This is a genomic window from Pseudomonas sp. 1L-E-NC-VB-C3, from assembly GCF_057291535.1.
On the sequence record NZ_JBXAWD010000010.1, the window covers coordinates 1 to 57,671 of the forward strand.

Genomic DNA, 57,671 nt, shown 5'->3' on the forward strand with positions numbered 1-57,671 from the left:
TCAAAAGCCCCTCACCCTAACCCTCTCCCAAAGGGAGAGGGGACTGACCGAGTTGTTGGTGAGAGATACGCCGACGTGAAGTACCGAGTCGAACTCAGGTCGTGAAAAGCACGCAAATCGGCTCCCTTTCCCCCTCGCCCCCCTGGGGGAGAGGGCTGGGGTGAGGGGGTAAATCTCAGCCATCACACAGAACCCGAACTGGAAACCGGACTATGAAAACACCGTTGCGCTGGACATCAAGAGCCGCCTCACTGCTGCTCTGCCTGCTCTTCTGGCAACTCGCCGCCAGCCATCACTGGAACCTCGGCCTGGTGACCTTTGCCAACGTGCCGACGCCACTGGCGGTGATCGAAGCCGCACTGGGCCTGGGCGACTCGGGCAAACTCTGGCAGCACTTGAGCAGCAGCCTGGGCCGCGTCTTCGCCGGCTATCTGGCGGCGTTGATCATCGGCATCGTCCTGGGCCTGGCCATCGGCCGGTCGAAATGGGCCGAAGACATACTGCTGCCACCGCTGGAAGTCCTGCGCCCGATCCCCGCCGTGGCGTGGATTCCGCTGGCGATCCTGATGTTTCCATCCTCGGAATTGTCGATGGTCTTCATCACCTTCACTGGCGCGCTGTTCCCGATCCTGCTCAACACCGTGCACGGCGTCGAACGCGTTGATCCACGCCTGATCGCCTCGGCAAAGAGCCTCGGGGCAGGGCGTCGGGCGATTCTGCTGGAAGTAATCCTGCCGGGCGCTGCGCCGAGCATCATCACTGGCCTGGCGATCGGCATGGGCACGTCGTGGTTCTGTCTGGTGACGGCGGAAATGATCTCCGGGCAGTTCGGCATCGGTTACTACACCTGGGAGTCCTACACCATTCAGAACTACGCCGACATTGTCGTCGGCATGCTCCTGATCGGCGTGTTGGGCATGGGCAGCAGTTGGCTGATCAAACGCCTGGGCGGCTTGTTCACGCCTTGGCATCGACCGCGAGGCAAAGCCTGATGAGCGTGATGCAAACCCCGGCAGGGCGGATCGACATTCGCCAGTTGTCCATCGTCCTCGGCCAGGGCCGCGAAGCCTTCGAAGCGGTGCAGGGCCTCGATTGCCAGATCGAATCCGGCCAGTTCGTGTGCATTCTCGGCCCCTCCGGTTGCGGCAAGTCGACCTTGCTCGGCGCCCTGGCCGGACACTTGAATGCCAGTACCGGCAGCCTGAAAGTCGACGGCAGCGCGGTGACCGGCCCGTCGCCGCAGCGCGGCATGGTGTTTCAGCACCACACGCTGTTCCCGTGGCGCACGGTGCGCGACAACGTCGCCTTCGGCTTGAAGATGCGCGGGGTCGGCAAGGCTGAGCGCCATCGCGCCGCTGACGACATTCTCAAACTGGTCGGCCTCGACGGCTTTGCCGAGCGTTGGCCCGATCAGCTCTCCGGGGGCATGCAGCAGCGGGTGGAAATCGCCCGGGTGCTGGTCAATCGCCCGCGACTGTTGCTGATGGACGAACCGTTCGGCGCGCTGGATGCGCTGACCCGTCTGAACATGCAGGAACTGCTGCTGGACATCTGGACGCGCATCCGCACCACGGTGGTTTTCGTCACCCACGACATTGACGAGGCGCTGTTTCTCGCCGACCGCTTGCTGGTAATGAGCGCGCGACCGGGGCGAATCATCGAAGACTTGCCTCTGGACTTTCCGCGTCCGCGCACCAGCGAACTGGTGACCAGCCCGGAATTCGCTCGCCTCAAGCGCCACTGCCTCGACCTGCTGCGCCACGACAACGACCGACCGCTGCCGCGCCTCAATCCGCTCGGCCTGCCTCCTGAAAACCCTTTGCCGCGATTTGCCTTATGACCTCTATTTTTGCTGTGACCGACAACGAAGACATCCTCGCCCTGCATCCGCGCCTGACGGCTGAAGACGCTGGCGTGCGGCGCATTGCCCTGATCGATCTGGCCGATCTCGAAGAACCGGATGGCTTGCTCTGGCTGGTTGATCGACTTCGTCAGGATCCTGCCGAGGATGTTCGCGCTGAAGCTGCGCGATTGCTTGAAGCGTGGGAGGACGATGCGGTCGTGCAAGCCTTGTGCGAAGCGCTGACGGATCCGTCGCCCGCTGTGCAATCGGCAGCGGCGCAAAGCCTGAGCCTGCTCAAGACTGCGGCGGCGGGGCGCGTGATTCTGCCGTGGACCGAACATGCCGATGTCAGTGTGCGCATCGCCGCATTTCGGGCGTTGCGAGAATTGCGCTTTGCCGAGGCCGCGCCGGCTGCTGTCGCGGCATTGGAAGATGCCGATGCTCATGTTCGGCGCGAAGCGGTTGGCGTGCTCGGCTGGCTCAAACAGCTCGACGCGCTGCCAGCCCTGGCGCAACTGGCCAGCGACGACCCGGACACCGAAGTGCGTCGCGCCGCGACCGGTGCGCTGGGTCTGGCCAGTGGCGCCGAAGTGTTGCCGGCGCTGAGCCAGGCCTTGCACGACCCCGCCTGGCAAGTGCGCGAAGAAGCCGCGACGACACTGGGCAAGGTTGGCCACAGCGACGCCGGCCCGGCCTTGGTCGAAGCGCTGAGCGATGATTACTGGCAAGTGCGCCTGCGCGCCGCTCGCAGCCTCGGTCGTCTGCGCTTCGTCCCGGCGCTGGATGCGCTGATTGATACTCTCGGCCACCGCATCAGCAACCTGCGCAAGGAGGCCGCGCTGGCGCTTGGAGAGTTGAACGATCGCGGCGCCGTGGCCGCGTTGCAGGCAGCGCAGGACGACGGCGACCCGGAAGTGCGCAAAGCCGTGCGCATCGCGTTGAGTCAGCTGCAATGAATCCGCTGTCGGTGGGCAACTCGCAGAGTGAGCGCACGTTACGCCTGAGCTGGCCGGACGGGCGCGAATCGCTGCTCAAGCATGCCGATCTGCGCCGGCAATGCCCGTGCTCGCAATGCCGCGCATTTCGCCTGCGCGGCGTCACGCCGCTGGTCGATGAGCGCGTGCGTCTGATCGAACTCAACCCGCAGGGGTATGGTGTGCAACTGGTGTTCAGCGACGGGCATCAACGCGGGATTTATCCGTGGGAGTACCTGGCGCAACTGGCTTCCTGACCTTATCCGATGATCGTTCCCACGCTCCGCTTGGGAATGCAGCCCGTGACGCTCCGCGTCACTGGACGCGGAGCGTCCCTTGAGGCATTCCCACGCAGAGCGTGGGAACGATCAGATCGCAGCCTTCGGCAGCTCCCTGCGTTGGCATGCGCCGACTGGCGGTTCTTGTCAGGAATTTCCCACAGGAGTACAAATGTACTCCATGACCAATCTGACTCCCCGCCGTACCGCCATTCTGACCTTTATCCGCGATCGCATCGCCGAGCACGGTCAGCCCCCAAGCCTCGCTGAAATCAGCGAGGCTTTTGGTTTTGCCTCGCGCAGCGTGGCGCGCAAGCATGTGCTGGCGCTCACCGAAGCCGGTTTCATCGAGGTCAACCCGCATCAGGCCCGGGGCATTCGTTTGCTCGGCCAGCCATCGCGTCCGGAGCTGCTGGAGATCCCCGTACTCGGTCGTGTGGCCGCCGGCGCGCCGATTGGCGCCGATGCCGATATCCATAACCGTTTGCTGCTCGACCCGGCGCTGTTCTCCCGCACCCCGGATTACATGCTGCGGGTGCAGGGCGACTCGATGATCGAAGACGGCATTCTCGATGGCGATCTGGTCGGTGTGCGGCGCAATCCCGAGGCGCTGAACGGCCAGATCGTCGTTGCGCGTCTGGACGGTGAAGTCACCATCAAACGCTTCGAACGGGTCGGGGATGAAGTGCGCCTGCTGCCGCGCAACCCGGCGTACAAGCCGATTGTCGTGCGTGATGATCAGGATCTGGCCATTGAAGGCGTGTTCTGTGGTCTGGTGAGGCAAGGCTGATGGGCGCCGTCGTTGCGTTGGATACGCTGTTCAATGGCGGCCAGGTCTGGCGCGGCAGGCCTGCGCCACCGGCGGCGAGTCCGCAGCCGACCGGGCATGCGGGACTGGACGCAGCTCTGCCCAGCGGCGGCTGGCCGGAAGCGGCGCTGAGCGAAATCCTTCTCGCCGGCCCTGGTGTCGGCGAGCTGCAACTGGTCTGGCCAACCCTGGCGCGATTGTCCGCGGCCGGTGAGCGCATCGTGCTGGTGGCGCCGCCGTTCGTGCCGTACCCGCAGGCCTGGGCCAATGCCGGGGTCGATTTGCGCCAGTTGTCGGTGATTCAGGCCAGCGAACGCGATGCCTTGTGGGCGGCGGAGCAGTGTCTGCGCTCGGGCAGTTGCGGCGCGGTGCTGTGCTGGCCGAACAAGGCCGATGACCGAGCCTTGCGGCGTTTGCAGGTAGCGGCGGAAACCGGCCAGACCCTGGCCTTTGCCTGGCGCCCGTTGAGCGAGGCGGTCAACCCGTCACCGGCAGCGTTGCGCATAGCCATCGATGCCAAACCGGCGCAACTCCGCGTACTCAAATGCCGTGGCGGGCTGGCGCGTGCGGCGCCGATTGCCTTTGCCGTGGGGCACTGATCGTCATGCGCTGGGTATGTATTCTCTTTCCGCAACTGGCCCTCGACGCTGTGCTGCGTCAGCGCCCCGACCCTGAAGAGCCGCTGGTGCTGCTCAGCGGTCCGGCCCAACGCCGAGTGCTGCAAGCGGTAAATCCGGCGGCGCGCAAACTCGGCCTGCGCCCCGGCATGTCGATGACCGCCGCGCAAGCCATGAGCAAAGGCTTTGCCACCGCCGATTACGAGGTGGCCGAGGTCGAGCACTGGCAGCAGTTTCTCGCCGCGTGGGCCTATCGCTTCAGCGCGCAGGTCAGCGTGCATTACCCGCGTACCGTGGTGTTCGAGATCGAATCGAGCCTCGGACTGTTCGGTACCTGGCCGCAATTTGAAGCTCGCCTGCGCCAGGAATTGAAAGATCTGGGCTTTCGCCATCGCATCGTCGCCGCGCCGAACCCGGTGGCGGCGCGAGTGCTGGCCAATGCCTACGATGGCCTGGTGGTGCCGGACAGCGAAGCCTTGCAGCAACATCTCGGGCAATTGCCGGTTGATCGTGTGGGGCTGGAGCCGAATGTCGCCACGGCGTTGTCGCGCATGGGCCTGCGCAATCTCAGTCAGGTGCAAAGCCTGCCACGCCAGGCACTGGCCCGGCGTTTCGAAGCGCAGATGCTCAAGCACCTCGACACGCTGTTCGGCGCACGCCCGCTGGCGCTGGCGTTCTATCTGCCGCCAGACCGTTTCGATATCCGCATCGAACTGAATTTCGACGTGCAATCCCATCAGGCATTGCTGTTCCCGTTACGGCGCTTGACCGGCGACCTGTCGGCGTTCCTCTGTGGGCGCGACAGTGGCGTGCAGCGTTTTGATCTGCATCTGGAACACGCAGGGCTGCCGGACACGGTGATCAAGGTCGGCCTGCTCAGTGCCGAGCGTGACGCTGCGATGCTGTTTGAACTGGCCCGTGGCCGGCTGGAGCAAGTCCAGGTCGAGGCGCCGGTGCGTGGTTTTCGCTTGCGCGCCGAAGACCTGCCGAGTTTCGTTCCGCAGTATCAGGAACTGTTCGACGACCGCCCGCAGCAGACCTTGCCCTGGGAGCAATTGCGCGAACGTCTGCGCGCACGGCTGGGTGATGACGCGGTGCAGGGCTTGCGCTTTCAGGCCGATCATCGCCCCGAGTGCGCGTGGCAGAATGGCGTCGACAAACAGCCTTGCACAGGTTTGCCCAGCGTGCAGCGCCCGGGCTGGCTGCTCAACGAACCGCAGAGCGTGCCGGAAGGTTCGGCGCGGATTCTCATGGGGCCGGAGCGCATCGAATCCGGTTGGTGGGACGGTGGCGACGTGCGGCGTGATTACTACCTGATCCAGAACCGCGCCGGTCAGCAGGGCTGGGCCTGGCGCGCTGTGGGTGAGGGCGGCCCGCTGTGGCTGCAAGGCTGGTTCGCATGAGTGCCGATTACGCCGAACTGCATTGCCTGTCGAATTTCAGTTTCCAGCGCGGTGCCTCCAGCGCGCTGGAGCTGTTTCAGCGGGCGAAAAAGCACGGCTATCAGGCGCTGGCGATCACCGACGAATGTACCCTGGCCGGCATCGTTCGTGCGTGGCAAGCGGCAAAGTCCGTCGAGTTGCCGCTGATCATCGGCAGCGAGGTGCGCATCGACAACGGCCCGAAACTGGTACTGCTGGTGGAAAACCTTGCTGGTTATCATGCCCTGTGCGGCTTGATCACCCAGGCCCGGCGGCGTACGCAGAAAGGGCAGTATCAGGTGCTGCGCGAAGACTTCGCCGAAGCGCTGCCGGGTTTGCTGGTGTTGTGGGTGCCGGATTCAGTGGATGACCGGGAAGAAGGGCGCTGGCTGAAACAAACCTTCGGCGACCGCCTGTGGCTCACGGTGCAACTGCATCGCGGGCAGAACGATCAGCAGCGGCTCGCGGCATTGTTGGCTCTGGCGGCTGAGCTGCAGACTCCAGCCGTGGCCAGCGGCGATGTGCACATGCATGCCCGGGGGCGCCGTGCCTTGCAGGACACCATGACCGCGATCCGTCATCACGTCCCCGTGGCCGAAGCGGGTCTGCGCCTGCATCCCAATGGCGAGCGGCATTTGCGTTGCCTTGATGTGCTGCGCGAATTGTATCCGCCGGCCTTGCTCGAGGAATCGGTCAACCTGGCCCAGCGCTGCACCTTCGATCTGAGCGAGCTGCGCTATCAATATCCGAAAGAGCTGGTGCCCAAGGGCCACAATGCCAGTTCCTGGTTGCGTCATCTGACCGAGGAGGGCATTGCCTGGCGCTGGCCGAAAGGGCCTCAGGCCAAGGTGCTCAAGCAGATCGATGACGAGCTGCAATTGATCGCTGAACTCGGCTACGAAAGCTACTTCCTCACCGTGCACGACGTGGTGCGCTTTGCCCGCACGCAGAACATCCTCTGTCAGGGCCGTGGTTCGGCCGCCAACTCGGCGGTGTGTTTTGCCCTGGGCATCACCGAGATCGATCCGGATCGTACTACGCTGCTGTTCGAACGCTTCATGTCCAAAGAGCGCAACGAGCCGCCGGACATCGATGTCGATTTCGAGCACGAGCGCCGCGAGGAAGTCCTGCAATACGTGTTCAACCGTTATGGCCGGCGGCGTGCGGCGCTGACCGCGGTGGTCAGCACCTATCACGCCACCGGTGCCGTGCGCGATGTGGCCAAGGCCCTCGGCCTGCCACCGGATCAGATCAACGCGCTGGCCGATTGCTGCGGGCGCTGGAGCGATGAAACGCCGCCGCTGGAACGTTTGCGCGAAGGTGGCTTCGACCCGGACAGTCCGGTGCTGCGTCGGTTACTGAGCCTGACCGGGCAACTGATCGGCTTCCCCCGGCACCTGTCGCAACATCCCGGTGGTTTCGTGATTTCCGAGCAGCCGCTGGACACCTTGGTGCCGGTCGAAAACGCGGCAATGGCCGACCGCACCATCATTCAATGGGACAAGGACGACCTCGATGCGGTCGGCCTGCTCAAGGTGGATATTCTCGCCTTGGGTATGCTCAGTGCGATTCGCCGCTGCTTCGACCTGCTGCGCCGGCATCGTGATCTGAACCTGACACTCGCGACGATTCCACCTGAAGACAAACCGACCTACGAAATGATCAGTCGCGCCGATACCGTCGGCGTGTTCCAGATCGAGTCGCGGGCGCAGATGTCGATGTTGCCGCGCCTGAAGCCAAAGACTTTCTACGATCTGGTCATCGAAGTGGCGATTGTCCGTCCCGGGCCGATTCAGGGCGGGATGGTTCATCCGTATCTGCGCCGACGTAATAACGAAGAGGCGGAAACCTATCCGTCGCCGGCGCTCGAAGTCGTACTCAAAAGAACCCTGGGCGTGCCGCTGTTTCAGGAGCAGGTCATGCAGATCGCCATCGTCGCTGCCGACTATAGCCCCGGCGAGGCCGATCAGTTGCGCCGCTCGATGGCGGCTTGGAAACGCCATGGCGGACTGGAGCCGCACAAGGAGCGCCTCGCCGCCGGCATGAGAAAGAACGGCTACACACCGGAATTCGCCGCGCAGATCTTCGAGCAGATCAAAGGCTTCGGCAGTTATGGCTTCCCCGAATCCCACGCCGCCAGTTTCGCCTTGCTGACCTACGCCAGTTGCTGGCTGAAATGCCACGAGCCGGCGGCGTTCGCCTGTGCATTGATCAACAGTTGGCCGATGGGCTTTTACAGCCCGGACCAGATTCTGCAGGACGCGCGGCGGCACCAATTGCAGATCCGTCCGGTGGACGTGCGCGCCAGCGACTGGGATTGCAGCCTCGAACCGCTGAGTGCCGGGCAACCGGCGATTCGCATGGGCCTGCGCATGATCAAGGGATTTCGCGAAGAGGACGCACGGCGCATCGAAGCCGCGCGCCGACACGGGGCGTTTGCCGATGTCGCTGACCTGGGTGAGCGCGCCGCCCTCGACAGTCGTGCGCAGGCCTTGCTGGCAGACTCCGGCGCCTTGCGCGGTCTGGCCGGGCATCGTCATCGTGCGCGTTGGGAAGTAGCCGGGGTGCAGAAACAACTCGGCCTGTTCGCCGGCCTGCCCAACGAAGAGGAAGTCAAAATCGTCCTGCCCAAACCCAGCGTTGGCGAAGACCTGCATGCTGATTACTCGACCGTGGGGACGACGCTGGGGCCGCATCCACTGGCGTTGTTGCGTGGCGAGTTGCAGGCCCGGCGTTGCCGCAGCTCGCGGGAATTGATGGATATCGAACATGGCCGGCCGGTCAGCGTGGCCGGTCTGGTCACCGGCCGACAGCGCCCCGGTACGGCCAGCGGCGTGACGTTCGTGACCCTGGAAGACGAGTTCGGCAACGTCAACGTGGTGGTCTGGCGTGACCTGGCCGAGCGTCAGCGCCAAGTGCTGGTGGGGTCGCAATTGCTCAAGGTCGACGGCCGCTGGGAACGCGAAGGCGATGTGCGCCACCTGATCGCCGGGCGCATGAGCGACCTTAGCCCGCTGCTCAATGGCATTCACGTGCAGAGCCGGGATTTCCACTGACCTTTGTGGGAACGAGCCTGCTCGCGAAAGCGCAGTCTGAGGCAATGACGATGTTGACTGTGCCGCCGCCTTCGCGAGCAAGCTCGCTCCCACAGGGATTTTGGTTGCAATGAAGATGGTCGATCTGCCTCGTATCAGAGTGGGAGCGAGCCTGCTCGCGAAAGCGGACTGTCAGGCAATGACGATGTCGAACGTGCCGCCGCCTTCGCGAGCAAGCTCACTCCCACAGGGATTTTGGTTGCAATGAAGATGGTCGATCTGCCTCGTATCAGAGTGGGAGCGAGCCTGCTCGCGAAAGCGCAGTGTCAGGCAACGACGATGTCGAACGTGCCGCCGCCTTCGCGAGCAGGCTCGCTCCCACAGGTTTTGGCTGTTTATCCAAAATCGAGATAAATCAAAAGGCTGCACCTTTGGGCCGAAGGCAGATATTCTGCGCTTCACACCGGTACGGGAACCCGATCAATCTCCATGGCCAGCCACTGCCAGGATGAATTGCCCGACGCCAAAGGAGTGTTCGAATGAGCGAAAAGAAACTGGAAACCACGGTCGATCGCGTCTACCAAGGGGTTTACGCGGCGATCAGCAAGCGTTCGTTGCGCCCAGGCATGAAGCTGGGTGAGGCCTCGCTGGCCGAGTTGTTCAATGTCAGCCGCACGTCGGTGCGTGCTGCGCTCAAGCAATTGGAAGCCGATGGTCTGGTCACCACTGAGCCCAACAAAGGTGCATCGGTGTCGCTGCCCAGTGACGCAGAGCTGCGTTCGCTGTTCGAAACCCGGCGGCTGATCGAAATCGGCATCGTCACCGAACTGTGCCGGCGCAAAGACAGCGTTGCCATGCAGGATCTGCGTGAGCACTTGTTGCTGGAGGATGCCGCCCATGCGGCCGGCGACCATGAACGGCTGATCCATCTGCTCGGCGAATTCCACCTCAAACTGGCGCGCAGCCTGAACAATCCGGTGCTGCTCGACTGGTTCCAGAAGCTGATCTCGCGCGCTTCGCTGTATGCCGCCGCGCTCGATGACGACAGTCATCAAGCCTGCCGCGACGATGAACACCTGCGTTTGCTTGAGTACATCGAGGCCGGTAATCAGAGCGCCGCGATCGAGCTGACCTGCACGCACCTCAACGGAATCGAGAAGGCGATTCTCGACGTTGCTGCAAAAATGAAAACCGGCTATCACCCACTCAAACACTTGATTGGCGTCTGAATGGCTCTGTGTCGCAAATCGGCTATACCTCCAATGAAACCAATGCGTTTTCAGGGCCTCGAAACACACGGGCGTCGCGTCGTTGTAGCGTTGCGATAGATCGGAAAACCGCAAAAAAGGACACTGAGTCAGGCGATGCAGTTTTTATCCGAAAGCCACGGCTGTGAGGGCTGGAAAGGCGAAATGGCCGGACGCATCCGTGCGTTCGACTGGAGCCTCACCGAACTGGGTCCGCTCGCCGACTGGCCGGCCAGCCTGTGTAACACCGTGCAGCTGATGCTGGCTTCGCCGCTGCCGATGGTGATGCTCTGGGGCCATGCCGGCTACATGATCTACAACGACGCCTACTCCGAATTCGCCGGTGGCCGCCATCCCTATCTGCTTGGCGTGCCGGTAGAGCTGGGCTGGCCGGAAGTCGCCGAATTCAACCGCCACGTCGTTGACACTTGCCTGGCCGGCGGCACCTTGTCCTATCGCAACAAAGAGCTGGTATTGCTGCGCGACGGCGTGCCCGAAGACGTCTGGATGGACTTGTATTACAGCCCGGTGGCCAACGACGAAGGCGTGCCCGGCGGCGTCATGGCGATGGTGGTCGAAACCACCGAACTGGTGCATTCCGAGCGCCTGCGTCAGGCGGCCGAAGATGCCTATCGCGCCGACAACGAGCGCGTGCGTCTGGCGCTGAATGCCGGCGCACTGCTTGGCTCCTTTGTCTGGGACATCAAGAACAATCGCTTCTCTGCTGACGAACGTTTCGCCCGCACCTTTTCCTATCCGCCGGATCAGGACTTGAGCGATCTGCAACAAGAGATCGCTGAATCGCGCATTCATCCCGAAGATCATCGGTGGGTGCAGGAGCGAGTTGCCCATAGCGTGCGCACTGGCGAGCCGTACAACGCTGAATACCGCGTGCAGCGGGCCGACGGCCAGTACCTGTGGGTGTTGGCCAGTGGTGCCTGCGAGTTCGATGAGCAAGGCAAGCCGTTTCGCTTTCCCGGTGTGCTGATCGACATCCATGAGCGCAAAAACGCCGAAGAATCACTGCTCAAATTCACCCGCAATCTCGAACAGCGCGTGGCCACCGAAGTGAATGCGCGGCTCGCGGCCGAGGAACAACTTCGCCAATCGCAGAAGCTCGAATCCATCGGCGGCCTGACCGGTGGCGTTGCCCACGACTTCAACAATCTGCTGCAAGTCATCGCTGGCAACCTGCATCTGCTCGCCCGGCATGAGCCCAACAATGCCAACGTACAACGCCGGGTCGTGGCTTCGCTGGCGGCGGTCGAACGCGGTGCCAAACTGTCTTCGCAACTGCTGGCCTTTGCCCGGCGGCAACCGCTGTCACCGGCCGTGTGCAATCCAGAGCAAATTTTCGAAGGCGTGGGCGAATTACTCCAACGTGCATTGGGCGAAACCATTCAGATCGACGTGCAGTTGCCGCCGCAGCCCTGGCACATCAACGTCGACCGCAACCAACTGGAAAACGCGATTCTCAACCTGGCCATCAACGCCCGCGACGCGATGAAGGGCGAGGGCGTTATCGGCCTCAGTGCCGCCAATGTCTGTCTGGACAGCGAATACTGCGTCGGCAAGGGCATCGCGTCCGGTGAGTATGTGCGCGTGGCGATCACCGACACCGGCGTGGGCATTGCCCCACAAATGCTGGAACAGGTTTTCGAACCGTTCTTCACCACCAAGGCCGACGGGCAGGGCACTGGCCTCGGTCTGAGCATGGTCTTCGGCTTCGTCAAACAGAGTGGCGGTCACGTCGAGATCGACAGCAAGCTCGGCGAAGGCACGCGGGTGCAGTTGTATTTCCCGCGCAGTCTGCGTCCGGTTCGTGAAGAGACCGCCAGTGTCGGCGAGCGCAAGAGCGGCGGCCACGAAACCATTCTGGTGGTGGAAGACAATGACGCGGTGCGCGCTTCGGCGGTGGAGTTGCTGCGCGAAGAAGGCTATCGGGTGATGACCGCGTGCAATGGCGACGTGGCCATGCAGATGCTGCTGGAAGGCATCGAGATCGATCTGATCTTCACCGACGTGGTCATGCCCGGCCTGATCAAGAGTTCCGATCTGGCCGCGTGGGCCAAGGTGCAGACACCGCCGGTACCGGTGCTGTTCACTTCCGGGCATACCCGCGACATCATTTCCCGCGACCACCAGCTCAGCCCCGATACGCATCTGCTCGGCAAACCCTACAGCCCGCAAGCCTTACTGCAGATGATTTGCGAGGTGCTCGGCACCTGATGCCGAGCGCTGCCCAGTTTTTCAATCAAGGCAGGCCGATGATTTCCAAGCGCAATTCCAAAGCACCCGCCGGCATGGTTCGTGTGCGCGGCGCCCGCGAACATAACCTGAAGAACGTTGATGTCGATATTCCGCGCGATGCGCTGGTGGTGTTCACCGGTGTCTCCGGTTCGGGCAAGTCGTCGCTGGCGTTTTCCACGCTGTATGCCGAGGCCCAGCGGCGGTATTTCGAATCGGTGGCGCCCTACGCGCGGCGGCTGATCGATCAGGTTGGCGTGCCGGATGTCGATTCCATCGAAGGACTGCCGCCCGCCGTCGCTTTGCAACAGCAGCGCGGCACGCCGAGCGCGCGTTCGTCGGTGGGCAGCGTGACGACGTTGTCGAGCCTGATCCGCATGCTCTATTCCCGCGCCGGGAGTTACCCGCCGGGGCAGCCAATGCTGTATGCCGAGGATTTTTCACCGAACACGCCGCAGGGCGCCTGTCCGGAGTGTCATGGACTTGGTCGCGTCTATGAAGTCACCGAAGCGCTGATGGTGCCGGACCCGAACCTGACCATCCGCCAGCGTGCAGTGGCGTCCTGGCCCTTGGCCTGGCAGGGGCAGAACCTGCGCGACATCCTCGTGACCATGGGCATCGATGTCGACATTCCGTGGAAAAAACTGCCGAAAAAGCAGCGCGACTGGATTCTCTTCACTGAAGAGACGCCGACGGTGCCGGTGTACGCCGGGCTGACCCCGGAGGAAACCCGCGTCGCCCTCAAACGCAAGATGGAACCGAGTTATCAGGGCACCTTCACCGGCGCCCGGCGCTACATCCTGCACACCTTCACTCACTCGCAAAGTGCGCTGATGAAGAAGCGTGTTTCACAGTTCATGCGCGGTAGCCCGTGCCCATTGTGCGAGGGCAAACGGCTCAAGCGCGAGGCGTTGTCGGTGACCTTTGCCGGCTACGACATTGGCGAGTTGTCGCAGATGCCGTTGCTGCAAGTGGCCGAAGTGCTGCGGCCTGTAGCAGCGGCAAATTATCTGGAACAGGCCGAGGAGAGCGGCGACACCCTCAGCCATGCGCAAACCCGCGAGGCGCGTCAGCAGCGGGTCGCCCATGGGGCCAGCGGGCATGCCAGCGCACCGGACGTGCGCCACACGCCGAATCTGTCGCTGGAGAAACGCTTGGCGGCGCAGCGCATCGCTGAGGATTTGCTGGAGCGGGTCAGCACCCTGACCGATCTCGGCCTGGGTTATCTGGCGCTGGAACGCAGTACGCCGACCTTGTCGTCTGGCGAGTTGCAGCGTTTGCGCCTGGCCACGCAATTGGGTTCGCAGCTGTTCGGAGTGATTTATGTTCTGGACGAACCGTCTGCCGGTCTGCATCCGGCGGATGGCGAGTCGTTGTTCGAGGCGTTGCAGCGGCTGAAGGCGGACGGCAACACATTGTTTGTGGTCGAACACGATGTCGAAACCATGCGCCGCGCCGACTGGCTGATTGACGTCGGTCCGGCGGCGGGCGAGAAGGGCGGGCGCGTGCTCTACAGCGGTCCGCCTGCGGGACTCGCTGATGTTGCAGATTCGCAGACCCGCGCCTATCTGTTTGCCGAAAACCAACGCCCTGAGCGCGCCGCGCGCAAGCCGAGCGGCTGGCTGAAGCTCGACGGCGTCACCCGCAATAACCTGAATAATCTTAGCGCCGAATTCCCTTTGGGCTGTTTCACCTCGGTGACCGGTGTGTCTGGCTCCGGCAAGTCGAGTCTGGTCAGTCAGGCCTTGCTGGAACTGGTCGGCGCGCAGTTGGGCCGTCCGGTGGCAGAGGCCGAGTCAGAAGAACCGAGCCTGGAAGATGACACGCCGCCGCCCAGCACCGGGCAGATCAGCGCCGGCCTGGAGTCGATCAAACGGCTGGTGCAGGTTGATCAGAGACCCATCGGACGCACGCCGCGCTCCAATCTGGCGACTTACACCGGCTTGTTCGACAACGTGCGCAAGCTGTTCGCCGCGACACCTGAGGCACAAGCGGCGGGCTATGATGCCGGGCAGTTTTCTTTCAACGTCGCCAAGGGCCGTTGCGCCACGTGTGAGGGCGAAGGTTTTGTCAGTGTGGAATTGCTGTTCATGCCCAGCGTGTATGCGCCATGCCCGACCTGCCACGGAGCGCGGTATAACCCGCAGACATTGGCGATTCTCTGGCAGGGCTTGAGCATCGCCCAGGTGCTGCAACTGACCGTCGATGAGGCGGTGGCGGTGTTTGCCGAGCAGGCGGGGATTCGTCGTTCGCTGGAAGTGCTGCGCGATATCGGCCTGGGTTATCTGCGCCTGGGGCAACCGGCCACGGAACTGTCCGGTGGTGAAGCGCAGCGGATCAAACTGGCGACCGAGTTGCAGCGCAGCCAGCGTGGCGCGACCTTGTATGTACTGGATGAACCGACCACGGGATTGCACCCGAGAGATGTCGATCGGTTGCTGGAACAACTCGATACGCTGGTAACGGCGGGGCACACGGTGATTGTGGTCGAACACGAAATGCGCGTGGTCGCGCAGAGTGACTGGGTGATCGACATCGGCCCCGGGGCCGGCGATCAGGGCGGCAGGATCGTCGCCGCCGGCACACCGCAGAAAGTCGCGGCGAGCAAGAAGAGCAAGACTGCGCCGTTTCTGGCTCGGGCTTTGAGCCGATAACTGCAGCGCCTTGCTGGCCGCCATCGCTGGCAAGCCAGCTCCCACAGGAATTCAAGTTGTTGCCGAAAATCTGCGCACACTGATGCCCCTGTGGGAGCTGGCTTGCCAGCGATGGCGCCAGTTCAGGCGCCATCCAGCGTACGGCGGACCTTGTCGAGCAGTTCGCTGATCTGGAACGGTTTGACCAGCATGTCCATGCCGGTGCCGAGGAAGACCTGGCGGTTGAGCGCGGTTTCGGCGTAGCCGGTCATGAACAGGATCGGCAGCCCTTCGTGCCAGCCACGGGCAACATCCGCCAACTCCCGCCCGCTCATGCGCGGCAGGCCGACGTCGGTCAGCAGCAGGTCGATCGACGGGTCGTTCTGCAAGCGCTCCAGCGCCGATTCGATATCCGCCGCTTGCGTGCAGCGATAGCCGGCATCCTCCAGCACTTCGGTGACGAACAAGCGCACCGTGGCCATGTCCTCGACGATCAGCACATGCTCGCCACTGCCTTTCGCGTCAGGCACGGGCACAGGTGCGTCGGCCCCGGTCGGGTCGTTGGTGCCAGGCAGCATGATGGTCACTTCGGTGCCACGTCGGGCGACGCTGCGGATGTGCGCGTCACCGCCGGACTGACGGGCAAAACCGTAGATCGTCGACAGACCGAGCCCGGTGCCCTGGCCCAAAGGCTTGGTGGTGAAAAACGGTTCGAACACCTTGTCGATCACGTTGTGTTCGATGCCGGTGCCGTCGTCGCGTACCGACAGCGCCACGTACGCGCCATCGGCCAGATTCGGATCGCCATGGGAATAAGCGGCGTAAGTATTGACCCAGATATTGCCGCCCGAGGGCAGGGCATCACGGGCGTTGATCACCAGGTTAAGCACCGCGCTTTCCAGCTGCACCGGGTCGACCAGCGCAATCGCCGGTTTGTTGGTCAGTTCCAGCTTGAGGGTGATGCGCTCGCCGATGGTGCGCACCAGCAATTCTTCCAGCGAGCGGACATGCTCGTTGATGTCCACCGGCCGTGTATCGAGCGGCTGCTGGCGGGCAAATGCCAGCAGACGATGGGTCAATGAGGCCGCGCTCATGGCTGAGTTCAGCGCTGCTTCGGTATAGAACTGCACCTTGTCCAGACGCTCATCGGCCACGCGTTTCTGGATCAGTTCCAGACTGGTGATGATCCCGGTCAGCAGGTTGTTGAAGTCGTGGGCGATACCGCCGGTGAGCTTGCCCAGTGCATCCATTTTCTGTACTTGCAGCAATTGCGCTTCGGCATGCACGCGTTCGGCGACTTCCTTGGCCAGCTGCGTGGTGGTGTCATCCAGCCGCGCCAGATGCGAGCGCTCGCGATGGCGGTGTTCGGTGACGTCCTCGACGAACACCAGACTCAGTTCCGGGGTGCGATACGGCGAAATCTGCCATTGCGTCTCGCGAATCTCGCCCTGCACACGCATGTTCAGCGTGCCTTTCCAGCGCTCGCCGTCGACCAGACGCAGACGCAGTTCGTCGAGGATCGAGCATTGATCTTCGGCAAAGCATTCACGCAGCGCCTGCGCGTCGCGGTTGTCGACGATCAACTGGGCAAAGGCGTGGTTGCATTCATGCACTTTCAGATTGGCATCGAGCACGGCGATCGGTGCCGAGACGTTGGCAAAAATCTCGCGGAAACGCGCCTCGCTTTCGCGCAGGGCATTTTCCGTGTCGCGCACCCGCAGCAGGGTACGCAGGGTCGCCAAGAGCACATCGGGGTCGACCGGGTGAATCAGATAGGCATCGGCACCCGCGTTGAGACCAGTGATGATATCGCCGGTCTGGATCGACGCCGCTGACACATGAATCACTGGCAGCAGCGCGGTGCCCGGGTCGGCGCGCAGCAGGCGGACGATGTCGAAACCGCTCATGTCCGGCAGGTTGACGTCGAGGATCAACGCATCGAGGGCTTCGCCCTCGATCAGGGCCAGGCCGTCGCTGCCGGTGCCGGCTTCGAGCACCGTGTAGCCATGGCGCTCCAGGCGCCGGCGCAGGGCGTAACGGGTGGCGACGTTGTCATCGACGATCAACAGGCGGATGTCACGATTCATCGACGTTCTCCAGAGCGATTGCCAGCGGGATGATGACAAAGAACGTCGAGCCGACGCCCGGCGTACTGTCTACCCCGACTTCACCGCCGAGCAGGGCGGCGAAACGCTTGCACAGTGACAGACCCAGACCGGTGCCGCGCAGACGTTTCTGCAATGGCGAATCGACTTGGGAGAAGTCTTCGAACAGCGTGTCATGCAGTTCGGCCGCGATGCCGATGCCGGTGTCGCTGACGGCAAAGCGCACTTTGTCTTCACCTTCCATTCGCGCCGATACCCGCACTTCGCCACGGGTGGTGAATTTCAGTGAGTTGGAAATGAAGTTGCGCAGGATCTGCCCGAGCTTCTTGTCATCGGTATACAGGCGCGGCAGGCCCAGCGGCTCTTCGAAGATCAGATCCACCGCCGAGGCGTCGACGATCGGCCGGAACATCCCGCGCAGGGCCGAAAACAGGTCGAACATGTCGAACCAGGCCGGCGAGATGCTGATGCGCCCGGCTTCGATCTTCGCCAGATCGAGCAGGTCATCAACCATGTCGCTGAGCTCGCGGGCAGCGGTGCTGACGAAGGCTACCTGCTTGTGCTGTTCAGGGCTGAGCGGACCGTCGAGTTCGTCAGCGAGCAGACTGTTGATGCTCAGTATCGAGCCCAGCGGCGTGCGGAATTCATGGCTCATGTACGACAGGAAACGGCTCTTGAGATCCGATGCCTGACGCAGTTCTTCTGCCTGATTGTCGAGCTCGGCGTACAGCGCCAGCACGCCCTGGTTGGTTTCATCGAGCTCTTCGCGCAGGGCAGTGGTTTCGCGCTGCAACTGAGCGATGAGCGCCGCCTGTTCGGCGTGGCTCAAGTGAGTCGATTCAGCCATGGGCGGCCTCCAGAGCCACGACCAGCACCGTCACGTCATCGCGACCACGGCAAAAGTCGCGGTGCAGGACGCTGGCTATCACGGCAGGATGGCGATGCACCAGGCCGGGGTAGTCTGCAAGATTCCAACGGGACTGTAGGCCGTCGCTGTACATGATCAATAAATGTCCGTTCACGTGAGCATAGTCAAAGGGTTTGGCTTTACGGTACTGGCCGCCAACGATACCGGGGTGTGAGGCCAGGCCGCGGGATTTGCCAGGCTCCAGCAGACTGGCGCCGATGTTACCGACACCGGCGAACGTCAGGCCGTCGCGCTGGCTGTCAAACTGCGCGAACGCCACGGCGCCACCGCGCGTGCCGAGCATTTCCTGATGCAGGTCTTCCATCAATACCACTGGATCGGCAAACGGTGCCCGGGCGAATGCCTGCGCCCCGGCCAGGCCTGCGCGCTCGGCGTCTTCGCCATGACCGAGGCCATCGACCACCAGCGCGCTGATCCGCGAGCCTTCATACGCCAGATGCCAGACATCGCCGCAGGCTGGATCGGCATGCAGCGAATGCTGGCTGACGCCGAAGCGGATATCGGCCTGACGATCGCTGCGCGGAAAAATTCGCGCCAGCAACACCGCGCCACGGTGGTCGGCGTAGACATCGAAGACACTGGTCTGCCGCGATACGGCGCCGAGGCCGATGCCTTGTGTGCCGCCAGTGGAAAAGCCATCCGCCAGACAGGCATCCAGATCAAAGCCCTGCGCGCGATCCACGGTCTGCATTTCGATGCCGAAGCCGTTATCCGGCCGAGCCAGTACACGCAGGTGAAATTCACCACGCTGGGCATGCTTGAGCACGTTGCTCGCCAGTTCGGTCGCGACCAGCGCCACGCGGCCGGCATCGTTTTCGTCGAAGCCATGCTGCTCGGCGAGTTTCTGCGCGGTGCGCCGCGCGTGGCCGATCTGGCTGCTGTCCTCGATCGGCAGAACCTGGGTCAACGACCCGGTGATATTCATGTCCATCGTGTGATCGTAATGCGCGTGCCTTTGCCGGGCTCAGTGTCGAGTTCGAATTCATTGACCAGGCGCTTGGCGCCAGTCAGGCCAAGGCCCAACCCGCTGCCGGAGGTCCAGCCGTCGGTCATCGCCAGTTTGATGTCGGGGATGCCAGGGCCTTCGTCGCGGAAGGTGATGCGCAAACCGACCCGGCCGTTTTCCTCGAGAATCTGCCAGTCCATGTCGCCGCCGCCGCCATAGACCATGGTGTTACGCGCCAACTCACTGACAGCGGTCACCAGTTTGGTCAGGTCGATCAGGCGCATGCCACATTCGGTGGCGAGCTTGCGCGTGGTCTGGCGGGCCAGCACTACGTCCTGTTCAATGAGAATGGGTTGCGTACCGCTACTGCGCACGGTCATTGTGCAAGTACTCGTTCCCGCAGCAGTTTCATCCCGCGTTCGACGTTCAGGGCGGTGCTCACGTCTGGCAAAGTCATGCCCAGCTCAACGAGCGTGATCGCCACTGCCGGCTGCATGCCGACCAGCACGGTTTTGGCGTCCATGATTTTCGACAGCCCGGAAATGTCGCCGATCATGCGCCCGATGAACGAATCGACCATGTCCAGCGCCGTGATGTCGATCAGCACGCCCCGGGCGGATGTCCGGCTGATGCGCTCGGACAGATCGTCCTGCAGGGTCAGGGCGAGTTGGTCATGCATGTCGACCTGAATGGTCACCAGCAAGATATCGCCCATTTGAAGAATCGGAATACGTTCCATGGTCAAGCCGTCTTGACGAGGCTGACACCCAAGCGGGTCAGGGCCAGTTTCAATGCGTCGGCCAGATTGGCCTTGGTCACTACGCCTTGCAGATCCAGACCCAGGTGCACGATGGTTTGCGCAATCTGTGGACGCACGCCGCTGATGATGCAGTCAGCGCCCATCAGGCGGATCGCGGTCACGGTTTTCAGCAGGTGCTGGGCGACCAGGGTGTCAACGGTTGGCACGCCGGTGATGTCGATGATGGCGATTTCCGAACCGGTGTCGACGATGCGTTGCAGCAGCGATTCCATGACTACTTGGGTGCGCTGCGAATCGAGGGTGCCGATCATTGGCAGGGCGAGGACGCCATCCCACAGCTTGACCACCGGAGTCGACAGTTCCAGCAGCTCTTCCTGTTGACGCTTGATCACCGCTTCGCGGGATTTCTGGAAGGTGCCGATGGTGTGCATACCAACGGTGTCGAGCAATTCGGAGACTTCCAGCAATTGCTCGGCAAGCAGTGCCGGCTGGTCCTGATAATGGTTTTGCAGCAGGGCGAACAACGGGCCTTTCAGGGCAAAGATGAAATTGGCGGTTTGCTGGGAATCCTGGCCGAGGAGGGCACGGCTCTGCGACAGCTTTTCAAGGAACTGACGGGTATCCTCCCAACCCGCAGCGGCAATCTTGCTGCCGTTGCCGTTTTCCAGACCCGCCAGGAGCAGGCCCAGCAAGTCGCGGGTTTGCTGAGCGAGGTCGTGTTCCTTGAGGTTGCGTGTGGCGCCGCTGGCTTCGAGGCGTTTGGTCCACTCGCTCAACAGCTGAGTCTGGTTGTTCTTGATTGCTTCAACTGTGCTGTTCTGCAGTGCTGCCATGTGCGTGTCGCTCCGTTACGTATATGGGCCGGCTCGGCGAAATGACCGGCGCGATTTGACTGACATTTACCGCTTGAAATAGTTGTTCAGCTAGCGATGAATTTTTCTGCCTGCCGCGTCGAACGCCCCGGTAACTCTAGTCGGCGTGGCGGCAGGCAACGATCTTTTGAACGAATCTACGGCGTCAGGCTTCGAATCTGCATGCCCGACGTTTTCCAGTCGTGCTGGAAGAAGGAGGCAGGACTATGAATGAGGTGGATATGAACGAGCAAGCGCCGCAACAGCAAAATCAGTCCTCAGAGTCAATTAACCGCAACGACCCGGCCATCGACCCGCAAACGCCGGGGCAAAATACTCCCGCGCCGGTTGAAGAAGGGCAGGCGGACAGCGCGGCTGCCGAGGTCGATCAAAAGCAGCATCACAACGACAACAGCAACGATTTCAGCCCCGGCTTCAAGCCTGACCCGGACCGTCCTGAACCGGGCGAAAGCACTGACGCCGATATCGACACCGATGGTGGTTGATCGCTGAAACGCAAAAAGGCCGCATCGAAGGATGCGGCCTTTTTATTGCCGGCCGGTTACTTGCTCGGATGTTTGGCTTGCAGCTCTTTGGCGTGGGCCAGGTGTTTTTCCAGCGCTGGCAGCATCTTCTGCGCGAACGCTTTCAGCTCAGTAGCGCCCTTGGCCTTGTCATCGGTCACGGTGTTCGCCTGCTTCTTGAACAGCTCGATGGTCTCTTCGTGAGCCTTGACCTGGTTGTTGGCGTAGGCCGCATCGAAGGATTCATCGCGCATGTCGAGAATTTTCTCCTTGGCCTGCTTGACCAGGGTGGTGTCGTCAGGGACTTCGATGTCATTGGTGGTCGCGATCTTCTTCAGCTCTTCATTGGCCTTGGTGTGATCAGCGATCATTTGGTTAGCGAAGGCTTTGATGTCGGCTGACTGGCTTTTTTCCAGTGCCAGCTTGCTGGTTTCGATTTCGGCGATGCCACCAGCGGCGGCATTGTCGACAAAGTCGTTGTCGGTCGCGGCAAAGGCGCTGCCCATGCCGGCAGACAGTGCAACAGCCAGAGCGAGATGACGCAGGTTGAATCCGTCCATTGGGTATCTCCACGCAGGTTTTTGTGAGCGTTATCCAATGGAGCGAGCGCAGACGCCAAAGGTTTTATCGCATTTACGACAGGGCGACGAACGGCAACCGCTGGTCTGACAGGGAGTCGACAGAAGTCATCGGGCAAGGCCATGCTGATAATGAGTCAGCGCATCGGTCGCGCTGGTTGTCGATCAAATTGATGGAGGTGTTTCATGCCGGTTTCACATGATCTGTATCAGGACCTGGGCTGCAAGAAGGAAGAGATCGAGCAAAAACGCTCCGAGGATCCGAAGCTGGATTCGCTGCTCAACAAGTACTTCGACGTGGATAAAGCCGTGGTCGAAGCCGAGAACGCCCAGTCAGACGCCCCCACTGACGACGAATTGAAAAAGCTCAAAGAGAAGCGCGTGATCGTCAAGGAACAGATCGTTGCTCAACTCGCCGGGCAGCCGCTGACGGGACAGTAGTCGCCCGACCCGTGGTCATTTTTGAAGGGAACGGCTACGGCCAATGGCACCTCCAATGTGCAGAGTCTGCAAACCATCGACTCGTTGCGAGGTGCCTTATGAACGACCCCAAATTCCCCAGTGAAGAGCAGGGTGGTTTCGACCCGATTCCTACCCGTCCTGAACCGAACAGCCCGGCGCATACCACAGCGCATCCGGAAAAAACCGTGAAAGAACTGCCTGAGGATGAAGATCCGGAGAAGTTCGACCGGTCCGGCAACTGACAGACCGCTATCGTTGGCAAGCCAGCTCCCACAGGTTCATCTGGTGAACACATATTTGGAGTTCACACGGACACTGTGGGAGCTGGCTTGCCAGCGATATCGTCGGTCCATACGGTGAAAATTTTTCTGTTTTACTTAAGCGCCGCATCCAACCCCATTCGCCCCATATGCATGGCCTTCAACGAGCCGAAATACAACCACTGCCCATACTCGCGCACCGTGGTAATCGGCGAATAATTGCCTTCGCTCGCGTCCTGCAGATTGGCAATCACCTTGCCGTCCAGGTCCAGTCCCAGCACAAACCCGCGCTTTTCGACAGGCTTGGGCAAAACCGTCAACGCCCGCACGATCATCTTGCGCACGAACGGGTGTTCAGCGGTGCCATCGAGCAAGGCATTGCGCGGCGCATACAGCGCTACCCAAAAGCGATTGCTGCCATTGAACGAGAGGTTGTCCGGAAGCCCCGGCAAGTTGTCGATGAACACATCATGGGTACCGGCCTTCGGCCCGCTCAGCCAGTAGCGGCTGATGCGATAAGCGCCGGTTTCATTGACCAGCACATAGGCCTCGTCCGGACCAAGAGTGACGCCATTGGCAAACTGCAACTTGTCGAGCAAGACGCTGGTCTTGCCGGTTTGAAAGTCGTAGCGCAGCAGACGTCCGTCGGCGCCGTGTTCAATGATCGCCTCGCCGTCATGACCATAGCCCCAACGGCTCGAGGCATCGCTGAAGTAGGCGTAGTGGCCTGACTTGTCGACCGCTACATCATCGGTAAATCCAAATGGCACGCCGTTGGCCTCGGTGGTCAACGGAATCACGCGGCCCTGCGCATCCAGCGACAGCAAGCCTTTGACCGCATCGGCAACTACCAGCATGCCATTCGGATGACGGGCCAGGCCCAGTGGACGGCCACCGGTGTCGGCCAGGACCTTGCGCTGCGTACCGTCGAGGCTGCTACGGATGAGCCTGCCGTCATGCAATCCGGTGATGAGGAATTCGTCTTCCAGTAGCAACGCCTCAGGCCCTTCGATGTCGCTCGGCCCGACCTTCGCCACAGCTTTGAGGCGCTGGTTGTCCGCGTAGATGCCGTCTTTCAATGACGGCGCCAGTGGCGGCGTCCAGGCGACCGGTTCGACCTTGGTCGGCAGCAACAACAAGAAGGCGATGACGAGAACGATCAGCAGGCACAGCACATAACGTAATTTCACGCGCTGGCCCTCGCCGCGCCGATAAATTGCGCAGCCATGTCGCGCAGGGCGAGCATGGACGCGGCAGATTCCCGCTCGATGCGCCGCTTGAGCAACAGGCGATTGGCAAGACGCATGAGCAAACCGTCAAAGCGATATTCCAGCGTGCGCGAGAAACGCGTGCCGCCAGCCTCCACTGAGCACTCGTAAGTCAACCGCAGGGACAAGCCCTGATCACTTTGCGCGCGTGCGCACCAGCGCCGGCCCGGCAGATATTCAGTAACCTCCCAGCGCAAGTGACCGGCACGTCCGCCGGCATGGATGTCCTCTTCGAAACGTGCACCGGCATGCAGTGGACCTTGCGGACCGTCAATCTTCAATGAGGAGGGATGCCAGTCCGGCCAGTGACTGACGCTGGCGGCATAAGCCAGCACGGCGACCGGTTCGCCGGCGATATCGATCTGGTGCTGCATGCGCGTCATGGGCATTTTTGAATAACTCAAAGGGGCGGGTTCCGGCTCGCGGTACAGCGTGCCGAACAGGTAGTCCATCAAGGGCAGAACGATGTTGAAATTGCGCTCCTGCATGCGCTCGCGGCGGTGATGCAGTTCGTGCAGACCGCGCATCTGGCGAATCCACGGCAAACGAGTCAACGGATTTTGCGGTGGCAGATGTTCACAGGCATGGAATACCTCATAGAGCAGATAACCGAGCACCATGCACCCGGCAAACAGCCCGGCGACATTGGCGTTGACCTGCGCGAGCAGCCACCAGAGGGGCAGGGTGATCAATAGCGTATGAATGACGATCAGCCAGGCTGGAAACAGAATCACTCGCCAGTCCCGCGCGCTGTCGTAGGTCATATGGCCGGGGGTGAAAAAGCTGTGATGGTCGCCGGCATGTCGTGCGTAGAACATCTTTGCGAAAGCTTTTTTGTGATGGCCTAAATGACGATGGACCATGTACACGCCGAAGTTGAACAACAACAGGCTCAGCGGCACTGTCAGCCATTCCAGCCAGCTCACTGAATGCACCGTGCGCCAGAACGCAGCGACGGTGAAAATGCCGAACAGCAACACGAACGCGCCATGCAACCACGGGTTGTATAAAGGATGAATGGCCGCACGGTAGCGGCTGCGGAATGCCTCGGTGGTCTGCCTCAACGCTTTCACCTGCGGGTATTGTTGTTATACCCGGCAGATTAGCCGATCCGCTGACTTGTGCAGGGCGAACCTTGCGGCCTTAAGCGCCATGCTCTGGACTGAAGCCGCCCGTCAGCTCAACGGGTTCCAGCGCTGCGACCAGTCATCATCGGTGCGGATCACCTCGCGCAACAGATCGAAGGCCTGTTGCAGCACTGCCGAGTCGCGATCGCGGGAATACACCAGATAGGTCGGATAACCGAATTCCGGGGCTTTGGTGACGGCTTCCAGCGCGCCGGTCTCCAGATAAGTGCGCACGACCCGGGTACGGAAATAACCGCTGCCACCATGTTCGAGGATGTATTGCAGGGCCAGTGGGCCAAGGTTGAAGCTCAGCGCGGCTTTGGCTTTTTCCGGCAGGGCGGCGTCGTGCTGACGACGAAAGTCCGGTCCCCAATCGATGTAGACGTAAGGCTCCGGACGCTCGGGCGCGCGCACCAGAATCAGTTTTTCCTCCAGCACTTGCTCGACCTGCAATCCCGGCCAGTATTCCGGTTGATAAACCAGCGCCGCATCGAGCACACCGAGTTCGAGCTGACGCAAAAGATTTTCGCCGTCGCGAATTTCCATGCGCAGTGCGTGGCCGGGGATTTTCTCCCGAAGTTCCGCCGCCCAACTGAGCATCAGCGGGTTGCACAGGCTGACCTCACCGCCAATGTGCAGAACGTTGTGATAACCCTCGGGCAGCGGCAAGTCGCGGCGCGCGGCTTCCCAGGTCTGCACCAGTTGATTGGCGTAGACCACGAACGCTTCGCCATTGGCCGTCAACTTCGCCCCGGCGCGATTGCGCACGAACAGCGTGCTGCCCAACTGGCCCTCGAGTTTCTGCACCCGTGCGGTGATCGCCGTTTGCGTGACGAACAGCTTCTGCGCGGCGGCGGCAAGACTGCCGTGGCGGACGATTTCGAGGAAAGTGCGGGCGAGGTCGATGTCCATGGGGCAGGGCCGATATCTGAAGGTGGGGCGCATTGTAAGTCAAAAGTCCCTCTCCCCAACTTGAAAGCAGCAATGGACTGAACCGCTGAAAATTGCGTTTCAGTCCTACGGAAACAGGAGCGTTTTGATCAGATGAGGGGATATTTCTGACGACTTTTTCAGGTTGGTCGTCGGACGCCGGATCTATAGGATCAGTCCTGACATTGAAGTCATCGAGCGCACAGATCGCTCTGGACCTGGACAAAGGATGGACTATGCGAATCCCACTGATTGAAAGCCATACGCCTGCTTACTCGCCTCGCCATTACTGGCGCGACGACCGCGCGAGATGCCCCTCGGAGGACGTTGCCATGCCGAGCGCCAAAGTGCCCCGGCTCACGGGCTTGAAGAGGCTTGAGGGCAAGCCTCTGGAATTGCTGTTGCGAGGGCAGGACACCGGCGACGATCCGATGCTCATCCTGCGCTGCACAAGCGAAGGATTTGAGCTGCTCGATGTGGTGAACATGATCGCAACCTCCGAGCTGTACCAACAGGGAGAGATGGTCAAACGTATCACCGGCAAATCTGTGAGAACCGTGCGACGCCTGCTCAAGGAAGGCGCGTCGGTGCGCCTGGACACGCCGCAGAGCATCATCGCCTACCAATATGCGGCAGCGCTGGAACTGGCCATCGAGGTGTTCGGGCGACAGGCCAAGGCCGAATCATGGCTGGAGCAACGCGCCACTTACTTCTACGGTTATGTGCCGCTCGATCTGGTTGGAAATGCGTTGGGCTTCAGGATGGTGGAGGAGTATCTGAACCAGATCAAATACGGGGTTTATCAATGAATCCCTTGCCCTGGGATGATCGCTGGTACGCGTGGCGGCTGGATCGCGAGGTGTACAGCGAGACCTGGGACAGCGGCCTGGGGTCGAAACGGGACGGCGGTCGCTGGAATACGCCCGGCCGCAGAGTCGTTTATGCGTCGGTCGACCCCTCCACGGCGATACTGGAGGTGGCCGCCCATGGCAGCTTCGATGCACTTGATCAGGAGCCCTATGTATTGACCTGTTTTGAAATCACCCACGACGCCAGCGTCAGAATCGTGCAACCGGAAGATGTGCCCAATCCGCATTGGCTCACCCCGATAAAAACCTCGCCCAACCAGCGAAAGTTTGCCGACGCACTGCTGGCTGAACATCCATTTGTTCTGGTGCCATCGGTGGCCACCCGACACTCGTGGAATTTGCTGGTGAGTTGCGATCTGGCGGAAGGTCAGTTCAGGATGGTTTCGCAAGAGCGGTTTGGGCTGGATACGCGGTTGTTGCAGGAGGGTTGATCGTACCTACGCGAACGGAGAGCGAAGCCGAGGCCTGCGCTGATCCCCTTGCATGAACGACAAATCCCGCCAAAAGGGCGGGATTTGTTTGAACCAGGCTGCTTCTTACGCAGGGAACAGCTCGGACAGTTTCATCGACAGCATCATGTCGCCTTCAACGCGCAGCTTGCCGCTCATGAAGGCCTGCATGCCGTCGGTCTCGCCGCTGACGATACCTTTCAGGGTTTCGCTATCCAGCACCAGCGTGCAGTTGGCGTCCGGGTTTTCGCCTTCCTGAATGTTGCAGGTGCCGTCTTTGACGATCAGTGCGTAATGCTTGTCTTCGTCGGTGATGTTGAAACCGAAGACCAGATCCAGACCGGCAGCGGCGGCTGGGTTGAACTTGGCTTGCATTGCTTTTACGGCATCAGCTACGGAGGTCATGGTTCGATCCTTTCTTGGTCATGGGAGCTGGGTGGTTACAGCCAGGGTCACAGTAAGCCGGACTCAGCGAAAAGTGATGAGTTCCGGGGCCTTCAGCAGTTGCAGGTGTGCGTGACTGTTGAAGGAAGCCAGGGCCACCTCGCGACCACGAAACTTCAATTGGTTGAGCGAGGTGTTGACGATTTGCCAGTTCAATTCAAAGGCCTGTCTGGCAGGCATTTGCGTAATCAGGTGGAGCAGGGCAGTGATGGTGCCGCCGGAGGTGAACACGGCAATTTTCTGGTTCTTTTCCGCCAGATCGAGGATGCGGTGCAAACCGGCCTGAACCCGTTCGACGAAGCCCAGCCAGCTTTCCAGGCCAGGAGTGTCATAAGTGCCAGCAAGCCAGCGCTCGACGATCAGGGCGAAGATGCGCTGGAATTCACCACGGTTCTGCGCGGCGTTGCGCAGGATGTCGATGGCTTCCGGCTCTTCCGGCAGCATGGCCGGGAGCAGGGCGCGGATCACCGCGTCGGCATCGAATTCGTTGAAAGCGGAATCGGTTTCAAGGACTGGAACCGGCAGGCCTCTGGCGCTGAATTGCTCCAGTGCACTGGTGGCCGTGTGCTGTTGGCGACGCAGGTCACCGGCAAGGCAACGATCGAAGCTGATATCAAGGTCGGCGAGGTGCTGGCCGAGAATTTCTGCCTGACGCACACCGGTCGGCGACAGGACATCGTAATCGTCTGCACCAAAGGAGGCCTGGCCATGTCGTATCAAGTAGATGCTGCCCACGTCCGCGTCGTCCCGGTACGTTGAAGGTCAGGCGAGGTTATGAGGATGGCGTAAGGCTGTCAATGAAAAAACATACGCTTGTTTGAAATGCCCGTTACAGGCGTGTTGCCAGAGGTTTCACGGCTGGCCGACGAGCCGACGCATGGGTATGCTGGAGCCATTCCGCGTGTAATACACCGTCACGCATTGCTTTGAGGAGTCTCTGTGGATTTTTTCACCGAATACGCCAGCTTCCTGGCCAAGACCGTCACACTGGTGATCGCCATTCTGGTGGTGCTCGCCAGTTTCGCCGCGTTGCGCAGCAAGGGCCGGCGCAAATCGGCAGGGCAGTTGCAGGTCAGCAAGCTCAACGATTTCTACAAGGGGCTGCGTGAACGCCTTGAGCAGACCTTGCTCGACAAGGATCAGCTCAAGGCATTGCGCAAGGGCGAGGCAAAAACGGAAAAAAGCGCGAAAAAACAGAAGAACAAGCCTGAGACCAAATCCCGGGTGTTCGTGCTCGACTTCGACGGCGATATCAAGGCTTCCGCCACCGAGAGCCTGCGCCACGAGATCACCGCACTGCTGACCCTGGCCACGCCGAAGGACGAAGTAGTCCTGCGTCTGGAAAGTGGCGGCGGCATGGTGCACAGCTACGGTCTGGCGTCTTCTCAACTTGCGCGAATCCGTGATGCGGGCGTGCCACTGACAGTTTGTATCGACAAGGTCGCGGCCAGCGGCGGTTACATGATGGCCTGCATCGGCGACAAGATCATCAGTGCACCGTTCGCCATCCTCGGTTCGATCGGCGTGGTCGCGCAATTGCCTAACGTCAATCGCCTGCTGAAAAAGCACGACATCGACTTTGAAGTGCTGACCGCAGGTGAATACAAACGCACACTGACCGTGTTTGGCGAAAACACCGAAAAGGGCCGCGAGAAGTTCCAGGAAGACCTCGACATCACTCATCGCTTGTTCAAAAACTTCGTGGCGCGGTACCGCCCGCAACTGGCGATCGATGAAGTGGCGACCGGTGAGGTGTGGCTTGGTATCGCTGCGCTGGAAAACCAACTGGTGGATGAGCTCAAGACCAGCGATGAATACCTGGCGCAGAAAGCCAAACAGGCTGAGGTTTATCACCTGCACTACGCCGAGCGTAAAAGCCTGCAGGAACGCATCGGCATGGCCGCCAGCGGTTCGGTAGACCGCGTGCTGTTGAGCTGGTGGAGTCGTCTTACCCAGCAACGCTTCTGGTAAACACCAGGCATAAAAAAACGCCGGTCAATGACCGGCGTTTTTGTGTCCGCAATAAACCCGCTGGCTTAGCGCCGACGGAACAGCGGCAGCGGTTCGTCACTGGCGGCCTGGTAGGTCACCGAGAAGTCCTTGAGACCTTCCAGTGCTTCGTACGGGTCTTTATCCGCGCGAATGGCAAAGGCGTCGAAGCCACAGCGGTGCATGTAGAACAGCTGGTCCCGCAGCACGTCGCCAATCGCGCGCAGCTCGCCTTTGAAACCATAACGGTCACGCAGCAGACGGGCATTGGAGTAACTGCGGCCATCGGTGAACGCCGGGAAATTCAGCGCGATTACCTGGAACTCACCGACGTCTTCACCGATTTCTTCGGCTTCCTCGTCAGCATCCAGCCACACGCCCAGACCGCCGTCGCGGGCCTTGAGCATGCGGCTGTGCTCGCGCCACAACTGCAGAGGAACGATCAGATCGTCGCAGTTGCTGATCTCATCGATGTTGAAATCCTTCGGCAACAGGTGCCAGGTTTCGTCGACGACTTCGTTGTTCTTAATGATTCGCTGCATAGACGCGTTCCTTGAAGAGGTCGATGCCAATACGCTGATAAGTGTCGATGAAGCGCTCGTCTTCGGTACGTTGTTCAACGTACACGTCGATCAGCTTCGAGATCACGTCAGGCATGGCTTCCTGTGCGAAGGACGGGCCGAGGATCTTGCCCAGGCTCGCATCACGGCTGGCGCTGCCGCCGAGGGAAACCTGGTAGAACTCTTCGCCTTTCTTGTCCACACCGAGGATGCCGATGTGGCCAACGTGGTGGTGACCGCAGGCGTTCATGCAGCCGGAGATGTTCAGGTCCAGTTCGCCAATGTCGAACAGGTAATCCAGGTCATCGAAACGGCGCTGGATCGATTCGGCAATCGGAATCGATTTGGCGTTGGCCAGCGAGCAGAAGTCACCACCGGGGCAGCAGATGATGTCAGTCAGCAGGCCGATGTTCGGCGTGGCGAAACCGCCTTCACGCAACTCGCCCCATAGGGTGAACAACTGGCTCTGCTCGACATCGGCGAGAATGATGTTCTGCTCGTGGGAAGTGCGCAGTTGGCCGAAGCTGTAGCGCTCGGCCAGATCGGCGACGGCGTCGAGCTGCTTGTCGGTAATGTCGCCCGGGGCAACGCCGGTCGGCTTCAACGACAGAGTCACAGCGACATAGCCCGGTTTTTTGTGCGCCAGGGTGTTGCGGCTGCGCCAGCGGGCGAAACCCGGATGCTCTTTGTCCAGATCGGCCAGTTGCGCGGTCTGGTTGTCGAGGGTCTTGTAGTCCGGATCGACGAAGTGCTTGGCGACGCGATGCAGTTCGGCCTCGGTCAGCGTGGTCTGGCCACCGCGCAGGTGCTCCATTTCCGCGTCGACTTTCTGCGCGAACACCTCAGGCGTGAGCGCCTTGACGAGGATCTTGATCCGCGCCTTGTATTTGTTGTCGCGACGGCCGTAGCGGTTGTACACCCGCAGGATGGCGTCGAGATAGCTCAGCAGGTCTTGCCACGGCAGGAATTCATTGATGAATGCGCCAACCACCGGCGTACGACCGAGGCCACCGCCGACCAGCACTCGGAAGCCCAGCTCGCCGGCAGCGTTATAGACAGGTTCCAGACCGATATCGTGGACTTCAATGGCTGCGCGGTCACTGGTCGAACCGTTGACGGCGATCTTGAATTTGCGCGGCAGGTAGGCGAATTCCGGGTGGAACGTGGTCCACTGACGGACGATTTCGCACCATGGACGCGGGTCGATCACTTCATCGGCGGCGACGCCGGCAAACTGGTCGGTGGTGACGTTGCGCAGGCAGTTGCCGCTGGTCTGAATGGCGTGCATCTGCACGGTCGCGAGTTCAGCGAGGATGTCCGGGATGTCTTCAACCGCCGGCCAGTTGAACTGCACGTTCTGCCGCGTACTGATGTGGGCATAGCCCTTGTCGTAGTCGCGGGCGATCTTCGCCATCATGCGCACCTGACGCGAAGTCAGCTGGCCGTAAGGCACGGCCACGCGCAACATCGGCGCGAAACGCTGGATATACAGGCCATTTTGCAGGCGCAGGGGGCGGAATTCTTCTTCGCTCAGCTCACCTGCCAGATAGCGTCGGGTCTGATCACGGAACTGCTTGACGCGGTCCTCGATGATCCGCTGATCGTACTCGTCGTATACGTACATATAAGTCCTGTTCTCAGGCTTGGGCTTCTCGGAAAACGCTGCGTTTTCGCTTGCTGGAGTCCGATGTTGCCTCTGCAATTCTGCGCGCACGGCCGCGCACTCCGTCACGGAGCCGGGGCAATATACCCGTTTGCAGTTATGCGCAAAAGTGATGTTTGAGTATATGTAAAGAACCAAATCGCCTAACGCGAATGCCGGTCATCTAATCCACATTTGTCGTGCGGACAATCATCGTCTTAACTGTGATCGAGTCTTTGTGCAATCACCGATAAAACCGACAAGAGGCGATGCAATGAGCAACCCGACCAAAGCCAGAAAAAGCGACAGCAGTGTCGACGCGTGGGCCATTTTGTTCCTGATCATTCTCGTAGTAGGAACAGCGGTCTTCTGGGTGAGTCACCAGTAACATCCGCGCTTCCGGGCCGTTCTCCCAAGGCCCGGATAACCTGTGGCAGATGCCTGTTCAGTGCCATCACACCCCGGCCAGATACAGCACCAGCTTGACGATGGCAAACAGCGTCAGGCCGAACACCGCCGTGAACAAAACTCCCAGAATCACAAAGTGGCTGGGTTTGCCGTGGGTGAAATCCCTTTCCCGGTTCTTGCCGCTCTGCACCCCGAACGCCGCCGCCATGACGCTGTGCAGCATCTGCCAGAAACTCGGCGGTTTGTTGTCGATTGGATCGTCCATAAATCCCTCTGCGAAAAGTCATCCTCCTGAAGCATAGCCAATCCGCTGGGTCCGGGATGCCATCGAAGCAGCCCGGACAAGTTTGAGCGATACCCGGATAACGCAGAAGCACTAACGCGACATGGTTTGCTGACCGCTCCATCAAAAAGGAGTGACCATGAACGTTATCCCGCCCAAACCAGTGTCGGCGCTGCCTGCGTCGACCGCTCAGCCGGCAGACCCCGGTCGGTCAGTAAAGCTCATTGCAACGCAAAGTCTGCACGGCGAGTTTCTCGAGACATCGATCCCGCAATGGTTGACCAGCGCTTTGCCGCATCGGCGCGAGGCGCTCAAGGCGGTTCCGACCGCGTTACCGGCCTGGTATCAGCATGCGACGCCGGCCCAGCGTAAAACCCTCGACGAGACTTTCAAGGCCAGCGTTATCGCCCAGAACAGTCTCGACAAGAGCATGGCGAAATTCGTGGATGTCGAAACATTCGCCAGGCCGTTATTGATCAAAGCCTTGAAGGGCCAATACGCGCTGGAAATCGATGTAGACAAAACTCTGTTATGTCTGCGGCGCCCGGTCGAAATGGGTATTCAGAGAACCGTATTGGCCTCGTTCGAGGTTCTCAAGATCACGCTGCTGGAAGCCTCGCTGCACAACTTCGAAGCTGACGAATGCGAGGGGACCTATCATTCGAGCTCCGGTTTTGTTGTGGCGACGCCTGCTGCGGACACATTCAAGCACGTCGACACAGGCCTCTCGGTCAGCCAGTTTTTGCACCTTTGCCGCAATCTGGATATAGGTCAGCAATACCAGACTTACCTGCAGGGTTTTTTTCATCCGGGGGACGCGGTGGCAGAGGCGGTGCTCAGCGAACGCTTCATCGCCAGCCAGAAGGCAGCGATGCGCGCTGCAGCCGAACAGGCGCTATTGCGCAATGACATCGAGGCGGCAGATCACGCGATGATCCTCTCGGTCATCGACGGCGAAATGCACCCGTGGATGGGGCGCAAGCAAGTCTGGTTCCAGGACCTCGGCCTGATGAAAAAAAGGCTGACCGGGTGCGTGGCTTTCGTCGTCTGCGAAAAATATCGTTACACCGATGAACTGATCCTTTACATCCCCAACGACCCGGAACATCCGCTCAAGCGCTACACGTTCGAGCAAATGCGCGAAGAGCTCGAGCGCTTGCTCACCGCACGTGATGCGTCGCAACAGACCAGCGCAGAGCCCACCGCCTACCAGCGTTTTTTCAGTCAGTTCCTGCCCTATGATCAGCGCCCCTATTATTTCAGCCAGTTCAGGCAAAAGGCAGCCGACTCACCTGGCGATGCCTGGGACGTTCTGCGTTCCCCTTGGCTGGCCTTCGTACAGGGTTTTACCAGTGGTTCTACATTCACCACCATCGAACAGATTCCGCCCGAACGCACGGTCAAGTGGGAGCCGGCGGTTGATCCGTACATCGCGCCTTCGACAGTCGAACGCAAGGGCAGGGGGCTTTGGGCGCCCAACGAGGACTTGTGGCAATACCTTTATGCGCAGAATCGCGCCAAGGTGTTGGCCGACGCGCGAAGCCACGCGGTACCCACTGCCGATGTCGATGCGAACGCACGAGATGCCAAACTGGCCCATCTGATGCAGATCGGCATGCTGGGCTTGAATCTGGTGTCGATGTTCGTGCCTGTGCTGGGCGAAACAATGATGGTCGTGATGGCGGGACAACTGCTGTATGAAACCCTTGAAGGCGCTATCGAGTGGAGTGAAGGTGATCGCAGGGCCGCCAGGGATCACCTGGTCGACGTGGCCGAGAATCTCGCTCAGGTTGCCGTGATGGCGGGTGTTGGAGCAGGTGTAAGGAAGTTCTCGGCCGCCAGGGCTGTACCGGTCATCGAACAGTTGAGTCCGGTCACGTTACCCAATGGCGAAACCCGCCTGTGGAAACCTGATCTCAGCGGCTACGAGGCCGCTGTTGTCCTTGAAGCACACCTGACCCCGAGTCCTTCCGGGCAGTATGCGGTGGATGGCAAAACCTGGATCCGTCAGGACAACAAGGTGTATGAGCAGGTCTTCGACGACTCGATCAACCAGTGGCGCATCAAGCACCCGACCGATCCTGCAGCCTATCAACCTGTTCTGCAAAGTAATGGCCATGGAGCGTGGCGCCATACCCTGGAACGTCCTCTGGAATGGGATCGTCTGACGCTGTTGCGGCGCATGGGCCACATCTGCGAGCCGCTATCCGATACGGAGCTGCTCAACGCGATGGATATCAGCGGCGTCAGCGACGATATGTTGCGCAAGATGCACCTCGACCATGGAGTGCCGCCACCGGAGCTGATTCAGGCCATGCGCTTGTTGAAAACCGATGCACAAGCCGCGCAAGTCATTGAGCAACTGGAGGGTGGGGCGCCGGTCGATGACAAGTATCTGTATGCCCTGCCACTGGTCACTGACATGCCGCGCTGGCCGGCCAATCGCGTACTGGAAGTCTTTGAGGGGACGCAACTGACCGGCAGATCCGTCAAGTATGGCGGCGGATATCGGGTGCGGGGTGTCGGGGGCAAGGCACCGATCCGGATTTCCCGGGCGGACGTCCTCAGCGGCGACCTGCCGCAGCTTGTTCTGGGCGGACTGGATGAATCGGAAATCGTCCACTTGCTCGGAGGTGAAGGTGCGCGGGTTCGAGAAGCGAGACCTGCAGAACTCGCCAAGCAAATTGCGGCCTATGCCCAAACCCGCCAATCGGCCATTTACGACAGTATTTATCAGGGCACCGAGCCTGTCGCCGATCAGGTCAGGCAATTGCAGAACGCCTGTCCGGGACTCAGTGAGTCAGCTGCACAGCAAGTGCTGGCGCAGGCGCGGCCGGATGAACTGCAACGGCTCGGCTCAACTCGTCCCATACCGCTGCGCATGCTGGAGGAAGCTCGCTGGTATGCGCGCCGCAGCCGGCAGGTGCGGGCATATGCGGGGCTGCGCAGCGAGAATATTGCCTCGGCGGACAGTCGATGCCTGGCGTTGCACACGCTTGAACGGTTGCCCGGCTGGCCGGACAACTTGCGCCTTGAAATACGCGAGGGCAGCGACAGCGGTCCGTTGCTTGAGAGCATTGGCAGCCAGACGGCCTTCGAGAGAAAGTACCTGATCAAAAGCGGCCAGCAATTTCAGGCATTCAACGACCGAGGCGAAACGCTCAACAGCCTGCCACGCCACGGCGACAACTTTTATGCCTCTCTCATGCACGCTCTGCCGGATCACGCGCGGCGCGCCCTGGGGGTGCCCGAGGTCAGTCAGTCGGCCGAACTGCAAAAGAAAATCATCGCCCACGCTGACCAGCACCACGGCATGGCGGCCGCATTGCTGGAACAGCCAGCGCAGTGGATGAGACCGCCGGTACGGGTAAACGAAGCGTTGATCGGCTATCCCGCCAGCGGAAGAGCGGGTTGGCTGGAGCGCAATCTGGTTGCCGACCTGCGCGACCTCTACCCGGGCCTCACCGATCAGCAGGCCAGTGGATTGATCCTTGAGCAGGTGCGTGCGGGCAGAAACAACCGGGAGATTTTTCGGTGGTTGCAGTCGCGACGCGAAGAGTGGCAACAACTTGAGGCAACACTGGACGAGTGGGCGGGGACCAACGCGATGGCTCCCTGGGAACCTTCCGGTACTGTTCAGAATCTGCTGGTCGCGCAAGCGCTTAAAACCAGTTGGCGCAATGCCCTTTTGGTCGATGAAGTGCCCAATGCGGATCAACTGCGCCTGGTGACTTACGATGCTTTGCCCGCGCTGACAGCAGACTTTTCCCACGTGCGTAAATTATCCCTTCGCGGAGATGGCATTACTGATGGCAATGCCGACGCTTTTCTTGCCCTGTTTCCCGGCCTGGAAAAACTCTCGCTGGGTGAGCGCGAGAGTTATTTTGATTTGGGTATGCACCAGCAGTCGCTGTCCTCTCTGCCCGCAAGCTTAGCCAGGATGCCTGCATTGAAAACGCTCAAGCTGAGGACCTCGGCCCCGGCAATGGCCACAGATTTCCCTCAGCGGGTGAAAATGTTGACCTCGCTCGAAGCCCTTGAACTCGATTTTCAAGGATTCATTGACGAGAACCCGCCGGCACTGGAACTGGCCGCGCTCAAACACCTGAAACGACTCAAGATCGAAGCACCCGGCATGACGCAATGGCCAGCATTCGTACAAGCGCTTCCCGAGCTGCAGAGGCTGGATCTGTTTCGGACGTCAATCGCTTCCATTCCTCCAGCGCTCTATACCGGCCATGAAAAACTGTGGGCGGGCCTGTCACTGAATTGGTCGAACTTCTCCCATGAGGCATTCAAACCTGCATTCGAGTACGTCAAAAATTATTCGGGGTCCATGGGGCATCTGATGGACCTGAACTTGATGGTCCGCCAGTACTGCCTCGGTGAACTGAAATTCCTGACGGGTGAAGGCCGCTTTCTCGATCCGTTGCCTGAGCACATCATGACTGTCTGGAATACCCCGGAAACCCGGTTGAAAGCGATCGAACTGCTGCGCCTGGAACACGCCGGGATCTTCCGTCGGTTTTATCAACCGACGACGTCCGATGGCCTGCGTGGCGCTGCACGCGAGCCGCGCTGGCAGTCGCCGCCGAACAGCGCGGTGGTGCGTGAGCTTGAGGAAAACTGGCGCGCGAGCGTACGCAAACGCTATCGCCTGCTCGACCTGGGGGACGATTCTCTGGTATTCGAGCTGTCTGACACAGACGGTTTGAACCATGGCGCGGCCATCAGCGAGCTTGTGCCATTGCCGGCCGGTACATTTTCCCATGTGCAGACCTTACGTCTGGATCGGTTGAACGTGCCGGCTGGACAGATTCAAGCTTTTCTGCAAGCGTTCAGCGGCGTGCGGACACTGCAAATCACTGGCTGCGGATTGACCGAGTTGCCGGTGAAACCGGCGGATTTTGCGCAGCTGACGCGGCTGGACCTGTCCAGCAACCAGATCACCTCTACGGGGGAAATTCAAAGCCAGTTCGCCGAGCTCAAGGCGCTTGAGTTTCTGAACTTGCGGCGCAACCGTTTGGCGGCGCTGGACGTGACGGCCATGCCGAAGCTCGAAGTGCTGGATTTGAGTGGCAATAGCCTTCAAACGTGGCCAGCGGGGGCGGAAAATCTGTCCGGGTTGAAGTGGCTGGATCTGCGAGACAACAGCCTCGATTCGCTGCCCGAGCGCGTTCTGGCCATAGACAGCGTATTGCTCAAGAGCCATCTGACCGGGAACCCGTTCAGCGCTGAGGCAGAGGCAGCTCTGACAACGGCGCGCGGGCGTATCGAGGCGAGCAACGGTTTGCCTCGAGGTGCATTGAAAAGCTATGAAAGTCAGCCGGCCGGCTACCTGGTCGCTGCGAACACCTCGGTGCCAGGCACCGCGTTTTCCCGGATCCACGAGTTTCTGTTACCGCTGCGTACTGCGTCATCTGCGGCTGAAGGTAGCGCAGGTCTGGTCAGGCGGTTGCGGGAATTGAGTCCGGACCTTTCCCAGGAACAGGCCCAGCACTGTATGGCGCGGTTGAGCGGCGCAGGGTTGGATGAAGCGCAGATTGATGCCCGGATCAAGGACTGGCGAGAGAGTGACGAGGCGCTGACGCGTCAGTTGAACGGTTGGATCTTCAAGCCGGCGGCCGCGAGGGTTTCGACGCAAGACAGAGTCTTCACGGCGATGAGAATCCGTGATTGCTGGGTCGATGGACTGACCCGTCATACCGAAGAAGCGGGTCGCAAGCTCGACCTCAGCGGCTTGTACATTGTTGAGTTGCCGCCTCTGTCGAACGCGTTTACGCAAGTACGAACGCTCGACCTGACTTCGGTAGGGTTTTCCTTGCAGAGCCTGAATGATTTTTGCGGCGCTTTCCCTGAACTGACCACGCTGGTGCTTAACTCCAACAATCTGGAGGGGCTACCGGAGGCTGTCGGTACATTGCAGAGGCTGGAGCATCTGGAGCTACGCATTAACCATTTTGCTGAAGCGCCTGGCGTTTTGCAGCAAATGGGCAATCGCCTGCGTTCGCTGGATCTGAGTCATAACCAACTGAGCCAATTCAACGCCAGCGCACTCACCCGGATCGAGCGCCTGAATCTGTCTCTCAATTCGATAAGCCACTGGCCTGATGGGGTACAGGCACTGGAGCATTTGCAAACTCTCAATCTTCTTGGCAACCGTATTTCCCTATTTCCCGACACGCTGCTGGATGGCAACCATGAGCGACTGGTGGCAGGCACCGACCTGCGCGGAAACCGACTGCCTCTCGAGAGTCTGGAACAGCTCAGGGACTACAGTGCGGCTAACGCGAACCGTGGCGTCATGGGGTATTCGTTTGCATCTCTCGAGCGCGCAATTACCGAGTATGAAGCGACGTCCGAAAGCGAGCCCGATACGCCTTTTGATTCCGACAGTAGCGATAGCGATGACAGTAATGCCGGCGGTGCCGGACGCGTGGACAGGCATGAAGCCGTGGAAGCAGACGAAATCATCGCCAATCCGCAGCAAGACGTAGATGAGCAGGCAATGAACACCTGGCTCAATTACACCCGGACCCAGACGCGCGAAACGCGGCAAGCGCTATGGCTGCAATTGGCGCGCGAACCCAACCATGAGGCGTTCTTTCACCTGCTGTCGATGTTGCACGACACTGCCGATTTCAGTGTGTCGGGCGCTGATCTGACGCAACGGGTATGGCGGGTGATAGAAGCGGCAAGCGAAAACACGGAGTTGCGCGAGTTGCTCTTCTTCAACTCCGCGACTCACGGCACCTGCCCCGATGGCCGAATACTGTCGTTCAGTGAGCTGGAAACGCGGGTCTATGAATACACCGCATTGCGCGACATCCCACGCCATCTGCCTGATCAGCGCGGCATAGCGTTGGTCGAGCTGACGCGGCGCCTGTTCCGACTGGAAAGGGTCGACAGGCTGGCGGAAGCAGCTGGCAGGTTCCAGGACCGGGCCGAAATCCGTCTGCAGTACCGAATCGGCATGACGCGCGGCTGGCCCGACGGGTTAGAGCTGCCTGCGCAACCGGATCACATGTTGTACAGGACACCGATCGAGGGACAACTGCTGAGCGAGGCACGCGCTTCTGTGCTGGCCGACGAAGCGTCAGACCTGTTCCTCGAGGATTTGATTGCCCGCGATTACTGGATTCGCTACATGCGCGACCGACACGCCGCCATCTTCGATGAGCTCGAACGCAGCGCCACACATCGTCAGGAAGAAGTCGAGGATGCGCATCCAGACAAGTGGAACGACGAGGACTCGCGAAGACTGTACGTGGAAGCGATGAGCCAGTTGGAAATCGAGCTGGCGCAGGCACGCACCGACAAACTCAAGGAGCTGTCTCGCCAGGAACTGGTAAACCTTGCGCGGGTCGCTGCAGGGGATTCGCAGACACGCCCGGCGTCACCGCAACCGGGGCCGTCCTCGCGTCGGGACTGAGGAGCTGACCCGATCCGGGAATCGCAAACTCCCGGATCGGCTTTGCAACAAGCCTCAGCTGTCGTAACCCAGATTCGGCGCCAGCCAACGCTCGGTCACGCTCAGGTCCTGGCCTTTACGCGCGGTGTAGCTCTGCACCTGATCCTTGTCGATCTTGCCCACCGCAAAGTATTGCGCTTGCGGATGGGCGAAGTACCAGCCGCTGACCGCTGCGGCGGGGAACATTGCGTAGTGTTCGGTGAGGAACACGCCACTGCGCCCGGCGCGCATTTCCGCAGCCTCTGGATCGAGCAGGGTGAACAGTGCCGCTTTCTCGGTGTGATCCGGGCAGGCCGGGTAGCCGGGAGCGGGGCGGATGCCACGGTATTGCTCTTTGATCAGTGCATCGTTGTCGAGGGTTTCATCCTTGGCGTAACCCCAGTGTTCTTTACGCACTTGCTGGTGCAGCCATTCGGCGCAGGCCTCGGCCAAGCGGTCGGCGAGGGCCTTGACCATGATCGAGTTGTAGTCGTCGCCAGCGTCCTGATAAGCCTTGGCCACTTCTTCGGCGCCGATGCCGGCGGTGGTAATGAAGCCGCCGACGTAGTCGGTGACTTCGCTGTCTTTGGGCGCAACGAAGTCGGCGAGGCAGAAGTTCGGCTTGCCGTCGGTCTTGATGATCTGCTGGCGCAAGTGATGCAGCTTGGCCAGCGGCTTGCCGTTGTCGTCGTACAGCTCGATGTCGTCTTCGTTGACCTGATTGGCTGGCCAGAAACCGAACACCGCACGGGCGCTGATCAGCTTTTCGTCGATCAGCTTGGTGAGCATTTCCCGGGCGTCCTTGTACAGCGCAGTGGCGGCCTCACCGACCACTTCGTCTTCGAGGATGCGCGGGAACTTGCCGGCCAGGTCCCAGGAAATGAAGAAAGGCGTCCAGTCGATGTACTCGGCCAGCACGTTCAAATCGATATTGTCGAGCACCTTGCTGCCGGTGAAGGTCGGTACCACTGGCTGATAATTGGCCCAGTCGAATTGCGGCTTCTTGGCGATGGCGGCGGCATAGCTCAGGCGTTCGGTGCGGGCGCTGCGATTGGAAGTGCGCTCGCGCACGTCGATGTATTCCAGGCGGGTCTTCTCGACGAAACCGGCCTTGAGTTCCTTGGACAGCAACTGTGTCGCCACGCCGACGGCGCGCGAGGCGTCGGTCACGTAGACCACGGCATCGTTGCTGTACTTCGGCTCGATCTTCACCGCAGTGTGCGCCTTGGAGGTGGTCGCGCCACCGATCATCAGTGGCAGATGGAAGTCCTGACGCTGCATTTCGCGGGCAACGTGAACCATCTCGTCCAGCGACGGGGTGATCAGGCCGGAAAGGCCGATGATGTCGCACTTTTCTTCTTTGGCGACCTGCAGAATCTTCTCGGCCGGGACCATCACGCCGAGGTCGACGATGTCATAGCCGTTGCAACCGAGCACCACGCCGACAATGTTCTTGCCGATGTCGTGCACGTCGCCCTTGACTGTGGCCATGAGGATCTTGCCCTTGGCTTCCGGCTTGTCGCCTTTCTCCAGTTCGATGAACGGGATCAAGTGCGCCACGGCCTGCTTCATCACGCGCGCGGATTTCACCACTTGCGGGAGGAACATTTTGCCGGCGCCGAACAGGTCGCCGACGATGTTCATGCCGGACATCAACGGGCCTTCGATCACTTCGATCGGCCGCGCAAACGACTGGCGGGATTCTTCGGTGTCTTCAACGATGTGCGTGGTGATGCCCTTGACCAGCGCGTGCTCCAGACGCTTGTTGACGTCCCAGTTGCGCCATTCTTCGGTCTCGGCTTCCTTGACGCTGCCGTCGCCCTTGTACTTGTCGGCGATGGCGAGGAGGGCGTCGGTGCCGTCCGGGGTGCGATTGAGGATCACGTCTTCGACCGCGTCGCGCAGCTCCACCGGGATCTGATCGTAGATCTCCAGTTGACCGGCGTTGACGATGCCCATGGTCAGCCCGGCGCGGATCGCGTAGAGCAGGAACACCGAGTGAATCGCCTCACGCACCGGGTTGTTGCCACGGAACGAGAACGACACGTTGGACACGCCGCCGGAGCTCAGCGCATACGGCAGTTCGTCGCGGATGTAGGCGCAGGCGTTGATGAAATCGACTGCGTAGTTGTTGTGTTCTTCGATGCCGGTGGCGACGGCGAAGATGTTCGGGTCGAAGATGATGTCTTCCGGCGGGAAGCCGACTTCGTTGACCAGAATGTCGTAGGAGCGTTTGCAGATCTCTTTCTTGCGCGCTTCGGTGTCGGCCTGGCCGGCTTCGTCGAAGGCCATCACCACCACCGCAGCGCCGTAGCGCTTGCACAGCTTGGCGTGATGGATGAACTGCTCGACGCCTTCTTTCATGCTGATCGAGTTGACGATGCCCTTGCCCTGAATGCACTTGAGGCCGGCTTCGATGACTTCCCATTTCGACGAGTCGATCATGATCGGCACACGCGAGATATCCGGTTCGCCGGCGATCAGATTGAGGAAGGTGACCATGGCCTTCTTCGAATCGAGCATGCCCTCGTCCATGTTGATGTCGATGATCTGCGCGCCGGCCTCGACCTGCTGCAGCGCGACTTCGAGGGCTTCGGTGTAGTTGTCTTCACGGATCAGGCGGGCGAATTTTGCCGAACCGGTGATGTTGGTGCGCTCGCCGACGTTGACGAACAGCGAGCTGCGATCAATGGTGAACGGCTCCAGACCCGAAAGGCGGCAGGCCTTGGGAATGTCCGGAATCTGCCGCGGCGCATAACCGGCCACAGCTTTGGCAATCGCTTCGATGTGCCCCGGCGTGGTGCCGCAGCAACCGCCGACGATGTTGAGGAAACCGCTCTGGGCGAACTCTTCGATGACTTTCGCGGTTTGCGAGGGCAGTTCATCGTACTCGCCGAATTCATTGGGCAGGCCGGCGTTCGGGTGCGCCGAAACGTGGGTGCTGGCCTTGTTCGACAGCTCTTCCAGGTACGGGCGCAGTTCGCTGGCGCCGAGGGCACAGTTCAGGCCTACGGAAATCGGCTTGGCGTGCGCTACCGAGTTCCAGAACGCTTCGGTAGTCTGCCCCGACAGGGTTCGGCCGGAGGCGTCGGTGATGGTCCCGGAAATCATGATCGGCAATTCGAGGTGCAGCTCTTCGAACACACCTTGAACGGCGAAGATCGCCGCTTTGGCGTTGAGGGTGTCGAAAATGGTTTCGATCAGGATCAGATCGGCGCCGCCCTCGATCAGGCCTTTGGTGGCTTCGGTGTAGTTTTCCACCAGCTCATCGAAGGTGACGTTGCGGTAGCCGGGGTTGTTGACGTCGGGCGACAGTGAGCAGGTGCGGCTGGTCGGGCCGAGCACGCCGGCCACGAAGCGCGGCTTGGCCGGGTTTTCGGCGGTCTTGGCGTCGGCAATCTTGCGCGCCAGACGTGCGCCTTCTACGTTTAACTCGTACGCCAGCTCTTCCATACCGTAATCGGCCATGGAAATGCGCGTGGCGTTGAAGGTGTTGGTTTCGAGAATGTCGGCGCCGGCGTCCAGATAGGCTTTTTCGATACCGCCGATCACGTCCGGACGGGTGATCACCAGCAGGTCGTTGTTGCCCTTGACGTCACTCGGCCAGTCCGCGAAGCGCTTGCCGCGATAATCCTGTTCTTCGAGCTTGTAGCTCTGGATCATCGTGCCCATCCCGCCGTCGAGAATCAGGATGCGCTCTTTGAGGGCTTGCTTGAGAGCTTGAAGGCGGACGCTGCGATCGGACATGTGGACTACTCGGAAAGACCATTACGAAGGAGCGCGATCATAGCAAACCTGTGCGCTTTTGGAGCATGTGCAGCTTTTGCATGAATATCGCTCATGTTGGTACGAGCGTCATAACGGTAGAATCGCAGCCTTTTTTTATCATCGAGATCAGCAGCATGCCGCACCGCTTCATCAGTTTATGGTTGCTGGTCCTGAGCGGGAGCGTTGCGGCGCAAGATCCCGCCATTTCTTCTTCCATCTCCTACAGCCGAGACATCCAACCGATCTTCACCGAGAAGTGCGTAGCCTGCCATGCGTGCTATGACTCGGCCTGTCAGCTCAATCTCGGCAGCGGCGAAGGCGCCGCCCGTGGCGCGAGCAAGATGCCGGTATATGACGGCGAACGTACCCAGGCTGCACCGACCACGCGATTGTTTTACGACGCCTTCGGCAAGCGCGCCTGGCAGCAGAAAGACTTCTATTCGGTACTCGACGCCCAGGGCAGTCAGGCCGCGCTGATGGCGCGGATGCTTGAACTCGGCCACAAGACGCCGCTGACGCCGAACGCCAAGCTGCCAGAAGAGATTGTTCTTGGGCTCAATCGCAACAATCTATGCGCAATGCCTGCGGAGTTCGACGGATATGCCGGCGCGCACCCGAAAGAGGGTATGCCGCTGGCCGTCACCGGTCTGACCGACCAGCAATACCAGACCTTGCAGCGCTGGCTGGCGTCTGGCGCGCCGATCGACGAACAGAGTCTGGCGCCGAGTGCCAAAGAGGCCATGCAGATCCTGCAGTGGGAGAACCTGCTCAATGCTCCCGGTGCTCGGCAAAGTCTGGTCGGGCGCTGGCTGTTCGAGCACTGGTATCTGGCGCACATCTATTTCAAGGACGGCGAGCCGGGGCATTATTTCCAGTGGGTGCGTTCGCGCACGCCGAGCGGCCAGCCGATTGATCTGATCGCCACTCGCCGCCCCAACGACGACCCGGGCACGCAGGTGTATTACCGCTTGTGGCCGGTGCAAGGGGTGATCGTGCACAAGACGCACATCACTTATCCGCTGAGCGCGGCGAAAATGGCCCGGATCAAGAGCCTGTTCTACAGCGGCAACTGGCAGGTCAACGCGTTACCGGGTTACGGGCCGCAAAGCCGCGCCAATCCGTTTGCCACCTTCGAGGCGATTCCGGCGCAGGCGCGCTATCAATTCATGCTCGATAACGCTGAATACTTCGTCCGCACCTTCATTCGCGGCCCGGTGTGCCGTGGGCAGATCGCGACCGACGTGATCCGCGACAATTTCTGGGCGCTGTTCCAGGCGCCGGAACATGATCTCTATATCACCGACCCGAACTACCGCGGCCAGGCCACGCCGCTGCTGGCGATGCCGGGGCAGAACGACGATGTCGGCAGCGTGCTGAGTCTGTGGCGCAACTATCGCGACAAGCGCAACGAATACGAGGCACTGCGCCGTGACAGCTATGCCGATCTGCCGGCGCCGAGCTGGTCGACGCTGTGGGCCGGCAACGACAACGCCTTGCTGAGCATTTTCCGCCACTTCGACAGCGCTTCGGTGACCAAGGGGCTTATCGGAGAGGTGCCGCAAACCATGTGGCTGTTCGACTATCCGCTGCTGGAACGCACCTACTACCAGCTCGCGGTCAATTTCGACGTGTTCGGCAACGTTTCCCATCAGGCGCAGACCCGTCTGTATTTCGACCTGATCCGTAACGGCGCGGAACAGAACTTCCTGCGCCTTATGCCCGCCGACTCGCGTGAGGATTACCTCAACGATTGGTACCAGGACGGCGGCCAGTTCAAGATGTGGCTCGATTACGAGGCCATCGATGACGACAAACCGACCGCGCTGAAACTCGACGAAAAAGACCCGAAACATGATTTCGCCATGCAGTTGCTGGCGCGCTACGGTGATCTGAACGCGCGGCCAGACCCGATCAATCGCTGCGACGGCGCTTATTGCTCGCGACCGAATATCGATCCGGCGTTGCAGGATGCCGAGCAGGCCCTGAGCCGTCTGGCCTCGCGCCCGGCCGCAGGGTTGAAAGTCATCGACCAGTTGCCCGAAGCGACCTTGCTGCGCGTTGAAACCGCCAGTGGCAAGCGCGAGGTCTACAGCGTGCTGCGCAACCGCGCCCACAGCAACGTGGCGTTTTTGCTCGGTGAGTCGCTGCGCTATCAGCCGGGGCTCGACACGTTGACTGTCTATCCGGGCGTACTCACCAGTTACCCGAATTTCATGTTCAACGTCCCGGCCGAGCAGGTGCCGGCGTTTGTCGATGCGATGGAGAATGCCAAGGATGCCAATCGGTTCGAAAAGATCGTCGAACGCTGGGGCATTCGGCGCAGTCACCCGCAGTTCTGGCTGTATTTCCACGATCTGAGCCAATACATCCACGAAACCGACCCGGTGGAAGAGGGCGTGCTGGATATGAATCGGTACGAGAACCTTTGATGATTCGCAGGCGTGTTACGAGATTCTTTCCCGACAAAAATACTAGGACTTTGTCAGCCGCGCCGATTGGCGTAAACTGCGCCCACGCCTGCGAGGAGTTTTTATGACCGCTATTACCATTACTGACGCCGCCCATGATTACCTGGCCGATCTGCTCTCCAAGCAGAACACCCCGGGCATCGGCATCCGCGTTTTCATTACCCAGCCTGGTACCCAGTACGCCGAAACCTGCATTGCCTACTGCAAGCCGGGCGAAGAGAAGCCTGAAGACACCGCGCTGGGGCTGAAAAGCTTCACCGCCTACATCGATTCCTTCAGCGAAGCGTTTCTTGATGACGCGGTCGTTGATTACGCCACCGACCGCATGGGCGGCCAGCTGACCATCAAGGCGCCAAACGCCAAGGTGCCGATGGTCAACGCCGACAGCCCGGTCAACGAGCGCATCAACTATTACCTGCAAACCGAGATCAACCCGGGGCTGGCCAGTCACGGCGGTCAGGTCAGCCTGATCGATGTTGTCGAGGACGGCATTGCCGTGTTGCAGTTCGGCGGCGGTTGCCAGGGCTGCGGCCAGGCTGACGTAACCTTGAAAGAAGGCATTGAGCGCACCTTGCTCGAGCGCATTCCGGAGCTCAAGGGCGTTCGCGACGTGACCGACCACACGCAGAAAGAAAACGCCTACTACTAAGGTGTTCGCTGCGATCATGAAAAACGGCGCCCCGTGAGCGCCGTTTTTTTATGGGTAACTTTTGCCGCCCCCATTCGCGAGCAGGCTCGCTCCCACATTGAAATGCAATCACCTGTGGGAGCGAGCCCGCTCGCGAAAGCGTCTTCAAGGGCGATAAAGATGCGCATGCCCGGCCCGATACAACGAAGACTCGCTGAACACCTCGCTGCCCAGCACCCTGCCAACCAAGATCAGCGCCGTACGCCGAAAGCCTTTGGCCTCGACCTTTGCGGCAATGTCCGCCAATGTACCTACCACCCAGTCCTGATCCGGCCATGTCGCGCGGTGAATAACGGCAATCGGGCAGTCCGCGCCGTAATGCGGCAGCAGTTCAACCAGTATCTTTTCCAGATGATTGACCCCCAGATGAATGGCCATGGTCGCGCCGTGCTGCGCCAGGCTCGCCAGTTCTTCGCCGGCGGGCATCGCGGTCTTGTCGGCGTAACGGGTCAGGATCACGCTTTGCGAAATGTCCGGCAGAGTGAGCTCTGCGCCCAGCAGTGCTGCGCATGCCGCTGTGGCGGTCACGCCAGGGATGATCTCGAAAGGAATGCTCAGCTCACGCAAGTGGCGGATCTGCTCACCAATCGCGCCGTACAGACCTGGATCCCCCGAATGCACACGGGCCACATCCTGGCCTTTGGCATGGGCGCTCCTGATCAAATCGATGATTTGTTCCAGATGCAGTTCGGCGCTGTTGGCCACGATTTCGGCCTGATGACCTTCCAGCACCGCTGCGGGTACCAGCGAGCCGGCATAAATGATCACCGGGCAGCTGCGAATCAGCCGTTGGCCTTTGACGGTGATGAGTTCCGGGTCGCCGGGGCCGGCGCCGATGAAGTAGACGGTCATCGTTGAATCCTTGTGAAGAGGCGCAGGCACACTGCAGATGAAGCGTGCTCATGATCGATGGCGGGGATTATCGGGATTTTATGCAGCGCCGGCCAATGCCAGCGTGGCCTGCGCATATTTCTGCCGGTGGATCAGCAGTTTCGCCGGCGCCTGAATCAGTTGCTCGGCGAGCGCCAGCGCGGCGCTTTCCGCCACGCCGTAGCAGCCGGTGCGCTCAAAGGCGATCTGCGATTGATGGCTGAGGCGCTGCTGATAGGGCGCCAGTTCGGCACTGTTGAAATACTGCAGCGGCAGGTTCAATTGTGTGGCCAGTTCCAGCAACCCCGGTTCGTCGCGCTTGAGGTCGATACTCGCCAAAGCCTTGACCGCTCGCAGCTCGATGCGGTGCGCCTGCAACGCTTGATCGAGTAACGCACGCAACGTACTGGCCGGGCAGCCCCGCTGGCAGCCGAGGCCGACCACGAGGGTCGGCGCTGCGCGGTCATCGGTCATGCCTGATATGGGCCTGCGCTTTTGCGGCGGAACAACCATGCACTGATCAGGCCCAAGGCCAGCCAGAACGCGACGTTGGTCAGCTGCGAAGCGATTTTGAACTGGGTTTCCAGTGCCTCTGGAGCGAGCATCGAATGCACCTGCGGTTGCGGCGCGCCGATCACATGCGGCACGGCGAGAATCGCTACACCAAGAAGCTTCATCAGCCAGTGACGGCTGAAGGCGATCAGTGCCAGGCCGACGGCGGTCGAAGCGGCAGTGCCGATCCACCAGATCTGCCGCGAAGCCAGATCGGCAGCCGCAGTGCCCGGCAATTCAGGTGGCAGGCCCAGGGTCGGCGCAAGAACGAACGTGGCGTAACCGGCCAGACCCCAGAGCAGCCCTTGCGAGGTCTTGGTCGGCGCGCGCAAGGTGTACAGGCCGGCGAGCATCAAGGCGAAACCCACTGCCACCACCAGATTACCGCCAGTGGTCGAGACCACACGCTGCCAGCCGTCTTCCGGCTCCCAGGCTTCGCCATCATGGCTGTGGGCGGCGGTGCCGGCGGCGTGTTCGTGGACTTGCGCGACCGGTTCGGATTTCTCGAAGGTTTCGGCCTGCAGAATCAGTGGCGATACCCAGAAACTCTGCAGCAAGGTCAGCAGCAGGGCGGCCAGCAAGCCGGTGAAGCCTGCGGTTTGCGCGATACGCTTGATCATTTCGGCAGGCCTCAGTGGCACGGGAACGCGGCGCTGTGGCGGGTATCGTGGGCGGCGTTGTGCACCGCTTCGATGTGCGAGAAACCGGCGAACCAGACCAGGCTGGCACCGAGGATCGAGGCGAAGAGGGCGGCGGCGACGCGTTGGCCGAGTGTGGTGCTGCTGGAGATGTGGTCAGTGTGGCTGACGGTGTTACTGATGATCGACATAGCGCTTCCCTCTGAAATGTCAGCGGGTAAACAGAGCGCATGAAAATCCCTGCGGGCCGGGCACGCAGGGATTTCGAACAGCGCCCGCCCACCGCGGGTTTGTTTGTGTTCAGCGGCGCTTGCGCGTGCTGGGTGTTGCGGGCCGGTCTCCGGGCTCGCGAGGGGTTGGCTGGTCGCCGACCTGCAAGCATCACCTTCCCATGCCGGGGCACAGTGGATCTGACGCTTCGCTCGCTTACCGTTGCGGGGGCAGCACCGGACTGACATGGCTTTGAGTAAAGCACATGATTCACCGGTTTCCCGTTTCACCCTGTGAGGGGCACCCGTAACAAGGTGTGCAGGAGAACATGGGTTTGGGTTTTTAGTCAATTTCCGGGGGCGGATCCGTTGCGGGGGGGGGGGCTTTTTTTCGGGTGTTTTTGTGTGTATATCCGTTGCTGCGGGTGTTGCTGATTACGGTTTCGCCCTTACGGCGAGGCACTTTTTCCAAACGCCGAAAAAGTACCCAAAAAGGCTTGCTCCTACGTTCGGCCCTCGCAGGCTCGGGTTCCTTCGCTCCGGGACTGATCCGGGCGCAGCGGCTCCGGTTTGCTTCGCTGCACCTACACTCGCTGTGTACGACTGCGTCGTACGGTCGCTGCGCTCCCACGCCCGGATCAATCCCTCCACTCAGCCTTCCGACGTCGCCGGTGGATCAAGATCAAGGGCACTCGAGCTTGCGCTCATTGTTGAGTGGGGCGGCTTCGCCGCGAGCAGCTGCGCTGCTTTGCTTTTGCTTTTGTGGGAGCGAGCCTGCTCGCGAAGGCGGCCTGACAGCCGACCTGTTCTTGAGCTGGTGCGCGATCCAACTGTAGGAGCTGCCGAAGGCTGCGATCTTTTGCTTTTGCCTTTGCTTTTGCTCTGGCTTTTGATCTTTTGCCCCTTCGGCAGGCTTCGTTACGGGATCGATCCGGGGGTGGGAGCGCAGCGACCGTACGACGCAGTCGTACACAGCGGAAGGAGGTGCAGCGAAGCAAACCGTAGCCGCTGCGCCCGGATCGGTCCCGTAACGAAGGTACCCCGAGCCCCAGCGAGCGGGCCGTACGCCGGGGCAAAGCCTTTTGGTTCCTTTTTGGCGTTTGAAAAAGGGACTCGCTGTAAGAGCGAAACCATAAGAAGCCGTTACCGCAGCAACGGATATACCCCCAGTTTCAGACTCACCGACCATTGACCCACGACGGACCCATGCGTAGCCTTGCGCTTTCGAGGTTCTTCGGCACTCGCCGAAGCTAAGAAGGGAACGCGGTCAAAGCCGCGGCTGCCCCCGCAACTGTGAACGGTGATGTTCGTTGCCACGCCACTGCCAGCTCAACCGATGAGCCAGCGGGAAGGCGCAATGGACGCCAGGCCCAACGCCTGAACGCCGTCAGCCAGGAGACCTGCCTCGTCACAGATTCTCACTACAACCGGGCGGGGTGATCCGGTGGCGAATGCTTCCGGCGTGCACGCGCGCTGCCGGTTCTCGTCCCGTATGCCCGCCGCTTGCCAAAGGGCATACCGATGAAAACACTGGCCAAACTCCCCGTCACCATCGTCACCGGTTTCCTCGGTTCGGGCAAAACCACGCTGCTGCGGCACATGCTCGACAACGCTCAGGGCCGGCGCATCGCGGTGATCGTCAACGAGTTTGGCGAGCTGGGCATCGACGGTGAAATCCTCAAGCAATGCACCATCGGCTGCACCGAAGAAGAGGCCAGCGGCCGCGTTTATGAGCTGGCCAACGGCTGCCTGTGCTGCACCGTGCAGGAAGAATTCTTCCCGGTGATGCGCGAGCTGGTCGCCCGTCGCGGTGACCTCGATCACATTCTCATCGAAACCTCCGGCCTGGCCCTGCCCAAGCCGTTGGTGCAAGCCTTCCAGTGGCCGGAAATCCGCAGTGCCTGCACCGTCGACGCAGTCATCACCGTGGTCGACAGCCCGGCCGTCGCTGCTGGCACCTTCGCCGCGTTCCCGGATCAGGTCGATGCCCAGCGCAAACTCGATCCGAACCTTGATCACGAGTCGCCGCTGCATGAACTGTTCGCCGATCAACTGGCCAGCGCTGACCTGGTGATCCTCAACAAAGCCGACCAGACCAGCCCGCAAGACCTGGCTCGCGTACGCGCTGAAGTAGCCGAAGAGCTGCCGCCAGCGGTAAAAATCGTCGAAGCCAGCAATGGCCGCCTGCCGCTCGACGTGCTGATCGGTCTCGGTGCCGGCTCTGAAGAGCATATCGACAGCCGCCACAGCCACCACGATCACCACCATGACGGTGATGACGACGACCACGATCACGACGCCTTCGATTCGATCTCCATCGAATTGCCGCAAGCCGACGAAAGCCTGCTGCTCGACGCGCTCACGCAACTGGTGGTGCAGCACGGCATCCTGCGGGTCAAAGGCTTCGCGGCGATTCCGAACAAGCCGATGCGCCTGTTGATCCAGGGCGTGGGCACGCGTTTCGACAAGCATTTCGACCGCCAGTGGGGTGCCGACGAAGCGCGGGTGACGCGTCTGGTGCTGATCGGTCAGGAGCTTGATGCGGCACAACTCGAAGCGCAATTGCGCGCTGCGCTCAGCGTTTAAGCCATGCACCTGCTCAGGACCCAGCCCGGCGGATTCGTCTCGGACGACAACATTGCCGACCTCGGACAAACCCCCGCCGAGCTGGTGATCCTGTGCAGCGGCGATTCCAGCCTGGCGCTGCTCGCCGAGGCTGCGCAGCAACTGCCCGATGATTATCCGAGCCTGCGTCTGGCCAACCCGATGCAGGTGCAGAATCATGCCTCTGTCGATCTGTATGTCGACGAAGTGCTGCGCCACGCCAAGGTCATTCTGATCTCACTGCACGGCGGCATCGCCTATTGGCGCTACGGTGTCGCGCGGCTGGTCGAGTTGTCCGAACGCGGCGTGCAACTGATTCTGGTGCCCGGCGATGACCGCCCGGACCCCGAGCTCAGCGACTTGAGCACGGTCAGCGCCGACGTGCGCGATCGACTCTGGCAATTCCTGCGTCAGGGCGGCATGGGTAACGCGCTGGATTTCTTCCGTTGCCTGGGCAACCAATGGTTCGCCCGCGATTACCCGTGGAGCGAGCCGCAAACCCTGCCGCGCACGGCGATTTATCACCCACAGAAAAACAGCGCTGCCCTGAGCGACTGGCAAGCCGAATGGCTGCCCGGTCAACCGGTGGCGGCGCTGTTGTTTTATCGCTCGCATTTGCAGGCGGCGAACACGGCGTTCATCGATGTGTTCTGTCAGCGTTTGCAGGCAGCCGGACTCAATCCGCTGCCGATCGCGGTGGCCAGTCTGAAAGAACCCGGTTGCTTGTCGGTGGTCGAGGACTGGCTGGATGAAGTCGAGGCGGGGGTGATTCTCAACACCACCGGTTTTGCCCAATCGAGTCCCGAGGCGCCGCATCTGCGCCCGTTTCGCCGCAACATCCCGGTGATTCAAGCGATCTGCGCCCAGGACAACGAGCCTGGCTGGCGCGACAGCGAGCAGGGCCTCGGGCCGCGCGATCTGGCGATGCACATTGCTTTGCCCGAACTTGACGGACGCATCATCAGCCGCCCGATCAGCTTCAAGGATCTGGCCTGGCGCAGCGAGCGCAGCCAGTCCGATGTGGTCTGTTATCGCGCCCAACCTGAACGCATGGATTTCGTCGCCGAACTGGCGCGGCGCTGGATTGCTCTGGGGCGGGTGCCCAATGGCGAAAAACGCATCGCGCTGATCCTCGCCAACTACCCGACCCGCGACGGCCGCATCGGCAACGGTGTCGGCCTCGATACGCCAGCGGCGGCGCTGAACATCCTCCGCGCTTTGCGCGAAGAGGGTTATCCGGTCACGGCCGAGTTGCCCGATAGCGGCACCGAGCTGATCCAGCAATTGCTCGGCGGTGTCAGCAACGACCTCGACAGTCTCGACCTGCGCCCGTGCCAGCAAAGCCTGGCGATGGACGATTACCTGGCAATGTTCAACGCGTTGCCGGAGGCGAATCGCGCGGCGGTACTCGAGCGCTGGGGATCGCCACACAACGATCCGATGTGTCGCGACGGCCGGCTGATGATCGCCGGTCTGCGTTTCGGTCTGACCTTTGTCGGCATCCAGCCGGCCCGCGGTTATCAGGTCGATCCCAGCTCGGTGTATCACGACCCGGATCTGGTCCCGCCGCACGGCTATCTGGCCTTCTATTTCTGGTTGCGCAACACCTACGGCGCCCACGGCGTGATCCACGTCGGCAAGCACGGCAATCTCGAATGGCTGCCGGGCAAAGGTGTTGGGCTGTCGGAAAACTGCTGGCCCGACGCGCTGCTCGGGCCGTTGCCGAATATCTATCCGTTTATCGTCAACGATCCGGGCGAGGGTGCCCAGGCCAAACGGCGCACGCAAGCGGTGATCATCGACCACTTGATGCCACCGCTGACCCGCGCCGAAACCTATGGGCCGCTGCGCAATCTGGAGTTGCTGGCCGACGAATATTACGAGGCGCAACTGCTCGATCCGCGCCGTGCCCGCGAGTTGCAGCGCGACATTCTGCAATTGGTGCGGGACACGCAGATCGACCGCGAGCTGCAACTGGATGCAGCGCTGGACAGCGATGCCGATGCGGCGATCTGGTTGCCGCGTCTCGACACTTATCTGTGCGATCTGAAGGAATCGCAGATTCGCGATGGGTTGCACATTTTTGGTGAATCGCCGAGCGGGCGCTTGCGTATCGACACCTTGCTGGCGTTGCTGCGCATCCCGCGCGGTGACGGTAAAGGCGCGCAGTCGAGCTTGTTGCGAGCGTTGGCCAAGGCGTTTGAGTTGGGCTTCGACCCCTTGGATTGTGCATTGGCCGATCCTTGGAATGGCCCGTGTCCGATCGAGTTGCAGGCCATCAGCGAAGAAGTCTGGCGCACCGCCGGCGACACCCGCGAACGCCTCGAACTCTTCGCCGCAGACCTGATCTTCCAAGCACTGAATGTCCCCTGTGGGAGCGAGCCTGCTCGCGAAAGCGGTGCGTCAGGTAAATCATTGTTGAATGACACACCGAGTTCGCGAGCAGGCTCGCTCCCACAAGGGGCGGGTTGGGCTGAGGTTGATTCGATACTCGACCATCTGCGCGAAGTCGTCGCCCCGCGCCTCGACGCTTGCGGCCCCGCCGAAATGCGCGGTCTGCTCGACGCCCTCAGCGGTCGTTTCGTCCCGGCCGGCCCCAGCGGTGCGCCCAGCCGTGGCCGCCTCGACGTGCTGCCGACCGGGCGCAACTTCTATTCGGTGGACGTGCGCAATCTGCCGACCACCACCGCGTGGCGCATCGGATTCCAGTCGGCAACGCTGATTCTCGAACGGCATCTGCAGGACCACGGCGATCACTTGCGCCAGCTCGGCCTGTCGGTCTGGGGCACCGCGACCATGCGCACCGGCGGCGACGACATCGCTCAGGCCATGGCTTTGATGGGCGTGCGTCCGGTCTGGGCCACGGGCAGTCAGCGCGTGGATGATTTCGAGATTCTGCCGCTGAGCCTGCTCGATCGTCCGCGGGTCGACGTGACGCTGCGGGTTTCGGGGTTTTTCCGTGATGCGTTTGCCAATCTCATCCGCCTGTTCGACGCCGCCGTGCAAGCGGTGGCCGCGCTGGACGAGCCGGATGACTTGAACCCACTCGCAGCCAAGGTGCGTGCCGAACGCGAGGCGTTAGTGCAATCGGGCGTCGATGAGGACACCGCGCGGCGTCAGGCCGGGTGGCGCATCTTCGGCGCGAAACCGGGGGCGTATGGCGCCGGGGTGCAAGGCGCCATCGATGGGCGTCTGTGGCAGTCGCGCGAAGACCTCGCCGAGGTCTACCTGAACTGGGGCGCTTATGCTTACGGCGGTGCCGACGAGGGCACGGCCGCCCGCGCGCAATTCAGCCAGCGCCTGAGCCAGGTGCAAGCCGTGCTGCAAAACCAGGACAACCGCGAGCATGACTTGCTCGATTCCAACGATTACTACCAGTTCCAGGGCGGCATGCTCGCGGCGGTGGAGACTCTGCGCGGCGAAGCGGCGGCCAGTTATCACGGCGATCACAGCCAACCGGATCTGCCGAAGATTCGTACCTTGAAGGAAGAATTGAACCGCGTGGTGCGCTCGCGCGCGGCGAATCCGAAGTGGATCGACGGAATCAAGCGTCACGGCTACAAAGGCGCGTTCGAACTGGCGGCGACGGTTGATAATCTGTTCGCCTTCGATGCGACGACGCAGTTGATCGACGACCATCAGTACGCGTTGCTGGCGGAGGCATATTTGCTCGATCCGGCGACCCGGGATTTTGTTCGTGAGCATAATCCCCATGCGCTGCGCGACATGACCGAACGCATGCTCGAAGCGCAGCAGCGCGGAATGTGGCAGGAGCCTGGGGCTTATAAAGAGGCGCTGGAGAATTTGCTGTTGGATATCGAGGAAGATATGTAACCGCTAAAAAGCTACCCTCACCCCAGCCCTCTCCCGGAGGGAGAGGGGGCCGATCTTTAGCGCTGTCGAAGTTTGCGTCGACCCCGATGCATCACGTCGACAGAACTCGAGAGGCCATCACGGTCTGTTCCCACTCCCTCTGGGAGAGGGCTAGGGTGAGGGCAACAACTGACACACCACAACGTCACGACCATCCACGACCACGAAAGAGAAACCCATGACCGACACCCCGCATTTCCCGCTCTCCGCCGTGGTCGGCGCCGATGACTTGAAGCTCGCGCTGTGCCTGAGCGCCATCGACCCGAAAATCGGCGGCGTACTCATAGAAGGCCCGCGCGGCATGGCCAAGTCGACCCTGGCCCGGGGCTTGGCGGATCTGCTCGCCAGCGGCCAGTTCGTCACGTTGCCGTTGGGCGCCACTGAAGAGCGCCTGGTCGGCACCCTCGATCTCGACGTTGCCCTGAGCGACGGTCGCGCGCAGTTCTCGCCCGGGGTCCTGGCCAAGGCTGACGGTGGCGTGCTGTACGTCGATGAAGTCAATCTGCTGCCCGATCATCTGGTCGACCTGCTGCTCGATGTCGCCGCCAGCGGTACCAACCTGATCGAGCGTGACGGCATCTCCCATCGACATTCGGCGAAATTCGTCCTGATCGGCACCATGAACCCGGAAGAGGGCGAACTGCGGCCACAACTGCTTGACCGCTTCGGCTTGAACGTTGCCCTCAGCGGCCACACTGCGCCCGCCGAACGCGGACAAATCATTCGCCGGCGGCTGGATTTCGACAGCGATCCACAACGGTTCTGCGCGCAGTGGGCAAGCGAGCAACACATCCTGCGTTCGCGCTGTGAAAACGCCCGCGAGCGCTTGGCAGCCATCCCGCTGGATGATGCGGCATTGGCGTTGATTACCGAGCGTTGTTTCGCCGCCGGCGTCGATGGCTTGCGCGCTGATCTGGTCTGGTTGCGCGCGGCTCGCGCCCATGCGGCGTGGCGTGGGGCCGATGCGATTGCTGAAGAGGATATCGACGCGGTGGCCGAATTTGCCCTGCGCCATCGCCGTCGCGAACAACCTTCATCCAGCGCCCAATCACAAGCGCAATCTCCGTCAGGCACAGACAGCAAATCCGGCGAAGGCCAGGGCCAGTGGGGCGAGATGCCGGCAACGGCGCAAGCTACCGGTGCCCGCCGCGAAGTTCCGAGCTGGCCGCCACAGGCAAAAAAGCCCTAGGCATTCGCCCCCGATCCGACGCGGGGGCGAATGCCAGACCCCGTGCCGGACAACTCGATAATGGCCGCCAGGGCCAACGGCACGCAGCCAGCAGCGGTTCGGTGAACTGGCCGGGCACGCTGCTCAATGGCCGCCCTCAGCGCCGCGCTGATCTGCTGTTCCAGCAGCGTACCCGTTCGCCCCATGAAATCTGGCTGGTGATCGTCGACGCGTCGGCTTCGACCCGTCGCCATCAGGCCTTGAGCGATGCCAAGGGCCTGCTCGCGCAGTTGTTCGACGATGCTTACCGCCAGCGGGCGCGGCTGGCGTTGCTGACCGCCAGTGGTTCTGCGCCGAAATGGCAGGTGCAAGGTTTGAAGGCCTCAAGCGGCCTGAGCACCTGGCTTGACGGTCTGGGCGCTGGTGGCGGCACGCCGTTGCTCGCGGCGCTGGAACAGGCGCAGCAATGGCTGACGGTTAGACGCAAGCGCTTTCCCGCCGAACAGCAACGCTGTCTGATCGTGACCGATGGTCGCTTGAAAGAGCTGTCGGGGTTGCCGGTGCTGGCGTGCCCGGGATTGCTGATCGACATCGAACGCGGGCCGATCCGACTGGGCCGGGCGAAGGATCTGGCGACCGCGCTGCAAGCGCAGTATCAGCATATCGATGAGCTGGGTCTACGCTGAATCCGCCGCACCGCTCGCACCCTGTGGGAGCGAGCCTGCTCGCGAAGGCTTTTTCGGCAACGCTGAAAATCTTCGGTTACATTGATTCATACAGATCTTGAAATGATTTACCGCTGTGGAGCAGGTCGGTCGACGCTGTACGCTCGAAGGCCATTTTTCATTCAGGATCTACATGAACACCCTCTCGGAGCCTCCCAGTCAGCATTCTCCA

General features: G+C 61.0%; 44 protein-coding genes and 2 riboswitches. Of the genes, 24 read left to right on the top strand and 20 right to left on the bottom strand.

The window, feature by feature from the left end; all coding sequences use genetic code 11:
- Positions 1-212: 212 nt before the first annotated feature.
- The 11 genes from AC0Z5Z_RS17035 (at position 213) to AC0Z5Z_RS17085 (ending at position 15,124) form a co-directional block, all read left to right on the top strand.
- A complete protein-coding gene (locus AC0Z5Z_RS17035; protein WP_406228952.1) occupies positions 213-992 on the top strand; it encodes an ABC transporter permease in 780 nt (259 codons plus the stop codon).
- Positions 992-1,840 carry an ABC transporter ATP-binding protein gene (locus tag AC0Z5Z_RS17040; RefSeq protein WP_406228954.1) on the top strand — a complete coding sequence of 283 codons (849 nt, stop codon included), beginning with the start codon at positions 992-994 and terminating at the stop codon, positions 1,838-1,840. The genes AC0Z5Z_RS17035 and AC0Z5Z_RS17040 overlap by 1 nt, the downstream gene beginning before the upstream one ends.
- Positions 1,837-2,799, top strand: coding sequence for a HEAT repeat domain-containing protein (locus AC0Z5Z_RS17045; RefSeq protein WP_485611388.1), 963 nt, complete (start codon positions 1,837-1,839; stop codon positions 2,797-2,799). The genes AC0Z5Z_RS17040 and AC0Z5Z_RS17045 overlap by 4 nt, the downstream gene beginning before the upstream one ends.
- A complete protein-coding gene (locus AC0Z5Z_RS17050) occupies positions 2,796-3,074 on the top strand; it encodes a DUF971 domain-containing protein (protein WP_485611389.1) in 279 nt (92 codons plus the stop codon). The genes AC0Z5Z_RS17045 and AC0Z5Z_RS17050 overlap by 4 nt, the downstream gene beginning before the upstream one ends.
- A gap of 193 nt (positions 3,075-3,267) precedes the next feature.
- Positions 3,268-3,885 (top strand): transcriptional repressor LexA, encoded by a 618-nt coding sequence (gene lexA / locus AC0Z5Z_RS17055; RefSeq protein WP_041478675.1) that lies wholly within the window; start codon positions 3,268-3,270, stop codon positions 3,883-3,885.
- Entirely contained in the window at positions 3,885-4,502 is a 618-nt protein-coding gene (gene imuA / locus AC0Z5Z_RS17060) for a translesion DNA synthesis-associated protein ImuA (RefSeq protein ID WP_041478676.1), read from the top strand. Before lexA ends, imuA begins: the two co-directional genes overlap by 1 nt.
- Positions 4,503-4,507: 5 nt before the next feature.
- Complete coding sequence (locus AC0Z5Z_RS17065; protein WP_485611390.1) at positions 4,508-5,923, top strand: Y-family DNA polymerase; 1,416 nt, start codon at positions 4,508-4,510, stop codon at positions 5,921-5,923.
- Positions 5,920-8,997, top strand: coding sequence for an error-prone DNA polymerase (locus tag AC0Z5Z_RS17070; protein WP_485611391.1), 3,078 nt, complete (start codon positions 5,920-5,922; stop codon positions 8,995-8,997). Before AC0Z5Z_RS17065 ends, AC0Z5Z_RS17070 begins: the two co-directional genes overlap by 4 nt.
- A gap of 518 nt (positions 8,998-9,515) precedes the next feature.
- Positions 9,516-10,205 carry a GntR family transcriptional regulator gene (locus tag AC0Z5Z_RS17075; RefSeq protein ID WP_016774461.1) on the top strand — a complete coding sequence of 230 codons (690 nt, stop codon included), beginning with the start codon at positions 9,516-9,518 and terminating at the stop codon, positions 10,203-10,205.
- Positions 10,206-10,340: 135 nt separating this feature from the next.
- Positions 10,341-12,452: an ATP-binding protein gene (locus AC0Z5Z_RS17080; RefSeq protein ID WP_485611392.1), complete on the top strand. Its 2,112-nt coding sequence runs from the start codon at positions 10,341-10,343 to the stop codon at positions 12,450-12,452.
- Between the two features lie 38 nt (positions 12,453-12,490).
- A complete protein-coding gene (locus AC0Z5Z_RS17085) occupies positions 12,491-15,124 on the top strand; it encodes an excinuclease ABC subunit UvrA (RefSeq protein WP_353187384.1) in 2,634 nt (877 codons plus the stop codon).
- Between the two features lie 122 nt (positions 15,125-15,246).
- On the opposite strand, the gene AC0Z5Z_RS17090 is transcribed toward AC0Z5Z_RS17085, so the two are convergent.
- From AC0Z5Z_RS17090 to AC0Z5Z_RS17115, 6 genes are read right to left on the bottom strand one after another with little or no spacing between them, the layout of a single operon-like run.
- Positions 15,247-17,190: a response regulator gene (locus tag AC0Z5Z_RS17090; RefSeq protein ID WP_252869335.1), complete on the bottom strand. Its 1,944-nt coding sequence runs from the start codon at positions 17,188-17,190 to the stop codon at positions 15,247-15,249.
- A complete protein-coding gene (locus AC0Z5Z_RS17095; protein ID WP_041478682.1) occupies positions 17,180-18,055 on the bottom strand; it encodes a sensor histidine kinase in 876 nt (291 codons plus the stop codon). Before AC0Z5Z_RS17095 ends, AC0Z5Z_RS17090 begins: the two co-directional genes overlap by 11 nt.
- On the bottom strand, positions 18,048-19,061 hold the full coding sequence (locus AC0Z5Z_RS17100) for an ATP-binding protein (RefSeq protein ID WP_150635939.1): 1,014 nt from the start codon (positions 19,059-19,061) through the stop codon (positions 18,048-18,050). Before AC0Z5Z_RS17100 ends, AC0Z5Z_RS17095 begins: the two co-directional genes overlap by 8 nt.
- Positions 19,058-19,462, bottom strand: coding sequence for an anti-sigma regulatory factor (locus tag AC0Z5Z_RS17105; RefSeq protein ID WP_016774465.1), 405 nt, complete (start codon positions 19,460-19,462; stop codon positions 19,058-19,060). The genes AC0Z5Z_RS17100 and AC0Z5Z_RS17105 overlap by 4 nt, the downstream gene beginning before the upstream one ends.
- Positions 19,459-19,821, bottom strand: a complete 363-nt coding sequence (locus AC0Z5Z_RS17110) for an STAS domain-containing protein (RefSeq protein WP_056785183.1) — start codon at positions 19,819-19,821, stop codon at positions 19,459-19,461. Before AC0Z5Z_RS17110 ends, AC0Z5Z_RS17105 begins: the two co-directional genes overlap by 4 nt.
- A gap of 2 nt (positions 19,822-19,823) precedes the next feature.
- Complete coding sequence (locus tag AC0Z5Z_RS17115) at positions 19,824-20,675, bottom strand: STAS domain-containing protein (protein ID WP_041478684.1); 852 nt, start codon at positions 20,673-20,675, stop codon at positions 19,824-19,826.
- Positions 20,676-20,935: 260 nt separating this feature from the next.
- Between AC0Z5Z_RS17115 and AC0Z5Z_RS17120 the strand changes: the two genes are divergently transcribed.
- A complete protein-coding gene (locus tag AC0Z5Z_RS17120) occupies positions 20,936-21,199 on the top strand; it encodes a hypothetical protein (RefSeq protein ID WP_110647015.1) in 264 nt (87 codons plus the stop codon).
- Between the two features lie 56 nt (positions 21,200-21,255).
- On the opposite strand, the gene AC0Z5Z_RS17125 is transcribed toward AC0Z5Z_RS17120, so the two are convergent.
- A complete protein-coding gene (locus AC0Z5Z_RS17125) occupies positions 21,256-21,777 on the bottom strand; it encodes a DUF4142 domain-containing protein (RefSeq protein WP_056785185.1) in 522 nt (173 codons plus the stop codon).
- A gap of 204 nt (positions 21,778-21,981) precedes the next feature.
- On the opposite strand from AC0Z5Z_RS17125, the gene AC0Z5Z_RS17130 reads away from it, so the two are divergent.
- Both AC0Z5Z_RS17130 and AC0Z5Z_RS17135 read left to right on the top strand, forming a co-directional pair.
- A complete protein-coding gene (locus AC0Z5Z_RS17130) occupies positions 21,982-22,236 on the top strand; it encodes a DUF465 domain-containing protein (protein ID WP_041478686.1) in 255 nt (84 codons plus the stop codon).
- Positions 22,237-22,334: 98 nt separating this feature from the next.
- A complete protein-coding gene (locus AC0Z5Z_RS17135; RefSeq protein ID WP_016774471.1) occupies positions 22,335-22,499 on the top strand; it encodes a hypothetical protein in 165 nt (54 codons plus the stop codon).
- A gap of 131 nt (positions 22,500-22,630) precedes the next feature.
- Here AC0Z5Z_RS17135 and AC0Z5Z_RS17140 read toward each other — a convergent pair whose 3' ends face one another.
- From AC0Z5Z_RS17140 to AC0Z5Z_RS17150, 3 genes are all read right to left on the bottom strand, one after another.
- Positions 22,631-23,707 carry an SMP-30/gluconolactonase/LRE family protein gene (locus AC0Z5Z_RS17140; RefSeq protein WP_150635537.1) on the bottom strand — a complete coding sequence of 359 codons (1,077 nt, stop codon included), beginning with the start codon at positions 23,705-23,707 and terminating at the stop codon, positions 22,631-22,633.
- Positions 23,704-24,849, bottom strand: a complete 1,146-nt coding sequence (locus AC0Z5Z_RS17145) for a sterol desaturase/SRPBCC family protein (RefSeq protein WP_095179726.1) — start codon at positions 24,847-24,849, stop codon at positions 23,704-23,706. The genes AC0Z5Z_RS17140 and AC0Z5Z_RS17145 overlap by 4 nt, the downstream gene beginning before the upstream one ends.
- Before the next feature lie 111 nt (positions 24,850-24,960).
- Entirely contained in the window at positions 24,961-25,824 is an 864-nt protein-coding gene (locus AC0Z5Z_RS17150; protein WP_056785192.1) for a LysR family transcriptional regulator, read from the bottom strand.
- A gap of 350 nt (positions 25,825-26,174) precedes the next feature.
- On the opposite strand from AC0Z5Z_RS17150, the gene AC0Z5Z_RS17155 reads away from it, so the two are divergent.
- A complete protein-coding gene (locus AC0Z5Z_RS17155) occupies positions 26,175-26,651 on the top strand; it encodes an MbcA/ParS/Xre antitoxin family protein (protein WP_041478690.1) in 477 nt (158 codons plus the stop codon).
- Positions 26,648-27,142, top strand: coding sequence for an RES family NAD+ phosphorylase (locus AC0Z5Z_RS17160; RefSeq protein WP_016774476.1), 495 nt, complete (start codon positions 26,648-26,650; stop codon positions 27,140-27,142). The genes AC0Z5Z_RS17155 and AC0Z5Z_RS17160 overlap by 4 nt, the downstream gene beginning before the upstream one ends.
- Before the next feature lie 105 nt (positions 27,143-27,247).
- Here AC0Z5Z_RS17160 and AC0Z5Z_RS17165 read toward each other — a convergent pair whose 3' ends face one another.
- Positions 27,248-27,565 (bottom strand): SCP2 sterol-binding domain-containing protein, encoded by a 318-nt coding sequence (locus AC0Z5Z_RS17165; RefSeq protein WP_485611393.1) that lies wholly within the window; start codon positions 27,563-27,565, stop codon positions 27,248-27,250.
- 63 nt (positions 27,566-27,628) lie between these two features.
- The gene (locus AC0Z5Z_RS17170; RefSeq protein WP_150741995.1) at positions 27,629-28,339 is read right to left on the bottom strand and encodes a histidine phosphatase family protein; all 711 of its coding nucleotides are present in this window, start codon (positions 28,337-28,339) and stop codon (positions 27,629-27,631) included.
- A gap of 204 nt (positions 28,340-28,543) precedes the next feature.
- On the opposite strand from AC0Z5Z_RS17170, the gene sohB reads away from it, so the two are divergent.
- Complete coding sequence (gene sohB, locus AC0Z5Z_RS17175) at positions 28,544-29,575, top strand: protease SohB (RefSeq protein ID WP_016774479.1); 1,032 nt, start codon at positions 28,544-28,546, stop codon at positions 29,573-29,575.
- A 65-nt stretch (positions 29,576-29,640) separates the two neighbouring features.
- Here sohB and AC0Z5Z_RS17180 read toward each other — a convergent pair whose 3' ends face one another.
- The 3 genes from AC0Z5Z_RS17180 to AC0Z5Z_RS17190 all read right to left on the bottom strand — a co-directional run bounded on the left by AC0Z5Z_RS17180 (position 29,641) and on the right by AC0Z5Z_RS17190 (position 32,468).
- Entirely contained in the window at positions 29,641-30,135 is a 495-nt protein-coding gene (locus AC0Z5Z_RS17180) for a DUF934 domain-containing protein (RefSeq protein ID WP_041478697.1), read from the bottom strand.
- The gene (locus AC0Z5Z_RS17185) at positions 30,119-31,777 is read right to left on the bottom strand and encodes a nitrite/sulfite reductase (RefSeq protein WP_071172068.1); all 1,659 of its coding nucleotides are present in this window, start codon (positions 31,775-31,777) and stop codon (positions 30,119-30,121) included. The genes AC0Z5Z_RS17180 and AC0Z5Z_RS17185 overlap by 17 nt, the downstream gene beginning before the upstream one ends.
- Positions 31,778-32,249: 472 nt before the next feature.
- Positions 32,250-32,468 carry a DUF2970 domain-containing protein gene (locus AC0Z5Z_RS17190; protein ID WP_041478699.1) on the bottom strand — a complete coding sequence of 73 codons (219 nt, stop codon included), beginning with the start codon at positions 32,466-32,468 and terminating at the stop codon, positions 32,250-32,252.
- A 157-nt stretch (positions 32,469-32,625) separates the two neighbouring features.
- Here AC0Z5Z_RS17190 and AC0Z5Z_RS17195 point away from each other — a divergent pair, with 157 nt between their 5' ends.
- A complete protein-coding gene (locus AC0Z5Z_RS17195) occupies positions 32,626-39,918 on the top strand; it encodes an NEL-type E3 ubiquitin ligase domain-containing protein (RefSeq protein WP_485611394.1) in 7,293 nt (2,430 codons plus the stop codon).
- A gap of 54 nt (positions 39,919-39,972) precedes the next feature.
- Here the strand turns inward: AC0Z5Z_RS17195 and metH are convergent, their stop codons facing one another.
- Positions 39,973-43,683 carry a methionine synthase gene (gene metH / locus AC0Z5Z_RS17200; RefSeq protein ID WP_041478700.1) on the bottom strand — a complete coding sequence of 1,237 codons (3,711 nt, stop codon included), beginning with the start codon at positions 43,681-43,683 and terminating at the stop codon, positions 39,973-39,975.
- Positions 43,684-43,838: 155 nt separating this feature from the next.
- Here metH and AC0Z5Z_RS17205 point away from each other — a divergent pair, with 155 nt between their 5' ends.
- Together AC0Z5Z_RS17205 and nfuA are read left to right on the top strand one after the other, a co-directional pair.
- Entirely contained in the window at positions 43,839-46,133 is a 2,295-nt protein-coding gene (locus AC0Z5Z_RS17205) for a fatty acid cis/trans isomerase (protein ID WP_485611395.1), read from the top strand.
- 103 nt (positions 46,134-46,236) lie between these two features.
- Positions 46,237-46,821: a Fe-S biogenesis protein NfuA gene (nfuA, locus tag AC0Z5Z_RS17210; protein WP_003225494.1), complete on the top strand. Its 585-nt coding sequence runs from the start codon at positions 46,237-46,239 to the stop codon at positions 46,819-46,821.
- 144 nt (positions 46,822-46,965) lie between these two features.
- Here nfuA and cobM read toward each other — a convergent pair whose 3' ends face one another.
- The 4 genes from cobM to AC0Z5Z_RS17230 form a co-directional block, all read right to left on the bottom strand.
- Positions 46,966-47,712: a precorrin-4 C(11)-methyltransferase gene (cobM, locus tag AC0Z5Z_RS17215; RefSeq protein ID WP_056785217.1), complete on the bottom strand. Its 747-nt coding sequence runs from the start codon at positions 47,710-47,712 to the stop codon at positions 46,966-46,968.
- Positions 47,713-47,790: 78 nt separating this feature from the next.
- The gene (locus AC0Z5Z_RS17220) at positions 47,791-48,204 is read right to left on the bottom strand and encodes a cobalamin biosynthesis protein (protein ID WP_122507089.1); all 414 of its coding nucleotides are present in this window, start codon (positions 48,202-48,204) and stop codon (positions 47,791-47,793) included.
- Positions 48,201-48,902 carry a CbtA family protein gene (locus AC0Z5Z_RS17225; RefSeq protein WP_056785224.1) on the bottom strand — a complete coding sequence of 234 codons (702 nt, stop codon included), beginning with the start codon at positions 48,900-48,902 and terminating at the stop codon, positions 48,201-48,203. Before AC0Z5Z_RS17225 ends, AC0Z5Z_RS17220 begins: the two co-directional genes overlap by 4 nt.
- An 11-nt stretch (positions 48,903-48,913) precedes the next feature.
- The gene (locus AC0Z5Z_RS17230) at positions 48,914-49,111 is read right to left on the bottom strand and encodes a CbtB domain-containing protein (RefSeq protein ID WP_016774486.1); all 198 of its coding nucleotides are present in this window, start codon (positions 49,109-49,111) and stop codon (positions 48,914-48,916) included.
- A 123-nt stretch (positions 49,112-49,234) separates the two neighbouring features.
- Positions 49,235-49,453: riboswitch (cobalamin riboswitch) on the bottom strand.
- A gap of 886 nt (positions 49,454-50,339) precedes the next feature.
- A riboswitch (cobalamin riboswitch) is annotated at positions 50,340-50,551 on the top strand.
- Between the two features lie 99 nt (positions 50,552-50,650).
- On the opposite strand from AC0Z5Z_RS17230, the gene cobW reads away from it, so the two are divergent.
- The 4 genes from cobW to AC0Z5Z_RS17250 all read left to right on the top strand — a co-directional run bounded on the left by cobW (position 50,651) and on the right by AC0Z5Z_RS17250 (position 57,460).
- Complete coding sequence (gene cobW / locus AC0Z5Z_RS17235) at positions 50,651-51,715, top strand: cobalamin biosynthesis protein CobW (RefSeq protein ID WP_225930814.1); 1,065 nt, start codon at positions 50,651-50,653, stop codon at positions 51,713-51,715.
- A gap of 3 nt (positions 51,716-51,718) precedes the next feature.
- Entirely contained in the window at positions 51,719-55,567 is a 3,849-nt protein-coding gene (cobN, locus tag AC0Z5Z_RS17240) for a cobaltochelatase subunit CobN (protein WP_485611396.1), read from the top strand.
- 217 nt (positions 55,568-55,784) lie between these two features.
- Positions 55,785-56,795 carry a magnesium chelatase ATPase subunit I gene (locus tag AC0Z5Z_RS17245; protein WP_485611397.1) on the top strand — a complete coding sequence of 337 codons (1,011 nt, stop codon included), beginning with the start codon at positions 55,785-55,787 and terminating at the stop codon, positions 56,793-56,795.
- Positions 56,768-57,460 carry a vWA domain-containing protein gene (locus AC0Z5Z_RS17250; RefSeq protein ID WP_310219959.1) on the top strand — a complete coding sequence of 231 codons (693 nt, stop codon included), beginning with the start codon at positions 56,768-56,770 and terminating at the stop codon, positions 57,458-57,460. Before AC0Z5Z_RS17245 ends, AC0Z5Z_RS17250 begins: the two co-directional genes overlap by 28 nt.
- Positions 57,461-57,671: the final 211 nt, after the last annotated feature.

Bases quoted from the DNA above. Each gene is read 5' to 3' on its own strand.
- AC0Z5Z_RS17035 (WP_406228952.1), top strand. From the start codon at position 213: ATGAAAACACCGTTGCGCTGGACATCAAGAGCCGCCTCACTGCTGCTC.
- AC0Z5Z_RS17040 (WP_406228954.1), top strand. From the start codon at position 992: ATGAGCGTGATGCAAACCCCGGCAGGGCGGATCGACATTCGCCAGTTG.
- AC0Z5Z_RS17045 (WP_485611388.1), top strand. From the start codon at position 1,837: ATGACCTCTATTTTTGCTGTGACCGACAACGAAGACATCCTCGCCCTG.
- AC0Z5Z_RS17050 (WP_485611389.1), top strand. From the start codon at position 2,796: ATGAATCCGCTGTCGGTGGGCAACTCGCAGAGTGAGCGCACGTTACGC.
- lexA (WP_041478675.1), top strand. From the start codon at position 3,268: ATGTACTCCATGACCAATCTGACTCCCCGCCGTACCGCCATTCTGACC.
- imuA (WP_041478676.1), top strand. From the start codon at position 3,885: ATGGGCGCCGTCGTTGCGTTGGATACGCTGTTCAATGGCGGCCAGGTC.
- AC0Z5Z_RS17065 (WP_485611390.1), top strand. From the start codon at position 4,508: ATGCGCTGGGTATGTATTCTCTTTCCGCAACTGGCCCTCGACGCTGTG.
- AC0Z5Z_RS17070 (WP_485611391.1), top strand. From the start codon at position 5,920: ATGAGTGCCGATTACGCCGAACTGCATTGCCTGTCGAATTTCAGTTTC.
- AC0Z5Z_RS17075 (WP_016774461.1), top strand. From the start codon at position 9,516: ATGAGCGAAAAGAAACTGGAAACCACGGTCGATCGCGTCTACCAAGGG.
- AC0Z5Z_RS17080 (WP_485611392.1), top strand. From the start codon at position 10,341: ATGCAGTTTTTATCCGAAAGCCACGGCTGTGAGGGCTGGAAAGGCGAA.
- AC0Z5Z_RS17085 (WP_353187384.1), top strand. From the start codon at position 12,491: ATGATTTCCAAGCGCAATTCCAAAGCACCCGCCGGCATGGTTCGTGTG.
- AC0Z5Z_RS17090 (WP_252869335.1), bottom strand. From the start codon at position 17,190: ATGAATCGTGACATCCGCCTGTTGATCGTCGATGACAACGTCGCCACC.
- AC0Z5Z_RS17095 (WP_041478682.1), bottom strand. From the start codon at position 18,055: ATGGCTGAATCGACTCACTTGAGCCACGCCGAACAGGCGGCGCTCATC.
- AC0Z5Z_RS17100 (WP_150635939.1), bottom strand. From the start codon at position 19,061: ATGAATATCACCGGGTCGTTGACCCAGGTTCTGCCGATCGAGGACAGC.
- AC0Z5Z_RS17105 (WP_016774465.1), bottom strand. From the start codon at position 19,462: ATGACCGTGCGCAGTAGCGGTACGCAACCCATTCTCATTGAACAGGAC.
- AC0Z5Z_RS17110 (WP_056785183.1), bottom strand. From the start codon at position 19,821: ATGGAACGTATTCCGATTCTTCAAATGGGCGATATCTTGCTGGTGACC.
- AC0Z5Z_RS17115 (WP_041478684.1), bottom strand. From the start codon at position 20,675: ATGGCAGCACTGCAGAACAGCACAGTTGAAGCAATCAAGAACAACCAG.
- AC0Z5Z_RS17120 (WP_110647015.1), top strand. From the start codon at position 20,936: ATGAACGAGCAAGCGCCGCAACAGCAAAATCAGTCCTCAGAGTCAATT.
- AC0Z5Z_RS17125 (WP_056785185.1), bottom strand. From the start codon at position 21,777: ATGGACGGATTCAACCTGCGTCATCTCGCTCTGGCTGTTGCACTGTCT.
- AC0Z5Z_RS17130 (WP_041478686.1), top strand. From the start codon at position 21,982: ATGCCGGTTTCACATGATCTGTATCAGGACCTGGGCTGCAAGAAGGAA.
- AC0Z5Z_RS17135 (WP_016774471.1), top strand. From the start codon at position 22,335: ATGAACGACCCCAAATTCCCCAGTGAAGAGCAGGGTGGTTTCGACCCG.
- AC0Z5Z_RS17150 (WP_056785192.1), bottom strand. From the start codon at position 25,824: ATGGACATCGACCTCGCCCGCACTTTCCTCGAAATCGTCCGCCACGGC.
- AC0Z5Z_RS17155 (WP_041478690.1), top strand. From the start codon at position 26,175: ATGCCGAGCGCCAAAGTGCCCCGGCTCACGGGCTTGAAGAGGCTTGAG.
- AC0Z5Z_RS17160 (WP_016774476.1), top strand. From the start codon at position 26,648: ATGAATCCCTTGCCCTGGGATGATCGCTGGTACGCGTGGCGGCTGGAT.
- AC0Z5Z_RS17165 (WP_485611393.1), bottom strand. From the start codon at position 27,565: ATGACCTCCGTAGCTGATGCCGTAAAAGCAATGCAAGCCAAGTTCAAC.
- AC0Z5Z_RS17180 (WP_041478697.1), bottom strand. From the start codon at position 30,135: ATGCAGCGAATCATTAAGAACAACGAAGTCGTCGACGAAACCTGGCAC.
- AC0Z5Z_RS17185 (WP_071172068.1), bottom strand. From the start codon at position 31,777: ATGTACGTATACGACGAGTACGATCAGCGGATCATCGAGGACCGCGTC.
- AC0Z5Z_RS17190 (WP_041478699.1), bottom strand. From the start codon at position 32,468: ATGGACGATCCAATCGACAACAAACCGCCGAGTTTCTGGCAGATGCTG.
- AC0Z5Z_RS17195 (WP_485611394.1), top strand. From the start codon at position 32,626: ATGAACGTTATCCCGCCCAAACCAGTGTCGGCGCTGCCTGCGTCGACC.
- metH (WP_041478700.1), bottom strand. From the start codon at position 43,683: ATGTCCGATCGCAGCGTCCGCCTTCAAGCTCTCAAGCAAGCCCTCAAA.
- AC0Z5Z_RS17205 (WP_485611395.1), top strand. From the start codon at position 43,839: ATGCCGCACCGCTTCATCAGTTTATGGTTGCTGGTCCTGAGCGGGAGC.
- nfuA (WP_003225494.1), top strand. From the start codon at position 46,237: ATGACCGCTATTACCATTACTGACGCCGCCCATGATTACCTGGCCGAT.
- cobM (WP_056785217.1), bottom strand. From the start codon at position 47,712: ATGACCGTCTACTTCATCGGCGCCGGCCCCGGCGACCCGGAACTCATC.
- AC0Z5Z_RS17220 (WP_122507089.1), bottom strand. From the start codon at position 48,204: ATGACCGATGACCGCGCAGCGCCGACCCTCGTGGTCGGCCTCGGCTGC.
- AC0Z5Z_RS17225 (WP_056785224.1), bottom strand. From the start codon at position 48,902: ATGATCAAGCGTATCGCGCAAACCGCAGGCTTCACCGGCTTGCTGGCC.
- AC0Z5Z_RS17230 (WP_016774486.1), bottom strand. From the start codon at position 49,111: ATGTCGATCATCAGTAACACCGTCAGCCACACTGACCACATCTCCAGC.
- cobW (WP_225930814.1), top strand. From the start codon at position 50,651: ATGAAAACACTGGCCAAACTCCCCGTCACCATCGTCACCGGTTTCCTC.
- cobN (WP_485611396.1), top strand. From the start codon at position 51,719: ATGCACCTGCTCAGGACCCAGCCCGGCGGATTCGTCTCGGACGACAAC.
- AC0Z5Z_RS17245 (WP_485611397.1), top strand. From the start codon at position 55,785: ATGACCGACACCCCGCATTTCCCGCTCTCCGCCGTGGTCGGCGCCGAT.